We start from the raw sequence: 57,671 nt of genomic DNA on the forward strand, positions 1-57,671 counted from the left end.
GATTCGTGAGAATGTAAAAGCACTCAAAGAAGCATTTGCATGGAACAAAGGATATAAAGAATATTTTGCAGTAAAGGCAACTCCTAACCCATATATCCTCAATATTTTAAAAGAATATGGATGTGGATGTGACTGCTCTTCCTATACAGAGCTTTTAATGTCTGAGTCTGTCGGACAGGTTGGAGAAAATATTATGTTTTCTTCCAATGATACACCGGCAGAGGAATTTGCACTTGCAGATAAACTCGGCGCGATCATAAACCTGGATGATATCACACACATTGATTTTTTGGAAAAGACGATCGGAAAGATTCCGGAGACGATCAGCTGCCGTTATAATCCGGGCGGACTTTTCAAAATTTCCAACAGCATTATGGATAATCCGGGAGATGCCAAATACGGTATGACAACCGAACAGATTTTTGATGCATTCAAGATTCTGAAGTCCAAGGGTGCAAAAGAGTTCGGTATCCATGCATTCCTTGCAAGTAATACTGTAACTAATGAATATTATCCGACACTTGCACGTACTCTGTTTGAAGTAGCAGTCAAGCTTCAGAAAGAGACCGGTGCACATATCAAGTTCATCAACCTTTCCGGTGGTGTGGGAATCCCTTACAAACCGGATCAGGAACCGAACGATATTAAGGCAATCGGTGAAGGTGTAAGAAAAGTGTATGAAGAGGTTCTTGTTCCGGCTGGAATGGGCGATGTGGAGATTTACACAGAGCTTGGCCGTTTTATGCTTGGACCTTATGGATGCCTTGTGACAAAAGCAATCCATGAAAAGCATACGCACAAAGAGTACATCGGTGTAGATGCATGTGCCGCAAACCTGATGCGTCCGGCTATGTATGGTGCCTACCATCACATCACTGTCATGGGAAAAGAAAATGAACCATGCGATCATACTTACGATGTGACTGGTTCTTTGTGTGAGAATAATGATAAATTTGCGATCGACCGCCAGCTTCCGAAGATTGACATGGGAGATCTGCTTGTGATCCATGATACCGGAGCACACGGATTCTCTATGGGATATAATTACAACGGACGTCTTCGTTCCGCAGAAGTTCTTCTGAAAGAGGACGGAGGTACACAGCTGATCCGCAGAGCAGAGACTCCGATGGATTACTTTGCAACTTTCGACTGCTTCCCGGTTTATGAGGAACTTAAGAAGAATACGGAAGAAGCGGATAAGCTTGGAAAATAATTTCAAATAGTTCATTTTGAAAAAATGCTTGCGAACCGAAGATAAGTATGATATAATTATTTTCGGTTCGTGATTAAAAAACATGAATTTTATGCCGGCATGTCGGAATGGCAGACGAGGCAGACTCAAAATCTGTTGCGGGTGACCGCGTGCGGGTTCAAGTCCCGCTGCCGGCAGTTGATAAGTAACTGGAATTGAATAAAAGATATGAGAAGTACATTGCGATGATTCGTGATGTATTTTTTCGTATATACACAATTATTGTGGCACATTTCGTGTATCTGTAATTTTGATGGGGATCTTTTTTACCCCTTCATGTATTGAAAATATCAAAAAAAAATGTCATAATGAGATGTTGTATATTTGAACGAATAGATAGAAAAGATAGAAGTAAGTGATGAGACTTACAGAGAGGCAGTTGATTATGAGCAAAATCGTATTGATAGACGGACACAGTATTCTGAACAGGGCGTTTTTTGGACTTCCGGATCTGACAAATGCGGAAGGACTCCATACGAATGCAGTATATGGATTCTTAAATATTATGTTCAAGATCCTGGAGGAGGAAAAGCCGGAGTATCTGACCGTTGCATTTGATGTGCATGCGCCGACTTTCCGCCATGAGATGTTTGAGGCGTATAAGGGGACGAGAAAGCCGATGGCAGAAGAACTCAGACAGCAGGTACCGTTGATGAAGGAAGTTCTGCATGCTATGGGAATCCGGACGATCGAGCAGGAAGGGCTGGAGGCAGATGACCTTCTTGGAACGTTGTCCAAAAGATGCGAGCAGATGGGGATGGAAGTGGTCATTATTTCCGGAGACAGAGATCTTCTCCAGCTTGCTACAGACCATGTTGAGATTCGGATTCCGAAGACAAAACGGACCGGAACTGAGATTGAGAATTATTATGCAACGGACGTAAAAGAAAAATACCAGGTGACACCGACAGAATTTATTGATGTGAAAGCATTGATGGGAGATACTTCGGATAATATCCCAGGGGTGCCGGGAGTCGGAGAAAAGACGGCGACCAAGATTATTGTAGAATACGGATCTATTGAAAATGCCTACAAGCACGCATCCGAACTGAAGCCGCCGAGAGCATCGAAAAATCTGGTGGAATACTGGGAACAGGCACAAATGAGTAAGGTGCTGGCGACAATCAATGTAGACGCAGATTTTGCTTATGAACTGGAAGAGGCGAAGCTTGGAAATCTTTATACAGAGGAAGCTTATGTCTATTTCCAGAGACTGCAGTTCAAGAATCTGCTGACCCGTTTTGATGTGCAGAGTGAGAATTCGATTGAAGATGCATTTGTGATCGCTGTGGGAAAAGAAGAAATTCAGAAAATCTTTGCGGAGGCGGAAAAAGCGCAGACAGTGGGAGCCGTTCTATACAAAGACACCAGAAATGTACTTCCGCTGTTTGCGGGAAGTGCTGAGATAGGTGGAATTGGAATTTCGTTTGGGAAAGAGAAAATCTACTGCATTCCGGCGGAAAACGGATACAGTATGGCTGAACTTCTGGAGGCACTTGTACATGTGGCAAAGCATGCCGGACGATTTGCGGTGTTTGATCTGAAGTCATCCCTGCCTTATCTGAAAGGGTTAGAAGGAGCGGCAGAGGAGAAGTGTTTTGACAGTATTGTAGCAGCTTATCTCCTGAATCCGTTGAAAAATGATTATGGATTTGAAGATGTGGCGCAGGAGCATCTTGGATTGATGATCGATCCGAAGACAGAACTGGAAAAAATGGTCTGTTATGAAGCCTATGCAGCATTTGCGTCATCGGAAGTTTTGGAAGAAAAGCTGAAAAAAGAGGAAATGTGGAAGCTTTTTACAGAAATAGAGATGCCGCTTGTATTTACCCTGTTCCACATGGAGCAAAACGGGGTGCGTGTAGAAGCCGAAGAACTGAAAAGCTATGGAGAACAGCTTGGCGGAAAAATCGTACAGCTGGAAAAGGAAATCTATGAGCTTGCCGGGGAAGAATTCAATATCAATTCGCCAAAGCAGCTGGGCGTGGTTCTTTTTGAACATCTGTCCCTTCCGAATGGAAAGAAGACGAAAACGGGATATTCGACGGCAGCAGATGTACTGGATAAGCTGGCACCGGATTATCCGATCGTGGCAAAAATCCTGGAATATCGTCAGCTTGCCAAGTTGAAATCGACTTATGCAGATGGGCTTGCCGTGTTTATTCATGAAGATGATCACCGGATCCATGGAAAATTCAACCAGACAGTCACAGCGACCGGACGTATCAGCAGTACAGAGCCAAACCTGCAGAATATCCCGGCGAGGGTAGAACTTGGACGGCTGATCCGTAAAGTATTTGTGCCGGAAGAGGGATATGTGTTTGTAGATGCTGATTATTCACAGATAGAACTGCGTGTGCTGGCACATTGTTCCGGAGATGCAGCACTGATCGAAGCATACCGGGAGGCAAAGGACATTCACCGGATCACAGCTTCTCAGGTGTTCCATACTCCGTTTGATGAAGTGACCGATCTGCAGAGACGAAATGCAAAAGCAGTCAACTTTGGTATTGTTTATGGGATCAGTTCTTTCGGACTGAGCCAGGACTTAAGTATTACGAGAAAAGAAGCGGCCGAATATATTGACCGTTATTTTGAAACCTATCCGGGCATTAAGAAATTTCTGGATGATGCAGTTGCTCATGCAAAAGAACAGGGATATGTTGTGACCTTGTTTGGCAGAAGAAGACCGGTTCCGGAGCTGTCTTCCAGCAATTTCATGCAGAGACAATTCGGGGAACGTGTGGCAATGAATTCTCCGATCCAGGGAACGGCTGCAGATATCATGAAAATCGCAATGATCACTGTGGACAAAGAACTTCGCATGAGAAACATGAAATCCAGACTGGTTCTGCAGGTACACGATGAACTTCTGATCGAGACATGGAAGGAAGAGGAAGAAGAAGTGAGGGAGATCCTGAAAGAAGGTATGATGCATGCGGCAGATCTTTCCGTTCCGCTTGAGATTGACATGCATAGTGGAAAAAACTGGTATGAGGCAAAATAGAAGGAAACAGGTATGAGAAAAATAGGAATAACAGGAGGCATCGGTTCAGGGAAGAGCAAAGTACTCGACTATTTAAGTGAAGCGTGCGGTGCGGTGATCTGTCAGTCAGATCTGGTGGCACATCAGGTACAGCTTCCGGGAGAAAAATGTTATCAGAAGGTCGTGGAGACGTTTGGAAAAGAAATATTAAATCCTGACGGAACGATTGACCGGAAAATTCTTGGCAGAATTGTGTTTGACCAGCCGGAGAAACTGAAAAAGCTGAATACAATCGTGCATCCGGCGGTCAATGAAAAGATCCGGGAGGAAATGCAGAAGGCGCAGGAAGAGGGAAAAGAGCTTTTTATTCTGGAAGCTGCACTCCTTACGGAACCGGTATATCGTGAGATGCTGGATGAAATCTGGTATATTCATGTGCCACAGGAGATCCGGATGGAGAGACTGAGAAGTTCGCGCGGATATTCAGATGAAAAAATGTATGCAGTGTTTGCAAATCAGCCATCGGAAGAGACATTTACAGCGGTTTCGGATCTTGTGATCGAAAACGGTGGAACCTTTGAAGAGACGGAAAAACAGATAGACTTGGCACTGGGAAGAGGCTAAGAACAGGGAGAAGAAACAAGATGAGATTATGCAGTATTGCCAGTGGCAGCAGCGGAAACTGTATTTATGTGGGGAGCGATCACACGCATCTGCTTGTAGATACAGGAATCAGCAAAAAACGAATTGAGGAAGGCTTAAAGGAACTTGAAATAAAAGGGGAAGAGCTGGATGGAATCCTGATTACCCATGAACATGCAGATCATATTCAGGGACTTGGTGTATTCAGCAGAAAATATGAAATTCCGATTTATGGAACACCGGGAACGATTCGGGGGATCCGTGATTATAAAAATCTTGGGAAAATGCCGGAAGGACTTTACCATGAAATCCAGGTAGATAAAGGATTTAAGCTGGGAGATATTGATGTGCATCCATTTGCTATTTCCCATGATGCAAATGAACCGAGCGGTTACCGCTTTGAGCAGGATGGAAAGAAGATCGCGGTAGCGACGGATCTTGGAAAATACGATGAATATACGGTAGAGAACCTGAAGGATTTAAATGCGGTCCTGCTGGAATCTAACCATGATATACATATGCTGGAAGTCGGTCCTTATCCGTACTACCTGAAGCAGAGAGTTCTTGGGGACAGAGGACATTTATCAAATGAATTGTCAGGACGGCTTCTTTGTGATATACTACACAATAACTTGCAGAGTGTATTGCTGGGGCATTTGAGCAAGGAGAATAATTACGAAGAACTTGCATATGAGACTGTCAAGCTGGAGGTCACTTTGGGGCAGAACCCGTATAAGGGAGATGAGATACCGATCGCAGTTGCAAAAAGGGATCAGGTGTCTGCAGTGATCGAGGTTTAGAAAAAGAAAGTATGCGGGATTGGATTCAGGAGGACAGGCAGAATGAAGAAATGCATTATTACAGTAGTCGGTAAAGATTCGGTCGGAATTATTGCGAAAGTGTGTACATACCTGGCAGAGACCAATATCAATATTTTGAATATCTCCCAGACGATCGTGGATGGGTATTTTAATATGATGGCGGTTGCAGATGTGGAAAATTCAAAAAAAGAACTGGATATCGTAGCGGTAGAACTTCGTGATATCGGCTTACAGATCGGTGTCAATATTCATTGTCAGAGAGAAGAGATTTTTGAAAAAATGCACAGACTGTAAGGAGAGAGCTATGATTAACTTTTACGAAGTAGTAGAAACCAACCAGATGATCGAAGAAGAAAATCTGGATGTGAGAACAATCACACTTGGTATCAGTCTGATGGACTGTATTGACTCAGATCTGGACAGACTGAATGAAAAGATATATAAAAAAATCACAACACTTGCAAAGGATCTTGTATCGACAGGAGAGAAGATTGAAAGTGAATTTGGAATTCCGATCGTTAATAAGCGGATTTCCATTACACCGGTTGCACTTGTCGGCGGTTCAGCCTGCAAAAAACCAGAGGATTTTGTGACGATCGCAGAGACGCTGGATAAAGCGGCAAAGGAAGTCGGAGTAAACTTTATCGGAGGATACTCGGCAATCGTATCCAAGGGAATGACAAAAAGCGATGAACTCCTGATCCGTTCTATTCCGATGGCAATGGCAAAGACAGAGCGTGTGTGCAGTTCGGTCAATGTAGGTTCGACAAAGACTGGTATTGATATGGATGCAGTCCGTCTTTGCGGTGAGATTGTAAAAGAGACAGCAGAGATGACAAAGGATAAGGATTCGATTGGCTGTGCAAAATTTGTAGTTTTGTGTAATGCACCGGATGATAACCCGTTTATGGCAGGGGCATTTTTAGGTGTTACCGAAGGAGATGCCGTGATCAATGTCGGTGTCAGCGGACCGGGTGTTGTAAAAAGAGCAATTGAAAAATGCCGTGGCAAAGGGTTCCAGGAACTCTGTGATACGATCAAGAAGACGGCATTTAAGGTAACAAGGGTTGGACAGCTTGTAGCAGGAGAAGCGTCTAAGAGGCTTGGAATTCCATTTGGAATCATTGACCTGTCTCTGGCACCGACACCGGCTGTTGGTGATTCGGTAGCGGAGATTCTGGAAGAAATCGGTCTCGAGAGAGTTGGTGCACCAGGAACAACAGCAGCACTTGCGATGCTGAACGATCAGGTGAAAAAGGGCGGCGTTATGGCCTCTTCTTATGTAGGAGGTTTAAGCGGAGCTTTTATTCCGGTCAGTGAGGATCAAGGAATGATCGATGCAGTCAATGCCGGATCACTTTGCATAGAAAAGCTGGAGGCGATGACTTGTGTCTGCTCGGTAGGGCTTGATATGATCGCTATTCCGGGTAAGACGAAAGCTACCACGATTTCCGGGATCATTGCGGATGAGATGGCGATCGGAATGGTCAATCAGAAGACGACGGCGGTTCGTGTGATACCTGTAGTTGGAAAGGATGTTGGAGATATGGCAGAGTTTGGCGGCCTTTTGGGATATGCGCCGATCATGCCGGTCAATGAATTTGACTGCAGTGCATTTGTGAATCGAAAGGGAAGAATTCCTGCACCGATACATAGTTTTAAAAATTAGAAAGAGGTAAAGAAAGCATGGGGAAAGTTGCGATTGTAACAGATAGTAACAGTGGAATTACACAGGCAGAAGGAAAAAAGATGGGAATTTACGTACTTCCGATGCCATTCTATATCAATGAGGAGCTGTTTTTCGAGGATATCACGCTCACGCAGGAGGAATTTTATGAAAAGCTGGCAGGAGATGCAGATATTAAAACTTCCCAGCCGGCTCCTGGAGATGTAATGGATATGTGGGACAAGGCGCTGGAGGAATATGATGAGATCGTACATATTCCGATGTCAGCCGGTCTTAGCAGTTCCTGTGATACTGCAATCATGCTTTCTCAGGACTATGATGGAAAAGTACAGGTCGTAAATAATCACCGGATTTCTGTTACACAGCGAAGATCGGTGGAAGAGGCGAAAAAGCTTGCAGATGCTGGAAGGAGCGCGGCAGAAATTAAAGAACTGTTAGAAGCGACCCAGTGGGACAGTGATATCTATATTACAGTAGATACGTTAAAATACCTGAAGAAAGGCGGCAGACTTACACCGGCAGCTGCAGCGATCGGAACGGTTCTGAACCTGAAGCCGGTTCTCCGTCTTAAAGGGGAGAAGCTGGACGCTTTTGCAAAGTCAAGAGGATGGAAGAGCGCGAAGAAGACGATGATCAAGACAATTAATGAGATTCGTACTTCTGAATTCGGAGATTGTGATGGAGAAAAAGATCTGTATCTGGATGCGGCTTACACAGGAGACCGTGAGGATGCACAGGAATGGCTGGATGAGCTTCATGAAGCATTTCCGGAGTTTGAAATCCGGATGGATCCGCTGTCGTTGAGTGTGGCATGCCACATCGGACCTGGGGCGAGAGCTGTGACACTGACGAAGATTCTTCATGTGAACTAAATGAATGGGAGAGGCTTTTTGCGCAAACATATGTGAGGCAAAAAGTCTCTTCTTTTTGTATCCTGCTCCCAGATGACTTTATTGGCGAAAGAAGCAGGTGTTGAATCACTGAGAGGTTTGTTTGTCCAAAAGGTAGAGATAATGCTTTTGACAAAAGGCAGGGGAGTTGGAAGCGAGAAGGTAAGTCTTAAATGATTTGTAGCTGCTTCTGGTATTCATTTTTAAATGGTGTGCCAAATCTCTCGGTAATTACGGATTCATAGAGGTCGGAGGCGAAAATGTCCAGGTTCAGGAGAGTCTGGGCGGCACAGGTGAGAGCTTTGGTGTCTGCGAGTTTGGTGATCAGAGGGATGTTGGCATGTTGTTTGATTTCTTTCAGGATTTGTGCATCTTTTTTTTGAAAACCGAGGACACGGGCGTACAGGGCAGACTGTTCTTTTTGTGCTTCGCAGGAAATTGTGGTGGAATCTGCTGTGAAACAGAAAGGGGGGTCGTGCCGGAAGGTGTCTTTTTTTATGCCGAGCAGGATGTGCAGCAGGGCGCGGCTGATCCGGGTGTAGGTGAGTTCTCTGGTTTTCAGGAGATCACAGAAGGAACTCCAGGTGGCAAAATCTTTTCTCCGGTTGATGATGCGGTTGGCGAGATCCTCGCTGACATCCAGGTAAGAGGTCAGGGAGGTGGAAGTTTCCAAAAGCAGGCGGTATTTTAAAAGGAGTGAAAAATCATCCTGGGTAACCGGAAGAGAGAACCGGTAATTCTTTCGCAGCAGGTCCAGGGAGGCGGATGGAAGCTGGGCTGTGACCGGCTCGAAAACATTCTGCATCGGATCTGGATTTAAGAGCTGATTCCGAATCGCGGTAGCAGAACTGAAAGTTTCGCAAAGGGCGGTATCGTGGTAACCGGATTCCTGACGGGATATGGTAAAAGGCTCGATCGGACTTTTCAAATAGTGGAGTGCCTTTAAATATTCGATCCCAAGGGTATTATTTGGCGAGGACAGAATTTGGGCAAGGGAAGAATCGCCTGAGTATGCGCAGAGGGCAGTCTGACGCGCCTGTGGAAATGGTCTGCCTTTTCTCAGTTCATCCTGCAGAATCTGACGGTATGCTTCAGGTTCTTCGGAAAGAATCCGGGAGATATGCGCAAGTTTCTGGATATCGCCGCATTCACTGCCAAAGCAGAGGGAAGAGATACAGCCAAGGTTATTGAAAATGGAAACAGCGCCCCGGGCAAACAGTTCTGCGCTTCCACAGGCGAAAAGAACCGGAAGCTCCAGAACGAGGGCTGCACCTCCCGAAATAGCAGCTTTGGCACGCAGATGTTTTGGGGCAATGGCAGGGGTGCCGCGCTGGACGAAGTCACCGCTCATAAGGACGACGGCTGCGTCTGAATCTGTTTTTCTGAGTGCCTCTTCTATATGATACTGATGTCCGTTGTGAAATGGATTATATTCTGCAATGATACCGACTGTTTTCATACTTTTAACTAAAATCTCCTTGTGCATTGTTTGTGAAAAGATTATACTATAAAAAGAGTTTTTATGCAAAATACATCCCATATTCTGTGCTTTTGGGGGGACGAAAAGGAGGAAGAGACAAGATGGACAGGGAAAAGATTCTTGATCTTCTGGAGAAGAGAGAGTACAAGGAATTAAAAGAAGAGTTGGGAAATTTGTATCCGGTAGATATTGCTGAGTTTTTGGAGAATGTAGATGAAAAGCAGATGCTGCTTATTTTCCGGTTGCTGGGGAAGGAAGAGGCGGCTGAGACATTTACCTACATGAACAGTGATATGCGTGAGGTGCTGATCGGTGCACTTACCGATTCCGAGCTGAAGGAAGTCATGGACGAGATGTATCTGGATGATACCGTAGACGTGATTGAAGAGATGCCGGCAAATGTGGTAGACCGTCTTCTGATGATGACGGATGAGGATACCAGAAAACAGATCAACAGTCTGCTCAAATATCCGGAGGACAGTGCAGGAAGTGTGATGAATGTAGAATACATCGCCCTTCGTCCGGATATGACAGTTGCGGATGCTATTTTAAAGATCCGGCAGGTCGGGATCAACAAAGAAACCATCTATACCTGTTATGTGACAGAGAAACGAAAGCTGATCGGTGTAGTGGATATCAAAGATCTGCTGACCAGCAGCGAAAGCCGTACCATGGAAGAGATTATGGATACCAATATTCTGTATGCGCACACTACGGATGACCAGGAGACGGTAGCATCAACCATCCGCAAGTATGGTCTTGTGGCGATTCCGATCGTGGACAGGGAGCTTTGTATGGTCGGGATCGTAACGGTTGACGATGCGATGGAAGTCTTAAAAGAAGAGGCAACCGAAGATATCAGTATCATGGCAGGTGTGACACCGAATGAAGACACCTATTTTGGAACCAGTGCATTCCAACATGCGAAGAACCGAAGCGTCTGGCTTCTGTTTCTGATGCTTTCCGCAACTTTCAGCGGCATGGTTCTGGAGCATTTTTCACCGGTGATCGTGGCGATGCCGGTGCTGAATACGTTTGTTCCGATGCTGACTGGAACCGGCGGTAACTGCGGATCCCAGAGCTCGACGCTGATCATCCGTGGCCTGACGGTAGGAGAGGTACAGTTCCGGGACATTTTCAAGGTTATTTTTAAAGAACTCCGGGTGGCACTTTTTGTCGGACTTTTCCTTGCGGTTGTGAATGGAATCCGTGTCGTGCTGATGTACCAGGGGAAGACAGATAATCCGGTTCTGCTTGCCTTTACACTAGGACTTACTCTGATGTGTACGGTGGCAATGGCAAAACTGATTGGCTGTACCCTGCCGCTTGCAGCGAAGAAGATCGGACTGGATCCGGCGATCATGGCGGCACCGCTGATCACGACACTGGTAGATACCGGTACAACACTGGTATATTTTACAATTGCAACCCATATTTTTCATCTGACAGTGTAACATTGTACTGAAAAATATTACGTGAAAAAAATAACATTACTTGTATACAATGTGTGCAAGGAGTATAATTAAGAATAGAGTGTGAGTTCTAATAAAGAAAATTCTAGTACCAGAAGGGAGAAACATCAATGAATGTATTAGTAATCAACTGCGGAAGTTCATCACTGAAGTTCCAGCTCATCAACTCAGAATCGGAGGCGGTTCTCGCAAAAGGTCTTTGCGAAAGAATCGGTATTGACGGAAGACTTACCTATCAGCCGGCAGGTGGAGAGAAGAATGTATCTGAAAAGGCTATGCCTACACATACAGAAGCAATCCAGTTCGTAATCGACGCGCTGACAGATACAGATACAGGTGTTGTTAAGAGTCTTGACGAAATCGGAGCAGTCGGACATCGTGTTGTTCACGGCGGAGAAAAGTTTGCAAAATCTGTAGTTGTAACACCGGAAGTAAAAGCTGCGATCGCAGAGTGCAATGACCTTGCACCACTTCATAACCCGGCAAACTTAATCGGAATCGAAGCTTGTGAAAGTCTGATGCCGGGCACACCACAGGTTGTTGTATTTGATACTGCTTTTCATCAGACAATGCCTGAGAAAGCTTATATGTATGGACTTCCATACGAATATTATGAAAAATACAAAGTAAGACGTTACGGATTCCACGGAACAAGCCACAGCTTCGTATCTAAGAGAGTAGCTGAGATCGTTGGAAAACCATATAACGCAACAAAGACAATCGTATGTCACCTTGGTAACGGTGCATCTATTTCCGCAGTTCTCAACGGAGAATCTGTAGATACCTCTATGGGACTTACTCCGCTGGAAGGTCTTGTAATGGGAACACGTTCCGGAGATATTGATCCGGCGATCATGGAATTCATTGCTAAGAAAGAGAACCTTGACATTGCAGGAATCATGAATGTCCTGAACAAGAAATCAGGTGTGGAAGGTGTATCCGGTGTATCCAGCGACTTCCGTGATCTTGAAGAAGCAGCAAATGCAGGAAACAAACGTGCAAGACTTGCACTTGACGTATTTGCTTACAGAGTAGCAAAATATGTTGGTGCTTACACAGCAGCTATGAACGGTGTAGATAACATCGTATTTACAGCTGGTATCGGAGAGAATGCAGGTACTGTAAGAACAGCAGTATGCAGCTACCTTGGCTACCTTGGAATTACAATCGACGAAGAAGCAAATGCAAAACGTGGAGAAGAGATCGTAATCTCTACACCGGATTCCAAAGTGAAAGTTCTTGTAGTTCCGACAAACGAAGAACTTGCAATCGCAAGAGAGACAGTTGCACTTGTATAACAGAAGAAATTAGAAAAAACCTTAAAATCTGTAAATCATCCTTGACAAAAAGAATTTACATGGTATAATAGTTTAGGTGTGAACAGGAGAAAGAATTATGTTAATTGACCTGTCCGAAGTCTTATCTGAACCGCATAAGTCCATTGACGAAGTGGTCGGCACTGAGATGAAAGAAGTGAAGGTGAACGGAAGCAGATTTCCGGTAAGCCAGACACAGCCTGTGCATATTCATGTCGAGTATGCCGGAGAGAAAAAACTTCATATCAGTTGTGAGACAAGTCTTACGGTAATCATTCCGTGTGACAGATGTCTTACAGATGTACCGACAGATTTCATGCTTTCCTTTGAAAAGCAGGTGAATACAGCTCTGGCAGACGGAGAAGATGATGGCGAATCCGATGAAGCGAATTACATTGACGGATATCATCTTGATGTGGAGCAGCTGCTCTATAACGAGATTTTAGTAGGGTGGCCGATGAAAGTTCTATGTAGCGAAGACTGTAAAGGGATTTGCAGTGTATGTGGTCAGAACTTGAATGAGGGAAGCTGCGACTGCGAAGACACCAGTCTTGACCCTAGAATGTCAGTTATCCGCGATCTTTACAAGAATTTTAAGGAGGTGTAACCTATGTCAATTTGTCCAAAGAATAAATCTTCTAAAGCAAGAAGAGACAAGAGAAGAGCAAACTGGAAAATGAGCGCACCGAATCTGGTGAAATGCAGCAAATGTGGAGAACTTATGATGCCACACAGAGTTTGCAAAGCTTGTGGATCTTACAACAAGAGAGAAATCGTTACTGTAGAAAACTAATTAAAAAAGGCTATAGTACAGGAGTTAGGCGTATTGCTTAACTCCTTTTCTTTTGCCTATTTTTCCTAAATCTGCTAAATATTATTGATTTTTACGGTCATGTCTAGTAGAATTGGTTTAGTAATGCTGGGAGGTAACAGTATGAAAGAAATAACAAAAGTTGTTGTCGATGCAATGGGCGGAGACAACGCACCGCATGAGATCATCAAAGGTGCGGTCGAGGCGGTCGGGAAGTCAGATGCGATCCATGTGATCCTGGTCGGAAAAGAAGATGTCATCAATCAGGAACTTTCCGGGTACACATATAATAAAGAACAGATTTCGGTTGTTCATACATCGGAAGTAATTGAGACAGCAGAACCGCCGGTTATGGCGATTCGCAGAAAGAAAGACTCATCCATTGTGGTAGGTCTTAAGATGGTGAAGGATAAAGAAGCTGACGCTTTTGTTTCAGCAGGAAGTTCCGGTGCGGTTCTTGCCGGGGGACAGCTTCTGGTTGGACGTATCAAAGGGGTGGAAAGACCACCGCTTGCACCGCTGATCCCGACAGAAAAAGGATTTTCCATTTTGATCGACTGTGGGGCGAATGTAGATGCTAGGCCTTCACATCTGGTGCAGTTTGCCAAGATGGGTTCTATCTATATGGAACATATTATGGGAGTCAAGAATCCGAAGGTTGCGATCGTCAATATCGGAGCTGAGGAAGAAAAGGGTAATGCCCTGGTCAAGGAGACTTTTCCTATGCTGAAAGAATGTAAGGATATTAACTTTACCGGAAGCATCGAAGCGAGAGAAATCCCTCACGGACAGGCAGATGTTATCGTCTGTGAAGCATTTACCGGCAACGTGATCCTGAAACTCTATGAAGGAGTAGCATCGGTTCTTGTAAGCAAGATCAAAGGTGGTATGAAGCAGAATCTCCGCGGCATGATCGGTGGACTTCTGGTTAAGCCGGTGCTGAAAAAGACTATGAAGGATTTTGACGCAAGTGAGTACGGTGGAGCACCACTGCTTGGACTCACCGGTCTGGTAGTAAAGACACACGGCAGTTCCAAGGCAAAAGAAGTCTGCAATTCAATTTTGCAGTGCGTAACCTTCAAAGAAGAAGGAATCAATGAAAAGATCAAAGAATGTATTCAGGCGGAAGAAAAATCCGCACAGGAATAAGCTCAGAAAGGATTAAGAATTATGGAATTTGAAAAACTGAAAGACATTATTGTTGATGTGATGGGATGTAACCCGGATGAAATTACGATGGACACTACATTTGTAGATGATCTGGGAGCTGATTCGCTTGATATTTTCCAGATTATTATGGGGATTGAAGATGCATTTGATATCGAAATTGAAAATGAAGATGCAGAAAAGATCGCAACAGTAGGTGATGCTGTAGAACAGATCAAGAACGCTGTTAACTAGGAAAAAATGATTACAGGGGACATCCCCATTTCTGGGGAATGTCCTTTTTTAAAATTGGAGGAGCAATCATGAGCAGAAATGTAAAGGAACTGGAAGAAAAAATCGGCTACAATTTCAAGGACAGCCATTTGCTCAGACATGCTGTGACGCACAGCTCTTATGTGAATGAAAAGCATATGAAGAAGGCAGACTGTAATGAACGTCTGGAATTCCTTGGAGATGCCGTTCTGGAACTGATTTCAAGCGAATATCTTTTTTTCGAGAACCAGACAATGCCGGAAGGAGAACTGACTAAGTTAAGGGCAAGCATGGTATGCGAGAAGGCACTTGCATTTTGTGCGCGGGATCTGGATCTTGGAAGTTATCTGCTGCTTGGGAAAGGTGAGGACGCGACCGGTGGAAGATTCAGAGAGTCTATTACCTCGGATGCATTGGAAGCACTGATTGGTGCGATTTATCTGGATGGTGGTTTTGCTAATGCGAAAGAGTTTATTTTAAAATATATTTTAAACGACCTGGAAGGGAAACGGCTCTTTTATGATAGCAAGACTATCCTGCAGGAAATGGTACAGGGCGGTCAGGAAAAAGGAATTGTCTACCAGCTGGTAGGAGAAGAAGGACCGGACCATAATAAATCCTTCCGTGTAGAGGTTGTGATCGGTGGAGAAGCCTTTGGATGTGGTATCGGAAGGACCAAAAAGGCTGCCGAGCAGGAAGCGGCTTATCAGGCAATCCTTAAGCTGAAAGAAGGAAAGGTACAGTAGGTGAGGCATGTATTTAAAAAGTATTGAAGTACAGGGATTTAAGTCTTTTGCAAATAAGATTGTCTTTGAATTTCATAACGGGATCACCGGAATCGTCGGACCGAACGGAAGTGGAAAAAGTAACGTGGCGGATGCCGTCCGCTGGGTACTCGGAGAGCAGAAGGTGAAGCAACTCCGTGGAGGTACGATGCAGGATGTTATTTTTTCCGGTACGGAAAACCGGAAACCTCTCAGCTACGCATCGGTTGCGATCACACTGGATAATTCAGATCACAAACTCCCGGTGGAGTTTGAAGAGGTTAAAGTCACAAGAAAGCTGTACCGTTCGGGGGAAAGTGAATATCTGATCAACGGCAGTGTATGCAGGCTCAAGGATATCAATGAGATGTTTTATGATACGGGTATCGGAAAAGAAGGATATTCGATCATCGGACAGGGACAGATTGACAAGATTCTGAGTGGTAAGCCGGAAGAGAGACGAGAGCTTTTTGATGAGGCAGCCGGGATTGTCAAATTTAAGCGACGTAAGGCGTTGTCTCTTCGCAAACTGGAAGAAGAGCAGAGCAATCTGGTCCGTGTCAATGATATTTTGGGAGAGCTGGAGAAGCAATTTGGTCCTCTTCAGAGACAGTCGGAGACAGCGAAGGAATATCTGAAAAAGAGAGAAGAACTGAAGCGTTATGACATCAATATGTTCCTGGTGGAGATGAAACGTCTGAAGGGGCAGATCCGGGAAAACGATGAGAAGCTGAAGATTGCGCAGGATGAACTCACTGAAGCCGGCAAAAAGCATGAAGATATGAAGGCGCAGTATGAGAAGATCGAGCAGGAAGTAGACGAGATCGACGCCGGAATCGAGCATGCAAAAAGCCAGAGAAATGAGACAACACTTCTGAAACAGCAGTTGGAAAACCAGATCGAGCTTTTAAAAGAGCAGATCAATAGTGTCCGCATGAATGATGAACACTATGAAAAACGGGCAAACGATATTCAGGCAGAGCTTGCAAACCGCGAAAGGCAGAAATCCGAACTGGAAGAAGAAAAAGCAGAGATCGACAGACATCTTGCAGCAGCATCTGAGAGACAAAAGCAGGCAGGAGAGGAGCTGACTGCCCTGCAGAGCCGGATTGCAGAGATGACAGTGGAGATTGAAAAGAATCAGAACGATATCCGTGAGCTTCTGAATAACCGTGCATCCACGAAGGCAAAGCTGCAGCATTATGAGACGACGCTTGAACAGATCAAGGTACGCCGGGCACTGCTTTACAAACGTCTGGTAGAAGCGGAGAGTGATGTACAGAGGCAACAGGAACTTGCCGCGCAGTATACGGAAGAACTGAAGGCAGTATCAGGGAAGATCGCGGATTCTGTAGAACAGATCAAAAACTATGAAACAGAGATTGCCGGACTGCAAAAAGAGATCGGACAGACAAATGAAAACCTGCGAAACAGGCAGAATGCTTATCATAGGGAGTACTCTCGTCTGGAGTCTCTGAGGAACCTTACGGAGCGTTACGATGGTTATGGGAACAGTATCCGTCGTGTGATGGAGCAGAAAAGCCGTGAGCCGAAAATCCTGGGAGTTGTGGCTGATCTGATCAAAGTAGATAAAAAATATGAGACTGCGGTGGAGATCGCACTTGGAGGCAGTATCCAGAATATCGTTACTGCAGACGAAGAGACTGCAAAAAAAATGATTGGTTATCTGAAGCAGAACCGGTATGGACGTGCAACTTTCCTTCCATTGACAGCGATCCGTGGGGGACAGGGATTGACCAGGGCAGAAGCCCTTCGCGAGCCGGGTGTGATCGGAACGGCGGACAAGCTGGTAACGGTAGAAGATAAATTTACATCTCTTGCAGAGCATCTTCTTGGAAGAACTCTTGTGGCAGACAACATTGATACAGGGATCCGTCTGGCAAGAAAGTACCGTCAGTCCCTGCGGATCGTTACGCTGGAAGGAGATCTGATCAATCCTGGCGGAGCAATGAGCGGTGGAGCATTTAAGAATTCCAGTAATCTGCTCAGCAGAAGACGTGAAATCGAAGAACTGGAAAAGACGGTTGCGCGTCTGAAAACAGAACTTCAGAAAGCGGAAGCAGAAGTTGCGGCCGCAAAGGAGAAGCGGACGGCGCTGTATGCAAAGGTGGAAGAAATCCAGCAGGAATTGCAGAATGACTATGTGGTTCAGAATACTGCGAAGATGAATCTGGACCAGGTAAAAAGCCGTCAGAATGCGACCAGAGAAAATTCAGAAGGAATTTATGCGGAGCGCAAGAAGCTGGAAGAACAGGTTCATGAGATCGAGGAAAATGAAGAATCGATCAAAATGGAACTGGAGACCAGCCAGCACCTGGAGGACGAGCTGACACGCCAGATGGAAAGCTCACAGAAGTGGCTGGAAAAAGAGCGTGAGGCAGAAGCGGCAGAAGTGCGCAAAAATGAAAATATTCATCTTAGTTTTGCTGCATTGGAGCAGAAAAAAGATTTTATCGAGGAGAATTTTGTCCGTATCCGGGAAGAGATGGAAAAATTCCGGGAAGAGCTTGCCACTTTAAATGCAAGCAAAGGAGAGAATTACGGTGAGATCGAGCAGAAGGAAGCACAGATTACCGAGATCCGGCAGACGATAGAGAATTCAAAGGAATTATTCGAGGAAATCAACAAAGAGATCGAAGAATCGCAGAAAAAGCGGGAAGAACTGAATCAGAAGCATAAAGCATTTCTGAAAAAGCGGGAAGATCTGGCAACCCATATGGCAGAGCTTGATAAAGAATCCTTCCGGCTGACCAGCAAAAAAGAAGGCTACGAGGAAGCTTTGGAAAAGCAGATCAATTACATGTGGGAAGAGTACGAACTGACGTATAATCATGCGCTGGAAATCCGGGATGAGAGTCTGACAGATCCTGCCGAGATGCGGAGGCGGATCCAGGAATTAAAGACGGAGATCCGGAAACTCGGATCGGTGAACGTCAATGCGATCGAAGATTTTAAAAATCTTTCCGAGCGATATGAATTTATGAAAACCCAGCATGATGATCTGGTAGAGGCAGAAGTAACGCTCAAGAAGATCATTGAAGAGCTGGATGAGGCGATGCGCAAGCAGTTTACTGAGCAGTTTGCAAAGATCAGCCAGGAGTTTAATCAGGTGTTCAAACAGCTGTTCGGTGGTGGAAAAGGAACTCTGGAACTGATGGATGGTGAGGATGTGCTGGAAGCCGGAATCCGGATTATTGCGCAGCCACCGGGTAAAAAACTTCAGAATATGATGCAGCTCTCCGGTGGAGAAAAGGCGTTGACGGCGATTTCACTGCTGTTTGCAATCCAGAATCTGAAACCTTCCCCGTTTTGCCTGCTGGATGAGATCGAGGCGGCACTGGATGATTCTAATGTCACGAGATTTGCACAGTATTTGCACAAGCTGACGAAAAATACACAGTTTATCGTCATTACACATCGTCGCGGTACGATGACAGCGGCAGACCGGCTGTATGGGATCACTATGCAGGAAAAAGGGGTATCAACGCTGGTATCTGTGGATCTTCTGGAAGATGAGCTTACAAAGTAGTGGATAGGAGGATATGATGGCAGAGGAAAAAATGGGATTTTTTAAGCGTCTGGTAGCAGGACTTAACAAGACGCGCGATAATATCGTGTCTGGAATGGACAGTATTTTTCATGGATTTTCAAAGATAGATGAGGACTTTTATGAGGAACTGGAAGAGGTTCTGATCATGGGAGATCTGGGGGTAAAAGCAACTTACGCGATTCTTGATGATCTTCGTAAAAAAGTAAAAGAACAGCATATCAAAGAGCCGATTGAGTGCAGACAGCTCCTGATCGACAGTATCAAAGAGCAGATGGATGTAGGCGAGACGGCTTATGAATTTGAAAACCAGACTTCTGTTGTTCTGGTGATCGGGGTAAATGGAGTTGGAAAAACGACTACTATCGGAAAACTTGCCGGTAAGATGAGAGGTCAGGGCAAGAAAGTTGTGCTTGCAGCAGCAGATACTTTCCGTGCAGCAGCGGGAGAGCAGTTAAAGGAATGGGCGCATCGTTCGGATGCAGACCTGATCGGCGGACAGGAAGGTGCAGATCCGGCAGCCATCGTTTATGATGCGGTAGCGGCTGCGAAAGCGAGAAAGGCAGATGTCCTTCTGGTGGATACAGCCGGAAGACTTCACAATAAAAAGAACCTGATGGAGGAACTGAAGAAGATTAACCGTGTGCTGGAAAGGGAATATCCGGAGGCATACAGAGAAACCTTGGTCGTTCTGGATGCAACGACCGGACAGAATGCACTTTCACAGGCAAAGGAATTCAGTGATGTTGCGGATATTACAGGAATTATCCTGACTAAGATGGATGGAACGGCCAAAGGCGGAATTGCAGTTGCAATTCAGGCAGAGCTTGGAATTCCTGTTAAATATATAGGTGTCGGTGAGATGATCGATGATCTGCAGAAATTCGATTCCGACGAATTTGTACAGGCATTATTTACAACAGAAGAAAAGAAGGAAGAAGGAGAAGAATAATATGCTGACATTGGAAAAATTTGAAGAAGCAAGCGAGATCGTAAAACGTGTGACTCGTCCGACAAAGCTTATCTACAGTGAGTATCTCAGTAGCCAGACCGGGGGAAAGGTTTATTTGAAACCGGAAAATATGCAGTACACAGGTGCATACAAATTAAGAGGAGCTTATTACAAGATCAGCACTCTTTCTGAGGAAGATCGTGCAAAAGGTCTGATCACAGCTTCAGCGGGAAACCATGCACAGGGTGTGGCATATGCGGCAAAAGCGTTTGGATGTAAGGCGACGATTGTTATGCCTACTGTCACTCCGCTGATCAAGGTAAACCGTACCAAGAGCTATGGTGCCGAGGTTGTTTTACACGGAGATGTTTATGACGATGCCTGTGCAAAGGCCTATGAGCTTGCTGAAGAGTACGGATATACTTTTGTACATCCGTTCGACGATCTGGATGTAGCTACCGGACAGGGAACGATTGCAATGGAAATTGTCCAGGAACTCCCGACCGTTGATTATATCCTTGCACCGATCGGGGGCGGCGGACTGATCACAGGTGTATCTACACTTGCGAAAATGCTGAATCCAAAGATCAAAGTGATCGGTGTGGAACCGGCAGAAGCAGCAAGTATGACTGCTGCAATCGAAGCAGGACATACCGTAACACTTCCAAGTGCCAACACGATCGCAGATGGTACAGCAGTAAAAAAAGTCGGGGAACAGAACCTCCCATACGTTATGGAAAATGTAGACCAGATCGTGACTGTAGAAGATGATGAACTGGTCGGAGCATTCCTTGATATGGTGGAAAACCATAAAATGGTAGTAGAAAACTCCGGTCTTCTTTCTGTTGCAGCTTTAAAACAGCTGGATCTGAAAGGTAAGAAAGTAGTATCTATCTTAAGCGGCGGGAACATGGATGTTATTACCATGTCTTCTGTTGTGCAGCACGGACTGATCCAGAGAGACCGTATCTTCTCTGTATCGGTACTTCTTCCGGATAAACCGGGTGAACTGGTAAAAGTGGCACAGACGATTGCAGAAGAGCAGGGAAATGTGATCAAACTGGAACATAATCAGTTTGTAAGCATTAACCGGAATGCGGCTGTGGAGCTTCGTGTGACACTGGAAGCATTTGGAACCGATCATAAGAACCGGATTATTGCGGCATTGGAGGCAGCCGGGTTCAGACCGAAGATGATCAGTGCAAAGTTATATTAAAATATTTGAGAGGGCAGTCTTATCCCATGGAGGGGTGAGGCTGCCTTTTTTGAATAGGGTTGTGAGGCTGGGCGGGAAAAAAGAATCTCTTCCAATCCAAGTTGTGCAAACCATTCCGATGAACCTCTGAAAGCGAAAATTATGTCAGCAAAGGCTTCCATAATTTTTGAGTTTCATCTCCATTGCACAAAATAGGATTGGAAGAGATTCTTTTTCCCGCCCAGCCAGATAACGGTATTGGCAAAGAGGACGACATTGCTTCATTGTGAAGAGAGGGATAGAGACAGTAAGGAAGTTGGGTGCTTGTCTAGGGTGGGAGATATTGGAAAAAAGGGATAATTGTTGAGGACGGGAGATATTGGAGAAAATAGGTGGATTAAACTAGGGAAAATGGATGAGAAGAGAATCGAGACTGTATGAAAGTTTAACAAATTAGCACTTTAATTGAATGAAATACTGGCTAAAGTCACGAAATGAGGAAAATGGGGTTGACATCGAAGGTATAGTTGTATACAATGATACAAAAATACAGGTCAGGGAGTGACGGTTATGGAAAACAGGAAGGTTTATCTGGATAAGCATACAAATTTATTGCAACTTGAGGAGCATATGTACCCGCTGGTAGACGTGGACACACCGAATGTGTTTCGGAACCTGTTTCATTATGATGAGATTCCGAAGATTGCGTTTAATGATCGTATTGTACCGCACAGTATGCCGGATGAGATCTGGATCACGGATACGACATTCAGGGATGGACAGCAGTCGAGAGCGCCCTATTCAACGGATCAGATTGTAACCATTTTCGATTATATGCACAGGCTTGGAGGTCCGCAGGGGAAGATTCGTCAGAGTGAATTTTTCTTATACAGCAAGAAAGACCGGGATGCCGTATATAAATGTATGGAAAGAGGTTATAAGTTCCCGGAGATCACAAGCTGGATCCGTGCAAATAAAAAGGATTTTGAGCTGGTAAAAGATCTGGGAATGAAGGAAACAGGAATCCTGGTAAGCTGTTCGGATTATCATATTTTTTATAAACTGAAGATGACAAGACGAGAGGCGATGGAACATTATCTGTCAGTTGTACGTGAATGTCTGGAGACCGGTATTAGTCCAAGATGTCATTTGGAAGATATTACCAGATCGGATATTTATGGATTTGTCATTCCATTCTGTCTGGAATTGATGCATCTGATGGAAGAATACCAGATTCCGGTTAAGATCCGTGTCTGTGATACGATGGGATACGGAGTCAACTATCCGGGGGCTGTGATTCCTCGTTCCATTCCGGGTATCATATACGGACTCAGAGTACATGCAGGTGTACCGAGTGAACTGATCGAATTCCATGGACATAATGATTTTTACAAGGCAGTCAATAATTCTACAACGGCCTGGCTTTATGGAGCGTGTGGCGTGAACTGTTCCTTGTTTGGAATCGGCGAACGTACCGGCAATACGCCACTGGAAGCAATGATTTTTGAATATGCGCAGCTTCGTGGAACGCTGGATGACATGGATACAACGGTGATTACTGAACTGGCAGAATATTATGAAAAAGAGATTGGATACCAGATCCCGCCGCGTACCCCGTTTGTCGGAAAGAATTTCAATGTAACCCGTGCGGGAATCCATGCAGACGGACTGTTAAAGAACGAAGAAATCTACAATGTGTTTGATACCGGCAAGTTTCTGAACCGACCACCGCTGGTTGCTGTGTCCAATACTTCCGGTCTTGCAGGTATTGCACACTGGATAAATACATATTATCACCTGAAAAATGAGAAACAGGTAGACAAGAATTCCATTTTAGTTGTAGAATTGAAGAAGTGGGTTGATGCGGAATATGAATCCGGCCGTGTGACCGTACTCACAGATGAGGAACTAATCCGGGAGATTGAGAGAATCTGTGGCGAAAAGGGGATCACAATCTAACGAAATTCAGGAGAGAGATAAAATGGAAGAGTATTCATTGAGAAGTCAGGTTTTTCAGACCATCAGAGATGACATTCTGAAAGGTAAATACGAAGAAAATGACGAACTCAGAGAAGCAACATTGGGGAAGGAACTTGGAGTTAGCCGTACACCGGTAAGAGAGGCACTTAGACAGTTGGAACTGGAGGGACTGGTGAACATCATTCCGAATAAAGGAGCCTATGTTACCGGTATTTCTGATAAGGATGTACATGATATTTATATGATCCGTTCCATGCTGGAAGGATTATGCGTCCGCTTGGCAACAGAACATATTACACAGGAGCAGCTGGAAGAACTGGATGAGATCATTCTTTTATCCGAGTATCATATGGATAAAGGACATTCCGATCAGCTGACAGAGCTGGATGGAAGATTCCATCAGATTCTGTATGAGGCATCACAGAGCAGGATCCTGGATCATGTGCTTTCGGATTTTCACAAATATGTACAGCTTGCAAGAAGGACTTCCGTTAAGACAGAAGAGCGTGCGATCAAGTCGATTGGCGAGCATAACGAGATCCTGAATGCCATCAAGGCAAAGGATGCGGAAAAAGCCGGCAATCTGGCAACGCTCCACATTATGCATGTTATGGAGAACCTGCATATCGAAGAAGAATAATCAAAAAGGAGACGAAGCTATGAGTAAAATTCAGATGACGACACCGATTGTTGAGATGGACGGAGATGAGATGACCAGAATTCTCTGGAGGATGATAAAAGATGATCTTCTTCTGCCGTATATCGATCTTAAGACAGATTATTATGATCTTGGACTGGAACACCGCAATGAGACAGATGACCAGGTTACAGTTGATTCAGCTAATGCAACAAAGAAGTACAAAGTAGCTGTCAAATGTGCGACCATTACACCGAATGCGGCAAGGGTAAAAGAATATGATCTCAAAGAGATGTGGAAGAGTCCGAACGGAACAATCCGTGCGATTCTGGATGGAACGGTATTTCGTGCTCCGATCGTGGTAAAAGGAATTGAACCATGTGTAAAGAACTGGAAGAAGCCGATCACGATTGCCCGTCATGCTTATGGGGATGTATATAAAGGAACCGAGATGAAGATTCCGGGACCTGGAAAGGCAGAACTGGTCTACACAGCACCTGACGGAACAGAGACAAGAGAGCTGATCCATAATTTTGATGGAGCAGGTATTATCCAGGGAATGCACAATATCAATGCATCGATTGAAAGTTTTGCAAGAAGCTGTTTTAGTTATGCGCTGGATACAAAGCAGGATCTTTGGTTTGCAACAAAAGATACCATTTCCAAAAAATATGACCATACATTCAAAGATATCTTCCAGGAGATCTTTGATGCGGAGTATAAGAACCTTTTTGATGAAGCGGGAATTGAATATTTCTACACATTGATCGATGATGCGGTAGCCCGTGTAATGAAGTCAGAGGGTGGTTATATCTGGGCATGTAAGAATTATGACGGGGACGTGATGAGTGATATGGTTTCCTCAGCATTTGGTTCACTTGCCATGATGACATCTGTACTGGTATCGCCGGAAGGGTTTTATGAATATGAAGCTGCGCATGGAACAGTACAGCGTCATTATTACAAACACCTGAAAGGGGAAGAGACTTCAACAAACTCTGTTGCAACGATCTTTGCATGGTCAGGAGCTCTGCGCAAGAGAGGAGAACTGGATGGAAACCAGGAACTGATGGATTTTGCAGACCGTTTGGAAAAAGCAACGATCGGTACGATTGAAGAGGGTTATATGACAAAGGATCTGGCAATGATCACAACTCTTCCGGAGGTGCATGTACTGAACAGTGAAGGATTTATCAAAGCGATTGCAGAAAGATTATAAAAAGAGCAGGGAATGCATGAAGGGCGTATCCCTGACAGAAAAATGGGAAGGACCGGCTTATTCAGCCAGTTCTTCCCATTTTTCATAGAGTTCTTCGAGCTCTGATTCGTTCGCTGTTTTTTCTTTTGCCAGTTCCTGGCATTTGACAGAATTCGTATAGACTTCTTCCAGCATCATCAGTTCATCGATTTCGCCATTGCGCGTCTCAAGAACACCGATACGTTCTTCTGTTTTCTTCAGGTCGTTCTGTCTTTTGCGGAGACGTGCCTGTTCTTCTTTCTGCTCCTGCCAGCTCAGTTTGGATTCGGAAACCTGCGTCGGTGCGTCTTCAGAAGCAGTTGTGGAAACAGCCGGGGTCAGAAGATCTTTTTTCTCCAGATAATAATCATAGTTGCCGATATAATTGACAAAGGTATTGCCGGTCAGTTCCAGAATGCGGGTGGCGGTCTGGTTGATGAAATAACGGTCATGTGACACATAAAGTACCGTACCGGTATAATCATTCAGAGCCCGCTCGAGAATTTCCTTGGAAGTGATGTCCAAATGGTTGGTCGGCTCATCGAGGATCAGGAAATTCGCATTGGAGAGCATCAGCTTTGCCAGAGATACACGTCCCCTTTCACCACCACTTAAATCGCCGATCAGCTTGAAAACATCATCTCCGGTAAAAAGAAAAGCCGCAAGCATGTTCCGGATCTGTGTGTTGGTAAGCATCGGATAATCATCGGAAATTTCTTCAAAGATTGTCTTATCCATATGAAGGACGTGGTGTTCCTGATCGTAGTAACCAATCTCCACATTGGCACCCAGTGTAAAGGAACCGCTGTCTGCCCGGATCACATTGTTCAGAATCTTGAGAAGCGTAGTTTTTCCGGTTCCGTTGTCGCCAATAATGGCTACATGTTCCCCACGCTTGATCTCGAAACTGATATCTGTGAAAAGTGTCTGTGGCGGAAAGGCTTTGCTTAATCCTTTGACAGAAAGTACATCATTGCCACTGACACGTGAAGGTTCCAGCTTCAGATGGATGTCGGTGTTGATCTCCATCGGTTTGTCTACAAGCGTCATCTTATCCAGCATTTTTTCCCGGCTTTCGGCACGCTTGATGGATTTCTCACGGTTAAATGAACGGAGCTTTTCGATTACGGCTTCCTGATGTTTGATCTCACGCTGCTGATTCAAGTATTCTTTTAATTTGGCTTCCCTGAGCTGTTCTTTTTTGACAGCAAAATCAGAATAATTGCCCATATAAGTATGAAGCTGTCCCTGCTCGACTTCAATCACCTTTGTAACTACACGGTTTAGGAAATAGCGGTCGTGGGATACGATAAGAACAGCACCCGGATAATTCAGAAGATAGGTTTCCAGCCATGCGATGGAGTTCATATCCAGGTGGTTGGTTGGCTCATCCAGAAGCAGGACGTCAGGCTTGGTAAGAAGGAGTTTGCCAAGAGATACACGGGTCTTCTGACCACCGGATAAAGAATCTACGGGTTTGGTAAATTCTTCTTCTGTAAATCCGAGACCTTTTAGAACGCCGGTAAGCTCACTTTTATAGGCGTAACCGTCTGCGTGCTCAAATGCAGAAGTCAGTCTCTGATAAGTGGAAAGACGTGCTTCAAGAGCATCTCCGGAAAGAGACGGAAGCTCCATCTCGATTGTACGTATCTGCTTTTCCATCTCAATGATTTCAGCTTTTGCCGTGCGGACTTCTTCGTAAATGGTATTGCCGCTTTCCATCTCCTGATGCTGTGCAAGGTAGCCGAGAGTTTTGCCTTTGGTAAGAACAACCGTCCCTGCATCGGGAGAAAGTTGTCCTACGATCATCTTGAGGATCGTGGATTTGCCGGCTCCGTTAAGACCTACTAGGGCAGCTTTTTCATGGTTTTCTATATGAAAGGAACCGTCTTTTACGATGACCTGATCCCCAAAACTTTTTGACAGATTATGACATGCCAGTATCATTTTTATATCCTCCTGTTAAAGTGGCAATTATGTTACTGCTCACAGTAACATAATTATAGCTGAAATACGACAAAAAACAACTATAAAATTTGACTTTTTCGTTGGATTCTTATATAATTAAAAATAATGAGTCAAAAAATAGGAAGGTGGAAGTGAAAGTGGCATCAAGAGAAATATCTCAGGCAGTAATAAGGAGACTTCCGCGGTATTATCGTTATTTAGGGGAACTACTGGAGAGCGGAGTCGAACGGATATCATCCAATGAATTAAGTAAAAGAATGAAAGTGACTGCTTCACAGATCCGGCAGGATCTGAATAATTTCGGTGGATTTGGACAGCAGGGATATGGCTATAATGTAAAGTATCTTTATACAGAGATAGGTAAGATCCTTGGACTGAACGAGAAACATAAATTCGTTATCATTGGAGCAGGAAATCTTGGACAGGCATTGGCGAACTATGCAGCATTTGAAAATCGGGGATTTGTTTTAAAAGGGCTGTTTGACGTAAACCCAAGGCTTGCCGGATTGACGATCCGTGGAGTTGAGATCCGTATGATGGATGAATTGAAGGATTTTGTGAAAGAAAACGATATTGAGATCGGGGTTCTCACGATTCCGAAGGCAAAAGCAGTAGAGGTTGCCAATCTCCTGGTAGATAATGGAGTCAAGGCTATCTGGAATTTTGCGCATACAGATCTGAATCTGCCGGATAATATTATTGTGGAGAATGTTCATTTGTCTGAAAGTCTGATGAGATTATCTTATAACATCACCAGATACAATGAAGAACATGAAGGAAAGTAGTCAAAGCATACCAGAAGGCAGAGGTGCAGGAAAGTTTTTTCCTGCACCTTTTTGAAAATTAAATGTATGGGAGACCGGATATGAAAGAAATACTGACAGCAGATCAGATGAGAAGATCGGATCAGAGAATGATACAGAAGATGCAGGTCCCGTCCCTTGTCCTGATGGAACGGGCGGCACTTCAGTGTGTGGCTGCGATGAAAGCAGAAGGCATAGACTTGTCGAAAGCACTGGTTGTGTGTGGAAGTGGCAACAACGGTGGTGACGGATTCGCAATTGCAAGGATGCTCGTAGAAGAAGGATATCATCCGGATGTAGTATTGGTCGGAAATTATGACCATCGTAGTGAAGAAACAAAAATCCAGATGAAAATTCTGGAAAATCTGGGAATATCTGTAGGAAACAGTTTGCCACAGAAAGAATATAGTGTTATTATAGATGCCGTATTCGGTATTGGTCTGTCACGTGAAATAAAAGGCAGGTATGCAGAGGTGATCGATCAGATGAACCGGATGACTGCCTGTAAGGTGGCAGTTGACACTCCTTCAGGGATCCGTTCGGATGATGGGAAAGTGCTTGGAACTGCATTTAAAGCAGATCTTACAGTGACCTTTGCGTTTCAGAAGATGGGACAGATCCTGTATCCGGGATGTGAGTATGCAGGAAAGCTTGTTACAGCTCCGATCGGAATTACCAGGCCGGAGTTTTTTGCGGAAGAAGAAATCTGCATGGCACTTGAAAAATCCGATGTGCCGGCAATGCTGCCGCAAAGGAAACCGGATTCTAATAAAGGGACTTATGGAAAGGTTCTGATGATTACCGGAAGCAAAGGAATGTCCGGTGCAGCATATTTAAGTGCCAGGGCAGCATATCTTTCGGGAGCCGGGCTTGTCCGGATTTATACGGAGGAAAGCAACCGGGCAATCTTACAGGAACTTTTACCGGAGGCGGTAATGACGACCTATTCTCTGGATGAGACAGAATCCTTTGAAGAACTTCCGGATTTGCTGGAATGGGCGGATGTGCTCTGTATTGGCTGCGGACTCGGCATGGGACCGCATTCGGAGAAATTACTGAAAAAGGTGCTTGAGAATAATAAAAAACCGGCTGTTATTGATGCGGACGGACTGAACCTTCTGGCAAAGACCGGTGAGTGGGGGATCGGACAGATTCGGATGAATCCTTCCGGATATGTACTTACTCCGCACATGAAAGAAATGTCCAGACTGACCGGATACAGCGTACAGGAATTAAAAGACAACAGAAGAGAGCTATTACGGAAATATACAGAAAAAGTTCATGCTGTCTGTGTACTGAAAGACAGCAGGACACTTATGAAAGCGCCGGAGGGAAGGCTTATGATCAATACCACCGGTAATGCGGCAATGGCAAAGGCCGGATCGGGAGATGTGCTTGCCGGAATGATCACCGGACTTATGGCACAGCATCTGAGACCGGATGATGCAGCTGTGCTTGGCGTTTATCTGCATGGCCTGTGCGGAGATCATGCCAGAAAAGAACTTGGCTCTTACAGTGTGCTTGCGGGTGATCTTTTGAAAATGCTCGGCAGGACACTTAAGGAATTGGAGGATATGACAGAATGAAGAAATACAGCAGACTGCGTGCGGTGATCGATCTGGATGCGGTGATGTATAATATGGAAATGATGCATGCAAATATAGAAGAGGGAACCAAGATGGTCGTGGTCATCAAAACAGATGGTTATGGTCATGGAGCGGTACCGATTTCAAGAATGCTGGAAGATGTGGATTATGTCTGGGGCTATGCGGTCGCAACTCTGGATGAAGGTGTTGTACTCAGAAAAGCCGGCATTCAGAAGCCGATTCTTTGCCTGGGATGTATTTTCCCGGATCAGCTGGAAGAGATGATCCGTCATGAGATCCGCATGACAGCCTACAGCTATGAGCTTGCGAAGCTTGCGGATGAGACCGCATACCGTATGGGGAAGAAGGCATATCTGCACATTAAGATCGATACTGGAATGTCAAGACTTGGCTTTCCGGTATCGAAAGAAAGCGTAGAGGAGATCCTTAAGATCGGCAGACTTGTTTACACGGATTGCGAAGGAATGTTTACCCATTTTTCAAAGGCAGATGAGACGGATAAGACCACAACACTGGAACAGATCCGTGCCTTTCTGTGGATGAAAGAGCATCTTGCAGCAGAAGGTATGGAATTTACTTATTATCACTGTGCAAACAGTGCAAGTATCATTGATATGCCAAAGCTTGGAATGGATCTGGAGAGAGCCGGGATTTCTACCTATGGACTGTATCCGTCAGATGAAGTCAATAAGGAGGAAGTTCCGCTCCGACCGGCAATGGAGCTGATCGCGCATGTGACTTATGTGAAATGGATTGAAAAGGGTACGGCAGTCAGCTACGGAGGCACCTTTGTTGCGCCGAAAAGGATGCAGATCGCCACGATCCCGACGGGATATGGAGACGGATACCCACGGAGTCTTTCCAACAAAGGATATGTCCTGATCCATGGTCAGAAGGCACCGATCCTTGGCAGAGTCTGTATGGATCAGTTCATGGTAGATGTGACCGAGATCCCGGATGTGAAATTTGGTGACAGGGCAACACTGGTCGGTCACGACGGGGATGCTTATCTTTCAATAGATGAGCTTGCCGGTCTGAGCGGTAGATTTAACTATGAATTTATCTGTGATATCAATAAACGTGTTCCGCGAGAATATGTGCGTGACGGAAAAGTTGTAGAGCAGGTCGATTATTTCTAAAATGCGGGGATGCACTTCGAAAGAGATATGAATACAGCAGGAGAAAGCTGGCAATAATGAAAGTATCTTGATAAGCGGAGTGTGAATGAAGTGCAGATCAGGCGTGGAGATATTTATTATGCGGATTTAAGTCCGGTAGTCGGTTCGGAGCAGGGCGGCGTGCGCCCGGTTCTTGTCATCCAGAATGATGTCGGGAACCGGCACAGTCCGACCGTTATCTGTGCCGCGATCACTTCAAGGATGAATAAAGCGAAGCTGCCGACACATGTGGAAATCGATGCAAAAAGGTACAGAATCGTCAAGGATTCCGTTGTCCTTCTGGAGCAGATCCGGACCATCGATAAGCAGAGACTGAAGGATTACGTGTGCCGGGTAGACAAAGAGCTTATGAGAAAAGTCGATGAAGCGCTGTGCGTCAGCCTGATGCTTCATACATAAAAGAGGAGAAGTATGGAAAGCAATGGAAACGGAAGGTAATTTACTTCAGAAAATGAAAAATGTATTTTCTGACAATGAAGATAAAGAGAAAATTGCAGAAGAAATCATTGAAAAAGTACTGGAAGGCTATGAAAAAGGTGTTCTGACAAGACGTGAGACGAAGATGATCACCAATATTTTTGAATATATGGATTCGGATGCAAAAGATATCATGACGCACCGGAAAAATATCGTAGCACTGGACGGAGAGGAATCTCTGGAAAAAGCACTTACCTTTATGCTGGAGGAGAACAAATCCAGATTCCCGGTTTATGAAGAAGATATTGACAACATTGTGGGGATTCTTCATATCCGGGATGCGATGCAGAGTTACCTGGATGGTCCGGCAAGGAGAAAACCGGTGCATGATCTGAAGGATGCGATCCGGCCGGCAGGATTTATCCCGGAAACAAAGGCGATTGACAAACTGTTCCAACAGATGCAGCAGGACAAGAGCCATATGGTGATCGTGCTGGATGAGTATGGACAGACATCAGGGATCGTTACGATGGAAGATATCGTAGAAGAAATCGTTGGAAATATCCAGGATGAGTATGATGAGGAAGAAGAGCTGATCGTCAAACAGGCAGATGGTACATATATCGTGGATGGTATGACACAGCTGGAAGATCTGGAAGAACTTCTGGGAATCAGTTTCAACGAAGAAGATTACGATACGATCAATGGTTATCTGATCGACTGCCTGGACAGAATTCCTTCGGAAGATGAAGAATGTCAGGTGGAATTCGGAGGTTATCTGTTCCATGTATTGTCGGTTGATAATAATACAATACGCAAAGTCCTTGTCAGCAGAACAAAAAAGTGATAAAATAGTACAATTGAGAATAGTAAAATACTGAAGAGAGGTAAAAAGTAATGTCAGGACATTCAAAATTTGCGAATATCAAGCATAAAAAAGAAAAAAACGACGCAGCAAAAGGAAAAGTATTCACGAAGATCGGTCGTGAAATCGCTGTAGCAGTCAAAGAAGGAGGCGGAGCTGATCCGGCTAACAACAGCAGACTCCGTGATGCGATTGCAAAGGCAAAAGCAAATAATATGCCAAATGACAATATTGACAGAAGTATTAAAAAAGCAGCCGGAGACGGAGATGCTAACAACTACGAACACATCGTATACGAAGGATACGGACCGAACGGAACTGCAATCATCGTTGATGCACTTACTGATAACCGTAACCGTACTGCTTCTAATGTAAGAAGCGCTTTCACAAAGGGAAAAGGAAATATCGGAACCAGCGGATGTGTATCTTTCATGTTTGATCAGAAAGGACAGATCATTGTCGATAAAGAAGAATGTGAACTGGATGCAGATGATCTGATGATGCAGGCACTGGATGCAGGAGCAGAAGATTTTTCAGAAGAAGAGGACAGCTTTGAGATCCTTACAGATCCGAATGATTTCAGTGAGGTTCGTCTTGCTCTGGAAGAAGCAGGAATCCCGATGGCAAGTGCAGAAGTTACAATGATACCACAGACATGGGTAACTCTGGACAACGAAGAAGACATCAAGAACATTCAGAAGACGCTTGATCTTCTTGAAGATGATGATGATGTACAGGAAGTATATCATAACTGGGAAGAAGCATAGGATTGATTCCGGGAGGAACCTGAATGAATCAGAGTATACAGGATGGACTGAATGACCTGTTTGACCAGATAATTCCGATTTCCGGAGATTTCAATAAAAAGACTTATGCGGATTCGTTTAAAAATGCATACGAGAAGTATAAGCCGCTTTTTACTGAGATTGCACAGGAATGCGAGAATTCGGAAGACAGACAGGAAGAAATTAAAGAGATTGCCGCTGTTCTGCCGGATAGAATGCGGAGAGTACTGGATCAGGAAAGTTCAAAAAGAAAAAAAGAAAATGTACTTATGAAATATAATCTTGGCATGGTTACGTATGTAATCCCGATGTTCCGCTATGGCAGAATGGATGCTTGTGAAGAGATTGTAGACTGCATGGTCGAACGCTGGAATGATCATGATCTGGAACTTAAGATCAGTAAATCGGAATTCGAGCAGATCCAGGGAGGCTTTAAATCCCGTCTCTGCTATATTACTACAGCTGTATGTGCAAGCCTTGGCAAACCGGATAACTGTTATGAACTGAATCTGATGAGAAGATACAGGGATGAATATCTGGTGAATCAGGAAGGCGGCGAAGAAATCGTTGCCGAGTATTACGATATTGCTCCGACAATCGTAAACCGGATCAACCGGATGGAAAATTCAGAAGATGTATATGCAGATATCTGGAACCATTATCTTCACCCATGTGTTTCCATGATCGAATCCGATAATCTGGAGGCATGCCGCAAGATTTATACAGATATGGTATATAGCCTGCGCAGGAAATATTTATTTTCATAATGATTAAATCAAAGAGAATGTGCCGAGTCACATTCTCTTTTGCATATACAGTGAATCAGGTACAGATTTGTGTCGGTACAGGAACCTGTTATTCATTCCTGCATTGGAAATCCTGCATATTTTTATAAGCATTGTCCATACTAAGCTAAAAAGAACGGAGGAATGCGGCAATGAAAATACAGGAAGAAACGGATGTAAAAGAATATCAGATACGCAAGAAAAAGAGCAGGGAACAGAACGTAGAAAATATGGAAAATAAAGAAAAGGCAGTCAGAGAGGCAGAGCCGGAAAATACAAAGGAAGAAGATGAACATGTTAAAGAAATGGGAATGCTTCCGCTTGACCGACGTCGGAATCATCAGATCGAGCTGCTCACGATCATCGGCGAAGTAGAAGGACATGAGGCGGTTTCCGGCAGTACAAAGGCAACCAAGTATGAACACCTGCTTCCAAAACTGGCACAGATTGAGAACAGTGTTCAGACAGACGGTGTGCTGATTCTCTTAAATACACTGGGCGGAGATGTGGAGGCGGGACTTGCGATTGCGGAAATGATTGCATCTTTAAGCAAACCGACAGTATCTCTGGTACTTGGAGGGTGTCATTCTATCGGTGGTCCTCTTGCTGTGTCTGCGGATTATTCTTTTATTGTTCCAAGTGGAACGATGATCATTCACCCGGTGCGGACAAGCGGAATGTTCATCGGTGTGGCACAGAGCCTGCGGAATATTGAAAAGACGCAGGACCGGATCACCGGATTCCTTGCAGAGCATTCCGGAATGTCACAGGAGCGGATTGAAGAACTGATGCTGGATTCCACACAGCTTGTCAAAGACGTGGGGACAATGCTGGAAGGAAAACGTGCAGTGGAGGAAGGACTCATTGATGAGGTTGGCGGAATAAGAGATGCATTAAATAAATTGCATGAAATGATTGATGAAAAAATGGAAAATACTGATAAAAATTATGAGATGACATAAGGCGAAGAGAATGCTATAATAAAATAGCATGTACAAGTATACACTTTTGATGACTGATTCCGGATACTATATCTGGGGAGAGAGTAGAAGGAATCGGTCATTTGATTACAAGATAAAGAGTATAAATACAAGGGGGAAGTTTGATGGCTTCAAAGACAACCGGAACAAAGAAAAATGCAAAGCAGAGCACGGCGAAAAAGCGGCAGCCTGCGAAGAAGACGAGTACAAAGTCTGCAAAATCTGCGAAAACAACCAGAAAGAATACCACATCAAAAGCTGCGCCGCAGGAAGAATCATTTCTTGCAACGGAGATTCTGATCTGGGTGACGCTTGCGGTAGGAATTCTGCTTACGATCAGCAATTTCGGACTTGCAGGTGCATTTGGAAGAAAGATTGCAGCACTGCAGCAGGGGATGATGGGCTGGATGGCGTATGTATTTCCACTGCTTTTATTTTGTGGAGTCGCGTTTGTGGTTTCCAATAAAGGAAACAGGATCGCATATATTAAGACTGCTGCAGGCGTTGTATTACTGGTTCAGTGCTGTGTGCTCTTTGAACTGATCGATGAAAAAGGCGGATTTGTTGGAAAGGCAATTGCGGTCAGGCTGGTGCCGGCAATCGGTAAAGTGGGTACATATGTTGTCGTGATCATTTTAATGGTGATCTGTGTAGTCCTTATCACAGAAAAGTCTATTCTAAAAGGAATGAAGATCGGCGGGGAAAAAGCGTATGACCGTGCCAGAGAGGACATGCAGAAGCGTAAAGAAGAGGCTGAGGAACGCAGGGCAAGACGGGAAGCTATGCGTGTTGATTATCAGGTAAGTGGCGTTTCCTTTAATTCGACAGTTGGAAGAAAAGAGGACGAGGCAGGAAAAGCAGAAGAAACAGCCGGAAAAGAAGCAAAGGAAAGTACAGAAAAGAAAGCTACCAGACGCAGCCGGAAAGATATGAGCAGCGTGCTTGCAGGTGCAGAAGAAGCGGCGGCAAAGCACATTATGGAACAGACTGGGAAAATTGCGCTGGATGATGTTGTGATCAATCGTGCGATGCCCCTCTCCGCTACAGAGCTGATCCCGGATCCGGAACCGGTTCCTCTTGAGCCGGTGAAAGAAAAGCTCCCGAAGTTCTTAAAAGGAGCGATGCAGGAAACGGAAAAAGAGCCGGAGTCTGGTAAAGATATGCAGACAGATGTGGCTGAAGAAAATTTATCAGCGGTGCAGACAGAAGACGGAGTAAAAAGTCAGGTCTCCGGAAATCCAAAAGTTAAGGCAGATATCCCCAAAGAGGTTGCTGCTGTTGCAGATACGATTGCAAAAAGTGAGAAACCGGTCAGGGAATACCGCTTCCCGCCGCTTAGTCTGTTGAAGCATGGAAGTAAAACTTCCGGAGATTCGGATGCGCATCTGCGTGAGACAGCAGCAAAGCTCCAGAAGACACTTCAAACCTTCGGCGTGAATGTTACGATTACTAATATCAGCTGCGGACCTTCTGTCACACGCTATGAGTTACAGCCTGAGATGGGAGTGAAAGTCAGTAAGATCGTAGGACTTGCGGATGATATCAAGCTGAACCTGGCGGCGGCCGATATCCGTATTGAGGCACCGATCCCTGGAAAAGCAGCAGTCGGCATTGAAGTTCCGAATAAGGAAAATACTGCAGTTATGCTGCGTGATCTTCTGGAATCAGATGAATTTAAGAAAAGTAGATCGCGGATCGCATTTGCGACAGGTCGTGACATTTCAGGTAAAGTGGTGGTATCGGATATCGCAAAGATGCCGCATTTACTTGTTGCAGGAGCTACCGGCTCCGGTAAATCTGTCTGTATCAATACGATCATTATGAGTATTATCTACAAAGCAAAACCGGAGGATGTAAAGCTGATTATGGTAGATCCAAAGGTAGTGGAATTAAGTGTATATAATGGAATTCCACATCTGATGATCCCGGTTGTAACGGATCCGAAGAAGGCAGCAGGAGCTTTGAACTGGGCGGTTGCGGAAATGAACAGACGTTATCAGCTTTTTGCCGAGTATAATGTCCGTGATCTGAAAGGTTACAATGATAAAGTCGAGAACATTAAAGATATTGATGATCCGGATAAAGCACAGAAACTTCCACAGATTGTGATCATCGTAGACGAACTTGCAGACCTGATGATGGTTGCACCCGGAGAAGTGGAAGAGGCGATCTGCCGTCTGGCACAGCTTGCGCGTGCGGCAGGACTTCATCTGGTTCTTGCAACGCAGAGACCATCGGTTAATGTCATTACCGGTCTGATCAAGGCGAATATGCCATCAAGAATAGCATTTTCTGTATCATCCGGTGTGGATTCCCGTACCATCATTGATATGAATGGCGCGGAGAAGCTGCTTGGAAAAGGCGATATGTTGTTCTATCCGGCTGGCTATCAGAAGCCGGTACGTGTTCAGGGGGCTTTTGTTTCTGATAAAGAAGTCCAGGCAGTGGTTGATTTCCTGAAAGAGAACGGCGGAGGCACAGCATACAGTGAAGAGGTCCAGAAGCAGGTGAACAGTAATCAGAATGTATCTGCGGGAGGAGCATCTTCCGGGGACGACAAAGATGTCTACTTTGTAGATGCAGGAAAGTTTATCATTGAAAAAGACAAAGCATCGATCGGAATGCTCCAACGGGTGTTTAAGATCGGGTTTAACCGTGCGGCGCGGATTATGGATCAGCTTGCCGAGGCGGGAGTCGTAGGAGAAGAAGAAGGTACCAAACCAAGAAAAGTACTGATGTCTATGGAACAGTTTGAACAATACATAGAAGAATCAGTTTAAGAAACGCATAAGAAAAAAGGGAGGATATGATTATGAAGACAGACATTCAGATTGCACAGGAGGCAGAGATGCTCCATATTCGCGAGGTTGCAGCAAAGATTGGAATTGAAGAGGAAGACCTTGAGTTTTACGGCAAGTATAAGGCAAAATTATCAGATGAACTGATGGAAAGAGTAAAAGACAGACCGAATGGAAAGCTGGTACTTGTCACTGCAATCAATCCGACTCCGGCGGGAGAGGGGAAGACGACGATTACCGTCGGACTTGGAGAGGCAATGGCAAAGCTCGGTAAAAAAGCCCTGATCGCTCTGCGCGAGCCATCGCTCGGACCTTGCTTTGGAATTAAAGGCGGTGCTGCCGGAGGCGGTTATGCACAGGTTGTACCGATGGAAGATCTGAATCTTCATTTTACCGGAGATTTTCATGCGATCACATCAGCAAATAACCTGCTTGCAGCTCTTCTTGACAACCATATCCAGCAGGGAAATGCTCTTGGGATCGATCCGAGACAGGTTGTATGGAAACGGTGTGTAGATATGAATGACCGTGTACTGCGTAATGTAGTAGTCGGTCTTGGAAATAAAATGGACGGAATGGTAAGAGAGGATCATTTTGTGATCACGGTTGCGTCCGAAATCATGGCAATTTTATGTCTGGCAGACGATCTGGAAGATCTGAAAAAACGTCTTGGCAGAATCATTGTTGCCTATACATTTTCCGGAGAACCGGTTACAGCTGACCAGCTTCAGGCAACCGGTGCAATGACAGCACTGTTAAAGGATGCGATCAAACCGAATATTATCCAGACTCTGGAGCATACACCGGCACTGGTACATGGCGGCCCATTCGCAAATATTGCACATGGCTGCAACAGTGTACGTGCAACCAAGATGGCACTTAAGCTGAGTGATATCACGATCACAGAAGCGGGATTTGGTGCAGATCTGGGTGCAGAGAAGTTTATGGATATCAAGTGCCGTATGGCGGGACTGAAACCGGATGCAGTAGTTCTGGTTGCAACGGTACGTGCATTAAAATACAATGGTGGCGTGCCGAAAGACGAACTGAACAAAGAGAACCTGGATGCTCTTGCAAAGGGAATTGTAAATCTTGAAAAGCATATTGAGAACCTGCAGAAATTCGGAGTTCCGGTTGTGGTTACCCTGAATTCATTTGTCAGTGATACGGAAGCAGAATACGAATTTATCCGTAAGTTCTGCGAAGACAGAGGCTGTGAATTTGCCCTTGCAGAAGTATGGGGTAAAGGCGGAGACGGCGGAAAAGAGCTGGCAGAGAAGGTATTACAGACTCTGGAGACAAAAGAAAGCCATTATCATCCGATTTACAGTGATGAGTTATCAATTGCAGAGAAGATCGAGACAATCTGCAAAGAGATTTACGGAGCAAAGAGTGTTGTATATGAACCTGCTGCAAAGAAACAGCTTGCACGAATTGAATCAATGGGCTTTGGCAAGTTCCCTGTATGTATGGCAAAGAATCAGTATTCTCTGTCCGATGATGCGAAGCTTCTTGGACGCCCGGAGAACTTTGATATCCATATCCGTGAAGTTTATGTAAATGCAGGAGCAGGATTTGTTGTTGCTCTTACCGGAGCGATCATGACCATGCCAGGTCTTCCGAAAGTACCTGCAGCAAATGGAATTGATGTAGAAGACGGTAAAATTACCGGATTGTTCTAAATGAAGTATGATACCAGAAGGAGACGAAAGACAATGAAATGTATGCACTGTGGAGCAGATTTGCCTGAAGATCAGCTGATCTGTCCTAGCTGCGGCAGGGAAATACAGATTGTGCCTGATTATAACCCACTTGATGATATGCTGACTGCTCAGCTAAAAGGAGGCATTACACAGACAATGTCGCTTCATCTGGGTGAGCAGGAAAAGCAAGATGGCATCTATTCTGGTGCAGCAAATCCGGCATATGAAAGACGGGAAAGTGTTGGAGGAGAGACCAGGTGTGTAGGAAATTCAGGAAGTGTTGGTCGTCGCCAGCAGGAAACTGTGACCAGGCGTGGAAGAGATGCGGCGGTCAGACGCAGTGATGTCAGACCGGCTACCGGACGTGTGAGTCAAAGAGAAGATGCGCGGGAACAGACGAGAAGAGCGTATGAAGAAGAACGCAGATTGCGGCGTATGCGGGCAGAAAAGAGAAAAGAGCGTGCCAGAAAAAAACGCCGGAAAATGCTGCTTATGCTGCTGGCGGGGTGTATTGTTCTGGCAGGACTCATTTTCCTGTTTTATCAAAATTCATATACCGGAAAAGTAAAGAAAGGATACCGGCTTCTGGCAGCTTCCGAATATGAGAACGCACTCACTGTATTTGAAAAAGCAGCTTCCGGAAGTCCGAAGAAAGCAGAAGCTTATACAGGGATTTCAAAGGTTTATATTGCCCAGGATGATCTGGATCAGGCAGAAGAAGTTTTTACAGACGAGATTGCAAAGCAGTCCGGAAATGCAGAAATTTATCGTGCAGCGGTAGAATTTTATATTGATACCAAACAGGAAGAAAAAGTATCACCGCTTCTGAATGCATGTACCAGTGATACGGTCCTGGAAGAACTGAAGGATTATGTGTCAGATGAACCGAAGTTTAGTCTGGATGAGACAGAGACATATGATGAAGTGCAGGCACTGGAACTGACCGGAAAAGGAAAAGCAATCTACTATACGACAGACGGTTCAGAGCCGACAACTTCAAGTACGAAATATACAGAACCGATCAAGATCGGTGAAGGTGAGACGACGGTGAAGGCGATTTCTGTTAATAAGAAAGGGATTCCAAGCCTGACAGAAAGTAAAACCTATAAAGTTGAGTTCCCGATTGCAGATGCACCGGCGGTAACTCCGTCGACCGGGCAGTATGACCATGTCCAGTCAATCAGTGTAGTTGTACCGGATAAGTATACGGCATATTACACGACGGATGGATCAGATCCGGATCCGGAGAATAATTCTGCGACGCAGGAATATACCGGACCGATCGTAATGCCGGAGGGAAGTACGATTTTCAGTTTTGTTCTGCAGGATCAAAAAGGCAGATTAAGTGATGTCACAAGAAGAAATTATGAACTGAATACAAATTAAAATCCGATTTTAAGAAGAGAGTATGCCGAGCCGTCTGCTTGTCAGAGCATGACTGGTAAAGCGTACTCTTTTCAATTACTTTTATTTGTGAAAAACTTGCGTAAAATATGTGAAAAATATCACAAATCAAATGTTTTATGAATAGGGTGGAAATAATATGGTTTATTAAAAATGTATAATTGTATGGAAATAAGTACAATTTATTTGTGGTAAAATGTTGCAGAAAGCTTAGATTTGAGATACAATATAATTGTCAAAAAGATAACATACTTTAAGGGCAAAGGAGTGTTTGAAATGAGTAGATTTACATTACCAAGAGATATTTACCACGGAAAAGGATGTCTTGAAGAACTGAAGAACCTGAAAGGAAAAAAAGCAATCCTGGTTGTTGGAGGAGGCTCCATGAAGCGTCAGGGATTCCTCGACAGAGCTGAGAACTATCTGAAGGAAGCAGGAATGGAAGTAAAGCTTTTTGAAGGAGTTGAGCCAGATCCATCTGTTGAGACTGTTATGAAAGGTGCAGCAGTTATGCAGGAGTTCCAGCCGGACTGGATCGTAGCTATGGGTGGCGGATCGCCGATTGATGCCGCAAAAGCAATGTGGGCATTCTACGAATATCCGGATGTTACATTTGAAGATCTCTGTATTCCGTTCAACTTCCCGGAACTGAGAACAAAAGCAAAATTTGCTGCAATTCCGTCAACATCAGGAACAGCGACAGAAGTAACGGCGTTCTCTGTTATTACCAACTATCAGACCGGAGTAAAATACCCACTTGCCGATTTTAATATTACACCGGACGTTGCAATCGTAGATCCGGATCTTGTTATGGGTCTCCCGGTAAAGCAGGTTGCTTACACAGGTATGGATGCACTGACACATGCGATTGAAGCTTATGTATCTACCCTGAACTGTCCATTTACAGATCCGCTTGCACTGCAGGCGATCGAGATGGTTCTGGATTACCTTCCGGCATCTTACAAATGCGATATGGTAGCAAGAGAGCAGATGCATTATGCACAGTGCCTTGCAGGAATGGCATTCTCCAATGCACTTCTTGGAATCGTACATTCTATGGCACATAAGACAGGTGCGGCATTCTCAACCGGACATATTCCGCACGGATGCGCAAATGCAATTTACCTTCCATATGTAATTAAATACAATGCAAAAGATCCAGTCGCTGCAAAACGTTATGCAGAAATCGCACGCAGAATGGGACTTCCGGGTACATCTGAGAAAGCGCTGATCAACAGCCTGTGTGCAAAGATCGATGCATTTAATGTAGAGCTGAATATTCCGAAGACACTGAAAGATTTCGGTGTTGACGAAGCAGAATTCAAAGAAAAAATTGCGAAGATTTCAGAACTTGCAGTTGGTGATGCATGTACAGGATCCAACCCACGTCCGATCGATCCGGCAGCTATGGAAAAACTTTTCAACTGTACATATTATGGAACAGAAGTAGATTTCTAAAAAAGAGAATATAGTTCTTACAGAGACAGACGGACTCGATACTGACCGTCTGTCTCATTTTATATCCGGTCAGCAGGTACAAATTCGTGCCGGCACAAGATTTAATACGGTTGAAAAATTTGGTAACCGGAAGAATTTTGGCAGATTTATAGAAGAAATATTGGTACTTATAGATAAAAAAGATAGTTATATTTATGGCATAAATAATTTTTTAACAAATTAAAAAGAAATACTTGCTATTTACTTTGCAATAATTTATCATAAAGAGAGTAAATATTTTAGGAGGCAATGCAATGTACAAGATAAGAAAAGCTGAAAAACTGGCTGATAAGATTTATCTTATGGATGTAGAAGCACCACGTGTGGCAAAGCACTGTGAGCCAGGACAGTTCGTAATTGTCAAGATGGATGACAAGGGGGAAAGAATTCCGCTGACAATCTGCGATTATGACAGAGAAGAAGGAACAATTACCATCGTATTCCAGACAGTAGGAGCATCTACTGAGAAGATGGCACAATTAAAAGCAGGAGACTCTTTCAGAGATTTCACAGGACCACTTGGATGTCCATCTGAACTGATTTCAGAAGATATTGAGAGCCTGAAGAATAAAAAGATCTTATTTGTAGCCGGCGGTGTTGGTGCAGCCCCTGTATACCCGCAGGTTAAATGGATGCACGCACATGGGATCGATGTAGATGTTATCGTTGGTTCTAAGACAAAAGATATGCTGATTCTCGAAAAAGAGATGGAAGCAGTTGCAGGAAATTATTACCCATGTACAGATGACGGTACATACGGACATGCAGGTATGGTAACAACAAAGATCGAAGCACTTGTTGCAGAAGGTAACAAGTATGATGTCTGTGTTGCAATCGGACCGATGATCATGATGAAATTCGTTTGTCTGCTCACAAAGAAACTCGAAATTCCGACTATCGTCAGCATGAACCCGATCATGGTAGACGGAACAGGTATGTGTGGCGCATGCCGTCTCCATGTAGGTGATGAAATCAAATTTGCATGTGTAGACGGACCGGAATTTGACGGACATCTCGTTAACTTTGATGAAGCAATGAAGAGACAGCAGATGTATAAGACTCAGGAAGGCAGAGCTATGCTGAAATTACAAGAAGGTGACACACATCACGGTGGATGCGGTCATTGCGGAGGTGACGAATAATGGCAGACGTATTAAAGAAAGTACCTGTAAGAGAACAGGATCCGAAGGTACGTGCAACAAATTTTGAAGAAGTATGTTATGGATATAATCAGGAAGAGGCAATGGAAGAAGCAAGCCGTTGCATCAACTGTAAGAATGCTAAATGTATTCAGGGATGCCCGGTAGGAATCAATATTCCTGCATTCGTTCATGAAGTAAAAGAAGGCAATATCGAAGAAGCATATAAGATTATCGGACAGTCTTCTGCACTCCCTGCTGTTTGTGGACGTGTATGTCCTCAGGAATCACAGTGCGAAGGAAAATGTATCCGTGGTATCAAAGGAGAATCTATTTCTATCGGTAAGCTGGAAAGATTCGTTGCTGATTATGCTCTGGAGCATGACATCAAACCGGTTGGAGCTGACAAGAAGAACGGACACAAAGTTGCCGTTATCGGTTCAGGTCCTGCAGGACTTACCTGTGCAGGCGACCTTGCAAAGCTTGGCTATGATGTAACTGTATTTGAAGCACTTCATGAACTCGGTGGAGTACTTGTATATGGTATTCCGGAATTCCGTCTTCCAAAACAGAAAGTCGTTGCAAAAGAGATCGCAAAAGTAAAAGAGCTTGGTGTTCACTTTGAGACAAACGTTGTAATCGGTAAATCTACTACAATCGATATGCTGATTGAAGACGAAGGATTCGAAGCAGTATTTATCGGATCAGGAGCAGGACTTCCAAAATTCATGGGAATCCCGGGAGAAAATGCCAACGGTGTATTTTCTGCAAATGAATACCTGACAAGAAGTAACCTTATGAAAGCGTTTGATGATTCTTATGATACACCGATCGCAGCTGGTAAGAAAGTTGCAGTTGTTGGTGGTGGTAACGTAGCAATGGATGCTGCAAGAACAGCTCTCCGTCTTGGAGCAGAAGTTCATATCGTATACCGTCGTAGCGAAGAAGAGCTTCCGGCCCGTGTGGAAGAAGTTCATCACGCAAAAGAAGAAGGTGTACAGTTCGATCTTCTGACAAACCCGGTAGAAATCCTCGAAGAAGATGGATGGGTAAAAGGAATCAAATGTATTCGTATGGAACTTGGTGAACCGGACGCATCAGGAAGAAGACGTCCTGTTCCGGTTGAAGGTTCTGAATTCGTGATCGATGTTGATACAGTTATCATGTCACTCGGAACATCACCGAACCCGCTGATTTCTTCTACAACAGAAGGACTGGAAGTTAACAAATGGAAATGTATCGTTGCAGACGAAGAACATGGAAAGACTTCTAAAGAAGGCGTATACGCAGGTGGAGATGCCGTAACAGGTGCAGCTACAGTAATCCTTGCTATGGGAGCCGGAAAAGCTGGTGCAAGAGGTATCGACGAGTATCTTTCAAATAAATAAAATTATGACCGCAGTTTCCTTTGGTGGGACTGCGGTTTTTATAGGTTGTGTGGACCACTTTGAAAAAAATAATCGTTCCAATTCAAGTTGTGCAAACCATTCCGATGAACCTCTTAGGGCGAAAATTATGTCAGCAAAGGCTTCCATAATTTTTGAGTTTCATCTCCATTGCACAAAAATAGAATTGGAACGATTATTTTTTTCAAAGTGGTCGTTCTACAGTGCTGGTAAAAACGGCAAAGAAATTATACAAAGGAGGAGAAAACTGGTAGTTATAAAGGGTGGAAACCCAGTTGCTTGTTTGTAGTCTTGATGTTAATTTTGAAATGTTCTGAAGGTGTGGTTTCCTAGACAAGAAGAGTTAAAAATGGTACAATAGGAAAAGTATTATTTTGTGAAAGAGGGGTATTATGAAGTATAAATATATCTTATTTGACTTGGATGGGACGATTACGGAATCGGGACCGGGGATCATGAATTCGGTGGAGTATGCGTTGAATAAAATGAACCGGGAGGTTGGTGATCGGGATACTTTAAAGAAATTTATCGGACCGCCGCTGACGGAATCGATGGAGAAATATTATGGGATGTCTGAGGAAGAGGCACTGCTTGGAGTAAAATATTACCGGGAATATTATGCGGTGAAAGGCATTTTTGAGAATTCGGTGTATGAAGGACTTGCGGAGACGCTGGAATCCTTGGAGAATGAAGGATATATACTTGCAGTGGCAACATCCAAGCCGGAAGAGTATGCAAAAAGGATTGCAGACAAATTTGACTTTGCAAAATATTTTACAGGGATTTACGGGGCTACGATGGATGGATCACTGATCCGGAAGGCAGATGTGATCCGCTATGCGCTGGATAACCTGGGTGTGGAAAGGGAGAACTACGATCAGGTAGTCATGGTCGGCGACAGAAATAATGATATCTACGGTGCAAAGGAGAATGGGATCCAGGTGATCGGTGTCCTGTATGGATACGGGGATCTTGCGGAGCTTCAAAGTGCCGGTGCAGATTACATTGCAAAGACACCGGAAGAGATTGCACAAATCATCAGAAAATGTAATCATGAGAGGGTTTGAATATGAGTAACAACGACGCAATGAACAGTGAGATTCGGTTTCTGGAAGAGGTTGAAGAGAAACTGAAGACACGCATTACCGAGATCAACGCATCGTTTCTTGAAGGAGAAAAACAGATTGAGAGCATGCATGATTATTATTGGGAAAACTATACGGAAATGGATGAGTATGGTTATGAAAATTATGATAATCAGCAGGCACTTCTCGGAGAAGTTAATGCTAACAATGAGCGTCTGATGAAAAAACAGCGCCTTAAGAAAATGATTGACTCCCCATATTTCGGAAGAGTGGATTTTCTCTTTGAGGGGGAAGAAGAAAGCGAAAGTTTTTACATCGGAATCGGCAATTTTGCGCCTAAGGCAGGAATGACGCCACTGATCTACGACTGGAGGGCACCAGTGAGCGGCCTTTTTTATGATTATGACAGAGGACAGGCTTCTTATGAAGCACCTGGAGGAACCATTGAAGGGGAGATTACTTCCAAATGGCAGTATAAGATCAAGAACGGGAAGATGGTTTATGCATTTGAAAGTGACACCAAGATTGATGATGAGATCCTGAAACAGGAGCTTGGAAGTAACGGGGATGTACAACTGAAGAATATCGTCCGTACTATCCAGAAAGAACAGAATGAGATCATTCGGAATGTAAAGGACAAAGTTCTGGTCATTCAGGGAGCCGCAGGAAGTGGAAAAACCTCCGTTGCACTGCACCGGATTGCATATCTTTTGTATCACGACAGGAAAAATTTAAAAGCATCGGATATCCTGATCCTTTCACCGAACAGCGTATTTGCGGACTATATTTCCCACATTCTGCCAGAGCTTGGAGAAGAAAATATCCAGGAGATGAGTTTTGATCTGTTTGCGTACAGAGAATTGAAAGGAATCGTATCGGACTGCGAGGACCGTTATGATTATCTGGAGAAGCTGATCCATTTTCCGGAGATGGGAATCCGGGAGAGCTATCTGAAGAAGCAGTCTGCCGGATTTGTCGGAGAGATGGAAGGCTTTCTGGCAGTGCTGGAAGATCAGCTGATGGATTTTAGGCCGGTTAAGATCCGTACTCTGGAAAAGACCGAAGAGGAGCTGATTCATCTGTTCTATTTCAAATTTCAGGATATTCCGATCCTTGCAAGAATGGATGCGGTGATGGAATATCTGGTGGATGAATACGAGACATTGTATAACCGGAATCTTCCGGAAGATGAGGTAGAAGAGATACGGGAGAAATTCAACCGGATGTATGTGACCCGTGATATTTACAAAATATATAACTGGTTTTTGGAGGACAGTGGGTATGAGACACTGGAAAAAATTCCGTACGAGAACAGAAAACTCCAGTATGAAGACGTATTTCCGGTACTTTATCTTAAATACCGGATGCTTGGAGGAACCAGACATAAGCATATCAAGCATCTGGTGATCGACGAGATGCAGGATTATTCATATTTGCAGTACGTGGTACTGGCCCAGCTGTTTTCCTGCAGGATGACGATCCTTGGCGACCGGGCGCAGACACTGGACAGTCAGATGCAGGATGTACTGACATTTCTGCCGAAGATTTTCGGACGTACGATCCGCAAGATCATTATGAATAAAAGTTACCGGAATACTATTGAAATCGCAGAGTATGCAGCGAAATTTACCGGGGAAAAGCATCTGGAATATCTGGAACGTCATGGCAAACCAGTGACCGAAAAGACATTTGATTCGGATGAGGAACTGTTAAATGAACTTATCCGGGAGGCAGATGCCGGAATGGACAAATATGAGACCGCCGCAGTTCTGACGGAGACGATGGACGAGGCATATACAATGACCAGGATGCTTTCAAACCGTGGACTTCCGGTAAATTGTATTGACCGGGACAGCAGTACCTTTGAAAAAGGCGTGACAGTAACGACGTTCTATATGGCAAAGGGATTGGAATTTGATCAGGTATTCGGTGTGTTCCCGAAGAAAGAAAATCCGATGACCGGGCAGGCAAAATACATCTGTGCAACAAGAGCACTGCATGAGCTTTATATGTATGAAAGGGCATAACTGTACAGACTGATACAGCGAAAGAGAGGAAAGAACAGGATGAAGATAACCGTACTGACGGTTGGAAAAATAAAAGAAAAGTATCTGAGGGATGCGATCGCGGAATATACGAAGAGACTGAGCCGCTACTGCAAGCTGGAGATTATTGAGGTGGCAGATGAAAAGACACCGGACAATGCCAGCGAAAATGCAGAGGAAATGATCCGGCAAAAAGAGGCTGAACGCCTTTTGAAATATATCCGTGAGGATGCATATCTTATTACACTGGAGATTGGCGGAAAGCAGCTGACCTCCGAAGAATTTTCAGAGAAAATTGAAAAACTCGGCATTCAGGGAACCAGCCACATTATTTTTGTGATTGGCGGATCCATAGGAATCGGGAAAGCAGTTCTGGAAAAATCGGATTATGCACTTAGTTTTTCAAAAATGACATTTCCGCACCAGCTGATGCGTGTAATTCTGCTGGAGCAGATTTACCGTGGATACCGGATCATGTCGGGAGAACCCTATCACAAATAGAAAAGAGGCTGATTCATATGAAGATGGTAGTATTAGTAGAAAACAGTTCCAGATGCAGACTTTGTGCAGAACATGGGCTGTCGGTTTATATCGAATATGAGGGGAAGACGTACCTTCTGGATACTGGCGCAACAGCGCTCTTTGCAGAAAATGCAAAGGAGCTGGGGATTGATCTTTCAGAAGTAGACACGGCGTTTTTATCCCATGCACATTATGACCACAGTGGCGGTTTTGAGGAGTTTTTTAAGGAGAATGACAAAGCAGCGGTCTATATGCAGGAGACGTCTGATGAGAACTGCTTTTACCGGACAGAAGGAAAAGATAAGTATATTGGAATTCCGCAGCATCTTCTGGAAAATTATAAAGAGCGGTTCCGTCCGTTAAATGCAGTCTGTGAAGTTGAAAAAGGTGTCTGGGTCGTGCCGCATTTTACCGGCGGTCTGGATGAGGTGGGACGCAGGGCGCACATGTACCGGAAAATCGGTGGAGAGTTTATTGCAGATGATTTCGCACATGAGCAGAGTGTGGTTTTTGAGACAGGAAAGGGACTGGTGATATTTAACAGCTGTTCCCATGGGGGAATCGTCAATATTGTGCGGGAAGTGCAGATGGCACTCGGCGGACAAAAGGTCTATGCGGTTGTCGGTGGATTCCATATGATGAAGCTTTCGGGCATGGATACACTTGCCATACCGGAGGAAGAGGTTGTGAAAACTGCGCAGGAATTGAAAGGGCTTGGTGTAGAGGAAATCTATACCGGTCACTGTACCGGAAATATTGCATTCAGGATCCTGAAAAAAGAACTTGGCGAAATGGTACATGCGCTTGGAACAGGGGAAACGGTGGTATTTTAAATGAAGGAAGTCCCAGGATTTATCACGGGAAATGAGTTGATAAATTCTGGGGCTTTTGTCTTGTTACATTGCTTCTTTTATGAGTACGACTTCAGGTTCGGTCATTGCATAAGCATCCAGAACTTCATCCAGTTCGTCTGCCTTGATCAGATTTTCTTCCAGAACCAGCTCCCGTACAGTTTTTCCGGTTTTCAGAGCTGTTTTCGCGATTCTTGCGGAGGTTTTATATCCCAGATACGGGCAGAGGGCGGTTGCGATTCCGGCACTGCTTTCCATCAGGGACAGGCATCTTTCGCGGTTTGCCGTGATTCCGCTGATACAATTGTCGATCAGAGTAGAGACAGCCTCCTGAAGGGTGCTGATCGATTCGAACAGGTTATAGAATACGACAGGCTCAAAAGCATTGAGTTCCATCTGACCTGCTTCAGCAGCCATTGTGATGGTTGTATCGTGACCTACGATATGGAAAGCGACCTGTGTGACGACCTCCGGAATGACCGGATTGACCTTTCCGGGCATGATGGAGGAGCCATTCTGACGTGCAGGAAGGTTGATCTCGCCAAGTCCTGTTTTTGGACCGGAAGAGAGAAGCCGGAGATCGTTGCACATTTTGGAGAGATCTATGGCACAGGTCTTTACGGCACCGGATATGGCAACGAATCCGTCCAGATTCTCTGTGGCATCAAACAGATCATCTGCCTGTTTCAGAGGATAGCCGGTTACTTTTTTGAGTTTCGGGACAATGTTATGAAGGTAGATTTCAGAGACGTTGATGGCACTTCCAATCGCAGTTCCGCCAAGATTTACGGTATACATTTCATGAGAGATGCTGCGGATACGTTCTACATCCCGTCGTACCATAGAGGAATAGCTGTGAAATGTCTGACCAAGACGCATCGGAACGGCATCCTGCAGCTGTGTTCTTCCCATTTTCAGAACATCATCAAATTCTTCGCTCTTTTCTGTGAGGCAGACGGCAAGCCGGTCAAGTTCCTTTGTGAGAGGCTTTAACAGATCGAGAACAGTCAGCTTTCCTGCTGTCGGAATCACATCATTGGTTGACTGAGCCATATTGACATGATCGTTAGGGTGGACCAGCAGATATGCGCCCTTTTTCCCACCGAGAATTTCTTCGGCACGATTTGCGATCACTTCATTTATATTCATATTTGCACTGGTTCCGGCACCGCCCTGAATTGCATCAACAATAAATTCGTCACGAAATTTGCCTTCTACAATTTCATCGCAGGCTTTGATGATGGCGGATGCTTTGGTAACAGGAAGTCTGAGAGCACTCCGGTTGGTCAGTGCGGCGGCTTTTTTTATTTTTGCCAGGTTCTGAATGAAAAGTGGATGTAACTTGTTTCCTGTGATCGGAAAATTCTGCTTTGCGCGCAGGGACTGGACACCGTAGTATGCATCTACAGGGACCTCCATTTCTCCAATTGAATCTGATTCCATTCTCATTTTTTCTAAATTCATAATGATTCCTCTTTCTGCATGTCTGTGCTGCTGTTGTCATTTCATATTTTCGACGTTGTCGATAGTGGGAGGATAGCACGTTCAAAATTTCTTGTAAATACAAGGTGGAAAGTTCCGTTGTTTTTCAATTTTTCAGACAAAACTGCTTAAAAAATGTAAATTTGTTTTCTCATATGTTTTATAAATTAAGTTTTTGAGATGCACGGATAATATAGTTGCAAACTTATAGTGGGGGTTTAAAACAGAAGTTGAATTCTGAAAATAATTGTTAAATGCGGCTAATTCAATAGAATTGTGTATATAATAACTAAAAAACATTGCTGTTGACTAACTAATATGAAAGCGGGTATACTGTAGGAAAGTCAAAGGAGAAAAAAAGAAGGTGTAAAAATGCAGGCATTATCAACAGCTGTTCCGGGAAAACGGTACACGATCAAATGGATGTTCGGAGTGCCGGAGGTGCTGGAAAAATTAAAGGAATTCAAAATCAAAGAGGGCAGCGAAATCCATGTGATCCAGAATGATGCCAGTGGTATGATGATCATAGCATCTGACCAGAAGCGGTTCGCTATCAGCCAGGACGCCGCAGCGAGAATTCAAGTATAACAAAGAAATAAAAAATCGATCTTACAATCACAGGAAAAGTAGGATCGATTTTTTGTATATCCGGATCATGGATGAGCCAGTCTGTTCGATTTTATAAAGTTTTCACAGAATAACGGATTGTTTTCGGCTGCGATTGACGATATAATACCTTTATGTAACAAAATACAAGCGCGAAAGAGGGAAAACAAATGTTAGAAATTATTTGTCTTATATGGCTTTGGCGTGTGAATGGAAAGCACGCGATAGAAAGAGGACAGAATCCAAAAAAATATCGTGCATTGACACTGGGATTGTGGTTTGGCCTTGAATTTACCGGTACTTTTGTCGGGGTCTGGCTGATGCAGCTTTTAAATGCAGGTGATAATGCATTTTACGGGGCATATGTTTTTGGAATTATCGGAGCTGCAATTGGCGGTTTCACTTCTTACTGGGTTGCAAAAAAAGCACCGATGGGAAATTACAGACCAGAAGACCAGCCAGATGGATGGAATAATCAGTCAGGTGGATGGAATCAGAACCAGAACGGCTGGGATAATCAGCAAAATGGCTGGAACCAGAATCAGAACGGCAGGGATAATCAACAGAATGGCTGGAACCAGAATCAGAACGGCTGGGATAATCAGCAAAATGGCTGGAGCCAGAATCAGAACGGCTGGAACAATCAACAGAATGGATGGAATCAGAATCAGAACAGCTGGAATAATCAACAGAATGTCTGGGGACAGCCACAGCAGGAACCGGATTGTCTTTTTGCTCCGGCAACGATCCGTATTATCGAAGAAGAGGGCGGTTATACCGGCGGACAGGATGCATTTTTCTTAAATGGCAGGCCTATCTGTTCTCTGCGGCCGGGCAGTGAATATACCTTTATAACTTACGCAAAGAAAAATGTGCTTACGATTGGCAGACCGACACCGGAACCGTCAGATGAGACAACAGTATTAAAGTTTATCGCCGGAGAAAAAGGTCAGATTGAAATTCATGCATGTGCGGGAAGACTGATCCCGGGAAAATTCAGCAATTATACAGCATAGGAATATTATGTGGTTCTGGAGCATACACTGTCAACAAAACGGTATATGCGGCAATATGAGACAGAGATCCGAACAAGAAGACGGGACACGAAGGTATCGCATGGCAGATGCAGCAAATTTGCCGAAGGATGTGGTGCTGGGTGTCCCGATTCTGACTCTTACAGGGCATTATGAAGTGAATATAGAGAATTACCGTGGAATTCTGGAATATACCGAACAGCTGATCCGCATAAACGTACGTAGTGGGCAGATTCGCATCACAGGGAAATCACTTGAGATCAACTACTATACGACAACCGATATGAAGATTACCGGAAAGGTAGAGAAAATTGAGTATTCTTAGGAAGGGATGACGAAGATGCTGCGATATATTCTGAATAATCTTGCCGGATACCTGCGCATCAGAGTCGAAGGATATTCACCGGAACGTTTTTTAAATCTTTGCTGTTATCATGGGATTTTTCTCTGGAATCTGAGACCGGCAAAAGGGGCATATGAGATGAATATCCGCGTCCGGGATTTTCGCAGACTGCGACCACTGGTAAGGAAGAGCAGGGCAAAGGTACGAATCACCCAGAAAAGAGGAGTCCCGTTTTTTATACATAAATACCGTGGACGGAAGCTTTTTTTTACAGGAGCGGTCATCGCAATCTGTCTGATCTTTCTGCTTTCTTCTTTTATATGGAAGATTCAGATTGATGGAAACCTTGCAAGGACAGATGAGGTTTTGCTTTCTTTTCTGGCAGAAAAGGGAATTGCCTGCGGAATGGCAAAAAAGAATGTAGACTGTGACCGGATTGAAAAAGATATCCGTATGGAATACGATGATATTATCTGGGTTTCAGCTTATGTTCATGGGAGTTGTCTGAAGATTAAAGTCAGGGAGAATCCTGACCGGAAGGAACTGCAGACAGAATCTGAGGCGGAAGCACCGATGGATATTGTGGCAGAAGCGGATGGAATCATTCAGAAGATCATTACACGAAAAGGGGCTCCGCTTGTCCGGGAAGGCAGTGAGGTAAAAAAAGGAGAGATCCTTGTGAGTGGGAGTGTGGAAGTAAAGAATGATTCAGATGAGGTGGCAGGATACCGGTACCAGGTATCGGATGCAGACATAATAGCACAGACAACGGTTGCGTATACAGATATTCTTGACAGGCTGCATCCGATATGGAAAGATACCGGCAAGAAGAGCTTGAGGCTCTGGATAGAAACACCGGGGAGGCTGTATCTTTTTGGCAGACGGGAGCTGCCTTACCCGGAATATAATGCACTGACCTGCAGATATACCCTATATCTGGAGAGACATTTTCCGTTTCCGGTCTCGGTAAGGGTTGAACAGAGCAAAGAGAGCAGGAAAGAGGAGATTTCTTATACAGACAGGGAAGCAAGAGAAATTCTGTCTTATAATTTTGAGAAGTTTTGCGCCCGATTAGAGAAAAAAGGGGTTCAAATTTCAGAGAATGATGTTAAAATATACAGGGAGACGAACCAGTATTCGGCAAAGGGGGAACTGGTTTTATCCGGACCGTTCGGAACTTTACAAAAAGGAACGGTACATGAACTGCCGAAGGCAGATGAAGAAAATATACAGCAGGAAGGAAACTGATTTATGGGAATTCTTGAGACCATGATAGACATACCGGCTGACCATGAAAAAAATGTGTTTGGCCAGTTTGATATATTTGCAAAAAAAATTGAGAGAGCCTTACATGTTACACTGATCGCGCGGGATGGAAAGGTGAAAGTTCTTGGGGAAGAAAAGAATGTTGAGAGGGCGCAGCAGGTATTGTCGCAGCTTACCGAGCTTTCCAGACGCGGGAACACGATCCAGGAGCAGAATGTAGACTATGCCCTGTCCCTTACGATGGAAGACAGTACGGAAGATATTCTGACAATTGATAAAGACCTGATCTGTCATACACTTCAGGGAAAACCAATCAAACCAAAGACGCTCGGACAGAAGAAATATGTGGATGCGATCCGGGAAAAGATGATCACCTTTGGTCTTGGCCCTGCCGGAACCGGTAAAACTTATCTGGCGATGGCAATGGCGATCACGGCATTCAAACGCAATGAAGTGGGGCGTATCATTCTGACACGTCCGGCAATTGAAGCAGGAGAAAAGCTTGGCTTTTTGCCGGGAGATCTGCAGAGCAAGATCGATCCATATTTAAGACCACTTTATGATGCACTTTATCAGATCATGGGAGCAGAAAGCTTTATCAAGAATTCAGAAAAAGGGCTGATCGAGGTTGCACCTCTTGCCTATATGCGAGGCAGAACCCTTGACAACGCGTTTATTATTCTGGATGAAGCACAGAATACCACACCGGCGCAGATGAAGATGTTCCTGACACGTATTGGTTTTGGATCCAAAGTCGTGATCACCGGAGACTCTACACAGAAAGACCTTCCGGCAGGACAGACATCCGGACTTGATGTGGCAGTGAATGTAGTAAAGAATCTGGAAGATATTTCGATTTGCCGTCTGACCAGCCGGGATGTTGTCAGACATCCGCTGGTACAGCGAATTGTTAAAGCGTACGAGGAATATGAGCAGAAGCAGGAACAGAAAAAATCCCACACTAGGGACAGAAAGAAACGAGGAACAAGATGAGACTATTTTTAGAGGATGAGGGAGCATTGGATTTAAAGCTGCCTTATGAAGAACTGGCGACAAAAGTAGCAGATGCAGTCCTGGATTATGAGAAGTGTCCGTATGAGGCGCAGGTAGAACTTCTTCTTACGATGAACGAAGAGATCCGGCAGATGAACCTGGAATTTCGCGGAATCGACCGTGCAACCGATGTCCTGTCATTTCCGATGACGGAATTCCCGTCACCGGCTGATTATGCATATCTGGATACAGATGACAGTTCATTTGATCCGGAGACCGGAGAACTGATGCTCGGCAATATTGTGATTTCCAAAGAGCGTGCAAAAGAGCAGGCAGAAGAATATGGCCATTCGGTAGAACGTGAATTTGCTTTCCTTATTGCGCACAGTATGTTGCACTTGTTAGGTTATGACCATATGGAAGATGAAGAACGGCTCGTGATGGAAAAGAAACAGCGGGAAGTTCTGGAGATGCTGGGAATTACAAGATAGATAAAAGTATGAGGTTATAACGTATGGGTAAAAAGAAAAAATCAAAGGGCGGCAGCTTTCTGATGCAGGGAAGCATCCTTGCGGCAGCCGGTATTATCACAAAGATCATCGGGGCAGTATACCGGATCCCGATGCTCAATATTATGGGGCTTAAAGGACAGGGCTATTATGATATGGCATTTCAGGTGTATTCTATTGCTCTGATCATTTCGTCTTACAGTCTGCCGGTTGCGGTATCAAAGCTGGTGTCTCTCAAAATGGCGGCAGGAGAGCGGAAAAATGCATTCAGGGTATTGAAGACATCGCTGATTATAGCTACGCTGTCTGGTGTCACGATCATGGTGATCGTATTTTTTGGAGCAGAGGCGATCGCAGAATATCTGATGGGAGCCAAAATGAGCTGCTATTCTTTGAAGGTGCTTGCTCCCGGACTTCTGATCTGTGCGATTATGGCAGTTTTTCGTGGCTATTTCCAGGGAATGGGAACGATGATCCCGACTGCAATTTCGCAGATCATTGAACAGCTTCTCAATGCGATTGTCAGCGTTGTAGGTGCAGCCGTTCTTCTGGAAAATGGAAAACAGATGGCTAAGGTGCAGGGGAATAACCTTTTAGGACCAGCCTATTCCGCAGCAGGAGGGACACTTGGTACAGTAGCCGGTGCGCTGATCGGTCTGTTGTTCTTACTGTTCTGCTATGTGGCATTCCGCAAGCCGATGATGCGGCAGATGAAGCGGGATACCTCGACAGAACTGGATGATTACCATGCGATTTTCAAGATCCTGATTCTGACGATCGCACCGATCATTTTAAGTACAACGATTTATAACAGTGCAAATGTTATTGACAGTGCTATGTTCAATAAGATCATGGGTGCACAGGGAACCAGTGAGGCGGTCTGTGCAGAGCTTCTTGGTAAATTAGGACAGTATTATACCCTGTTCAACGTACCGCTTGCCGTTGCGAGTGCATTGGGATCATCTGTGATCCCGGGGCTTGTAAGCGCGGCAGAGAATCATGACAGAAGACTGTTACATAACCGGATTTACATGGTTATCCGTTATACGATGCTGATCGCGATTCCAAGCGCGTTCGGATTCTTTGCACTTGGTCAGCCGATCATGGATTTCCTGTGGCCGAATGTAGATAATGTAACACAGGGAATTATGCTGAAGGTTGGAGCGATTTCTCTGGTATTTTATTCACTTTCAACCGTTACGAATACAGTGCTTCAGGGTCTGGACCGTATGATGGAACCGGTAAAAAATGCAACGGTATCCCTGATACTACATATTGTATCTCTGTTTATTATGCTTGTTATGTTCAAATGGGGCATTTATGCACTGATTGGAAGTAAGATTGTGTTCTCTTTATGCATGTGTATCATGAATGCACATGATATCCGTGAAGCATGTGGATATCTTCAGGAGAGCCGTAAGACTTTTGCCATTCCGTCTATCGCCGGAGCTGTTATGGCAATTTTGGCATGGGCAGTTCATTTCGTACTTGACACCTTCATCGGAGGAAGAATCGCAACCCTGATCGCCCTCATCGTGGCAGTAGCGGTATACGCAGTCGTTCTCCTCAAAATGGGTGGTATGTCCGAAAAAGAACTCCTCGGTCTCCCGAAAGGCCACCAGATTGTAATAGTCTGCAAAAAATGCCATTTGTTAAAAGAACGCAGATATTACTAAGCTGTGGATGATTTGGTATCACAACCTAAAAGATTTCCCCACAATGAATAAAATCCTCCAAGCAGACCAATACTTGTAGAAAAAGGAGTGTTCCTTATGGAAACAAGATATCATATTGGTCTTTTGACGGGGACTCTTCTGATTCTTGCGATCCTGTCTTATGCATATTACGCGGATTATAATTACAGGAAAGAACTTGCAAGGACAGAACAGACGGAGCAGCAGGAAACAGAACAGACAGTCAGCACTCAGGGTGGTGCACACAAAGAAGGGGTGTATTATCTGAAAAACCGCAACGGATATGTGATCGTTTATCTGGACGACCAGACAAGCATTTATGAATATACGAATATCCGTGTCGAAGAGCTTCCGGAAGAGCTGCAGAAAGAGATCCGGGAGGGAAAGCGGTTAGAGGGAAAAGACAAGCTTTATGGGTTCCTGGAAAATTATTCCAGCTGATTAAAAAAGATAACATTATTATATAGAAAAACAAAGAAGGGACAAAAGAAAAATGGAGACAACAAAAATTGAACGCATTAATGAGTTATATAGAAAATCAAAAGCAGAAGGACTGACAGAGGCAGAGAAAAAAGAACAGCAGATTCTCAGACGGGAATATGTAGATGCGTTCAAAAGAAATCTTCGTGGACAGCTTAATAACATTTCAATCAAGGAAAAGGATGGATCCATTACAAATCTGGGTGAGAAATATGGACAGAAAAAAGGAAATTAGGACAAAAATTCTGAAAATGAGACAGGCACTTCCAAAAGAAGAGGTTCAGGAGAAGAGCCTCCGGATCATGAGACGCATTGAA

General features: G+C 44.5%; 51 protein-coding genes and 1 tRNA gene (2 of these 52 running past the window's edge). 49 read left to right on the forward strand and 3 right to left on the reverse strand.

The genetic code is table 11. The features are described 5' to 3' along the window. The 8 genes from ACYQ5K_RS04350 to ACYQ5K_RS04385 form a co-directional block, all read left to right on the forward strand. Positions 1-1,213: the 3' portion of a diaminopimelate decarboxylase gene (locus ACYQ5K_RS04350; protein ID WP_173688110.1), read on the forward strand. Its footprint begins 89 nt before the window's first position; only the last 1,213 of its 1,302 coding nucleotides appear in the window; its start codon lies off the left edge, out of view; it ends in the stop codon at positions 1,211-1,213. 93 nt (positions 1,214-1,306) lie between these two features. Further along, positions 1,307-1,389 (forward strand) — tRNA-Leu (locus tag ACYQ5K_RS04355). Between the two features lie 245 nt (positions 1,390-1,634). Beyond that, positions 1,635-4,259, forward strand: a complete 2,625-nt coding sequence (polA, locus tag ACYQ5K_RS04360; RefSeq protein ID WP_178025887.1) for a DNA polymerase I — start codon at positions 1,635-1,637, stop codon at positions 4,257-4,259. A gap of 12 nt (positions 4,260-4,271) precedes the next feature. After that, positions 4,272-4,862: a dephospho-CoA kinase gene (coaE, locus tag ACYQ5K_RS04365; RefSeq protein WP_178025885.1), complete on the forward strand. Its 591-nt coding sequence runs from the start codon at positions 4,272-4,274 to the stop codon at positions 4,860-4,862. A gap of 20 nt (positions 4,863-4,882) precedes the next feature. Beyond that, positions 4,883-5,680, forward strand: coding sequence for an MBL fold metallo-hydrolase (locus ACYQ5K_RS04370; RefSeq protein ID WP_173688114.1), 798 nt, complete (start codon positions 4,883-4,885; stop codon positions 5,678-5,680). A gap of 42 nt (positions 5,681-5,722) precedes the next feature. Further along, entirely contained in the window at positions 5,723-5,995 is a 273-nt protein-coding gene (locus tag ACYQ5K_RS04375; protein ID WP_173688115.1) for an ACT domain-containing protein, read from the forward strand. A gap of 10 nt (positions 5,996-6,005) precedes the next feature. Then, positions 6,006-7,370: a PFL family protein gene (locus tag ACYQ5K_RS04380; protein WP_178025884.1), complete on the forward strand. Its 1,365-nt coding sequence runs from the start codon at positions 6,006-6,008 to the stop codon at positions 7,368-7,370. 17 nt (positions 7,371-7,387) lie between these two features. After that, complete coding sequence (locus tag ACYQ5K_RS04385) at positions 7,388-8,260, forward strand: DegV family protein (protein WP_173688117.1); 873 nt, start codon at positions 7,388-7,390, stop codon at positions 8,258-8,260. A 187-nt stretch (positions 8,261-8,447) separates the two neighbouring features. On the opposite strand, the gene ACYQ5K_RS04390 is transcribed toward ACYQ5K_RS04385, so the two are convergent. Then, positions 8,448-9,737, reverse strand: coding sequence for a nucleotidyltransferase (locus tag ACYQ5K_RS04390; RefSeq protein WP_178025883.1), 1,290 nt, complete (start codon positions 9,735-9,737; stop codon positions 8,448-8,450). Positions 9,738-9,859: 122 nt separating this feature from the next. Here ACYQ5K_RS04390 and mgtE point away from each other — a divergent pair, with 122 nt between their 5' ends. The 13 genes from mgtE to ACYQ5K_RS04455 all read left to right on the forward strand — a co-directional run bounded on the left by mgtE (position 9,860) and on the right by ACYQ5K_RS04455 (position 25,091). Next, a complete protein-coding gene (mgtE, locus tag ACYQ5K_RS04395) occupies positions 9,860-11,212 on the forward strand; it encodes a magnesium transporter (protein ID WP_195230347.1) in 1,353 nt (450 codons plus the stop codon). 128 nt (positions 11,213-11,340) lie between these two features. Then, positions 11,341-12,528, forward strand: coding sequence for an acetate/propionate family kinase (locus ACYQ5K_RS04400; protein WP_195230348.1), 1,188 nt, complete (start codon positions 11,341-11,343; stop codon positions 12,526-12,528). Between the two features lie 97 nt (positions 12,529-12,625). Beyond that, positions 12,626-13,153, forward strand: coding sequence for a YceD family protein (locus ACYQ5K_RS04405; protein WP_195230349.1), 528 nt, complete (start codon positions 12,626-12,628; stop codon positions 13,151-13,153). A 3-nt stretch (positions 13,154-13,156) separates the two neighbouring features. After that, positions 13,157-13,339 (forward strand): 50S ribosomal protein L32, encoded by a 183-nt coding sequence (gene rpmF, locus ACYQ5K_RS04410; protein ID WP_008372209.1) that lies wholly within the window; start codon positions 13,157-13,159, stop codon positions 13,337-13,339. Between the two features lie 141 nt (positions 13,340-13,480). Then, the gene (gene plsX / locus ACYQ5K_RS04415; RefSeq protein WP_055156687.1) at positions 13,481-14,506 is read left to right on the forward strand and encodes a phosphate acyltransferase PlsX; all 1,026 of its coding nucleotides are present in this window, start codon (positions 13,481-13,483) and stop codon (positions 14,504-14,506) included. A gap of 21 nt (positions 14,507-14,527) precedes the next feature. Beyond that, positions 14,528-14,758, forward strand: a complete 231-nt coding sequence (acpP, locus tag ACYQ5K_RS04420; protein ID WP_008372189.1) for an acyl carrier protein — start codon at positions 14,528-14,530, stop codon at positions 14,756-14,758. A 68-nt stretch (positions 14,759-14,826) separates the two neighbouring features. Then, entirely contained in the window at positions 14,827-15,522 is a 696-nt protein-coding gene (gene rnc, locus ACYQ5K_RS04425) for a ribonuclease III (RefSeq protein ID WP_195230350.1), read from the forward strand. 7 nt (positions 15,523-15,529) lie between these two features. After that, a complete protein-coding gene (gene smc, locus ACYQ5K_RS04430) occupies positions 15,530-19,090 on the forward strand; it encodes a chromosome segregation protein SMC (RefSeq protein ID WP_459777292.1) in 3,561 nt (1,186 codons plus the stop codon). A 16-nt stretch (positions 19,091-19,106) separates the two neighbouring features. Beyond that, the gene (ftsY, locus tag ACYQ5K_RS04435; RefSeq protein ID WP_459777293.1) at positions 19,107-20,060 is read left to right on the forward strand and encodes a signal recognition particle-docking protein FtsY; all 954 of its coding nucleotides are present in this window, start codon (positions 19,107-19,109) and stop codon (positions 20,058-20,060) included. Position 20,061: 1 nt separating this feature from the next. Next, the gene (gene ilvA / locus ACYQ5K_RS04440) at positions 20,062-21,276 is read left to right on the forward strand and encodes a threonine ammonia-lyase (RefSeq protein WP_459777294.1); all 1,215 of its coding nucleotides are present in this window, start codon (positions 20,062-20,064) and stop codon (positions 21,274-21,276) included. Positions 21,277-21,825: 549 nt separating this feature from the next. Then, the gene (locus ACYQ5K_RS04445; protein WP_178025643.1) at positions 21,826-23,214 is read left to right on the forward strand and encodes a beta/alpha barrel domain-containing protein; all 1,389 of its coding nucleotides are present in this window, start codon (positions 21,826-21,828) and stop codon (positions 23,212-23,214) included. 22 nt (positions 23,215-23,236) lie between these two features. After that, on the forward strand, positions 23,237-23,875 hold the full coding sequence (locus ACYQ5K_RS04450; RefSeq protein ID WP_195230355.1) for a GntR family transcriptional regulator: 639 nt from the start codon (positions 23,237-23,239) through the stop codon (positions 23,873-23,875). Positions 23,876-23,894: 19 nt separating this feature from the next. Beyond that, the gene (locus ACYQ5K_RS04455) at positions 23,895-25,091 is read left to right on the forward strand and encodes an NADP-dependent isocitrate dehydrogenase (protein WP_117834551.1); all 1,197 of its coding nucleotides are present in this window, start codon (positions 23,895-23,897) and stop codon (positions 25,089-25,091) included. A 57-nt stretch (positions 25,092-25,148) separates the two neighbouring features. On the opposite strand, the gene ACYQ5K_RS04460 is transcribed toward ACYQ5K_RS04455, so the two are convergent. Then, entirely contained in the window at positions 25,149-27,056 is a 1,908-nt protein-coding gene (locus tag ACYQ5K_RS04460; RefSeq protein WP_195230356.1) for an ABC-F family ATP-binding cassette domain-containing protein, read from the reverse strand. A gap of 158 nt (positions 27,057-27,214) precedes the next feature. On the opposite strand from ACYQ5K_RS04460, the gene ACYQ5K_RS04465 reads away from it, so the two are divergent. The 18 genes from ACYQ5K_RS04465 (at position 27,215) to ACYQ5K_RS04550 (ending at position 48,929) form a co-directional block, all read left to right on the forward strand. Next, positions 27,215-27,862 carry a redox-sensing transcriptional repressor Rex gene (locus ACYQ5K_RS04465; protein ID WP_173688126.1) on the forward strand — a complete coding sequence of 216 codons (648 nt, stop codon included), beginning with the start codon at positions 27,215-27,217 and terminating at the stop codon, positions 27,860-27,862. An 80-nt stretch (positions 27,863-27,942) separates the two neighbouring features. Continuing rightward, positions 27,943-29,466, forward strand: a complete 1,524-nt coding sequence (locus ACYQ5K_RS04470) for an NAD(P)H-hydrate dehydratase (RefSeq protein ID WP_173688127.1) — start codon at positions 27,943-27,945, stop codon at positions 29,464-29,466. Next, the gene (gene alr, locus ACYQ5K_RS04475; protein ID WP_173688128.1) at positions 29,463-30,626 is read left to right on the forward strand and encodes an alanine racemase; all 1,164 of its coding nucleotides are present in this window, start codon (positions 29,463-29,465) and stop codon (positions 30,624-30,626) included. The genes ACYQ5K_RS04470 and alr overlap by 4 nt, the downstream gene beginning before the upstream one ends. A 90-nt stretch (positions 30,627-30,716) precedes the next feature. Further along, positions 30,717-31,064: a type II toxin-antitoxin system PemK/MazF family toxin gene (locus ACYQ5K_RS04480; RefSeq protein ID WP_022219890.1), complete on the forward strand. Its 348-nt coding sequence runs from the start codon at positions 30,717-30,719 to the stop codon at positions 31,062-31,064. Positions 31,065-31,086: 22 nt separating this feature from the next. Continuing rightward, positions 31,087-31,929: a hemolysin family protein gene (locus ACYQ5K_RS04485; protein ID WP_173688129.1), complete on the forward strand. Its 843-nt coding sequence runs from the start codon at positions 31,087-31,089 to the stop codon at positions 31,927-31,929. A gap of 50 nt (positions 31,930-31,979) precedes the next feature. Beyond that, positions 31,980-32,714, forward strand: coding sequence for a YebC/PmpR family DNA-binding transcriptional regulator (locus ACYQ5K_RS04490; protein ID WP_022219892.1), 735 nt, complete (start codon positions 31,980-31,982; stop codon positions 32,712-32,714). A 23-nt stretch (positions 32,715-32,737) separates the two neighbouring features. Further along, positions 32,738-33,499, forward strand: coding sequence for a CFI-box-CTERM domain-containing protein (locus ACYQ5K_RS04495; RefSeq protein WP_195230360.1), 762 nt, complete (start codon positions 32,738-32,740; stop codon positions 33,497-33,499). Between the two features lie 248 nt (positions 33,500-33,747). Then, positions 33,748-34,479: a ClpP family protease gene (locus ACYQ5K_RS04500; RefSeq protein ID WP_173688197.1), complete on the forward strand. Its 732-nt coding sequence runs from the start codon at positions 33,748-33,750 to the stop codon at positions 34,477-34,479. A gap of 143 nt (positions 34,480-34,622) precedes the next feature. Beyond that, on the forward strand, positions 34,623-37,277 hold the full coding sequence (locus tag ACYQ5K_RS04505) for an FtsK/SpoIIIE family DNA translocase (protein ID WP_173688131.1): 2,655 nt from the start codon (positions 34,623-34,625) through the stop codon (positions 37,275-37,277). 32 nt (positions 37,278-37,309) lie between these two features. Continuing rightward, a complete protein-coding gene (locus tag ACYQ5K_RS04510; protein ID WP_173688132.1) occupies positions 37,310-38,977 on the forward strand; it encodes a formate--tetrahydrofolate ligase in 1,668 nt (555 codons plus the stop codon). Positions 38,978-39,010: 33 nt separating this feature from the next. Beyond that, positions 39,011-40,384, forward strand: coding sequence for a chitobiase/beta-hexosaminidase C-terminal domain-containing protein (locus ACYQ5K_RS04515; protein WP_459777295.1), 1,374 nt, complete (start codon positions 39,011-39,013; stop codon positions 40,382-40,384). Between the two features lie 294 nt (positions 40,385-40,678). Continuing rightward, positions 40,679-41,860, forward strand: coding sequence for an iron-containing alcohol dehydrogenase (locus tag ACYQ5K_RS04520; protein ID WP_173688134.1), 1,182 nt, complete (start codon positions 40,679-40,681; stop codon positions 41,858-41,860). Between the two features lie 293 nt (positions 41,861-42,153). Continuing rightward, positions 42,154-43,041 carry a sulfide/dihydroorotate dehydrogenase-like FAD/NAD-binding protein gene (locus ACYQ5K_RS04525; protein WP_055156711.1) on the forward strand — a complete coding sequence of 296 codons (888 nt, stop codon included), beginning with the start codon at positions 42,154-42,156 and terminating at the stop codon, positions 43,039-43,041. Beyond that, positions 43,041-44,426: an NADPH-dependent glutamate synthase gene (gene gltA, locus ACYQ5K_RS04530; protein ID WP_173688135.1), complete on the forward strand. Its 1,386-nt coding sequence runs from the start codon at positions 43,041-43,043 to the stop codon at positions 44,424-44,426. Before ACYQ5K_RS04525 ends, gltA begins: the two co-directional genes overlap by 1 nt. 410 nt (positions 44,427-44,836) lie before the next feature. Next, complete coding sequence (locus tag ACYQ5K_RS04535) at positions 44,837-45,511, forward strand: HAD family hydrolase (RefSeq protein ID WP_459777296.1); 675 nt, start codon at positions 44,837-44,839, stop codon at positions 45,509-45,511. A 20-nt stretch (positions 45,512-45,531) separates the two neighbouring features. Further along, on the forward strand, positions 45,532-47,556 hold the full coding sequence (locus ACYQ5K_RS04540; protein ID WP_459777306.1) for a HelD family protein: 2,025 nt from the start codon (positions 45,532-45,534) through the stop codon (positions 47,554-47,556). A gap of 39 nt (positions 47,557-47,595) precedes the next feature. Then, complete coding sequence (rlmH, locus tag ACYQ5K_RS04545; RefSeq protein WP_022219903.1) at positions 47,596-48,075, forward strand: 23S rRNA (pseudouridine(1915)-N(3))-methyltransferase RlmH; 480 nt, start codon at positions 47,596-47,598, stop codon at positions 48,073-48,075. Positions 48,076-48,092: 17 nt separating this feature from the next. After that, entirely contained in the window at positions 48,093-48,929 is an 837-nt protein-coding gene (locus ACYQ5K_RS04550) for an MBL fold metallo-hydrolase (protein ID WP_459777297.1), read from the forward strand. Positions 48,930-48,992: 63 nt separating this feature from the next. Here ACYQ5K_RS04550 and ACYQ5K_RS04555 read toward each other — a convergent pair whose 3' ends face one another. Then, positions 48,993-50,411 carry an aspartate ammonia-lyase gene (locus ACYQ5K_RS04555; RefSeq protein ID WP_459777298.1) on the reverse strand — a complete coding sequence of 473 codons (1,419 nt, stop codon included), beginning with the start codon at positions 50,409-50,411 and terminating at the stop codon, positions 48,993-48,995. Between the two features lie 390 nt (positions 50,412-50,801). Here ACYQ5K_RS04555 and ACYQ5K_RS04560 point away from each other — a divergent pair, with 390 nt between their 5' ends. The 10 genes from ACYQ5K_RS04560 to ACYQ5K_RS04605 form a co-directional block, all read left to right on the forward strand. Further along, complete coding sequence (locus ACYQ5K_RS04560) at positions 50,802-51,017, forward strand: ferrous iron transport protein A (protein ID WP_173688139.1); 216 nt, start codon at positions 50,802-50,804, stop codon at positions 51,015-51,017. Between the two features lie 188 nt (positions 51,018-51,205). Continuing rightward, positions 51,206-52,051 carry a hypothetical protein gene (locus tag ACYQ5K_RS04565; RefSeq protein ID WP_173688140.1) on the forward strand — a complete coding sequence of 282 codons (846 nt, stop codon included), beginning with the start codon at positions 51,206-51,208 and terminating at the stop codon, positions 52,049-52,051. A gap of 100 nt (positions 52,052-52,151) precedes the next feature. Continuing rightward, the gene (gene yqfC / locus ACYQ5K_RS04570; RefSeq protein ID WP_022219963.1) at positions 52,152-52,394 is read left to right on the forward strand and encodes a sporulation protein YqfC; all 243 of its coding nucleotides are present in this window, start codon (positions 52,152-52,154) and stop codon (positions 52,392-52,394) included. 15 nt (positions 52,395-52,409) lie between these two features. Then, positions 52,410-53,660 (forward strand): sporulation protein YqfD, encoded by a 1,251-nt coding sequence (locus tag ACYQ5K_RS04575; RefSeq protein ID WP_195230366.1) that lies wholly within the window; start codon positions 52,410-52,412, stop codon positions 53,658-53,660. Positions 53,661-53,663: 3 nt separating this feature from the next. Further along, the gene (locus ACYQ5K_RS04580; RefSeq protein WP_173688142.1) at positions 53,664-54,671 is read left to right on the forward strand and encodes a PhoH family protein; all 1,008 of its coding nucleotides are present in this window, start codon (positions 53,664-53,666) and stop codon (positions 54,669-54,671) included. After that, on the forward strand, positions 54,668-55,162 hold the full coding sequence (gene ybeY / locus ACYQ5K_RS04585) for an rRNA maturation RNase YbeY (protein ID WP_008370797.1): 495 nt from the start codon (positions 54,668-54,670) through the stop codon (positions 55,160-55,162). The genes ACYQ5K_RS04580 and ybeY overlap by 4 nt, the downstream gene beginning before the upstream one ends. Before the next feature lie 23 nt (positions 55,163-55,185). Continuing rightward, a complete protein-coding gene (locus tag ACYQ5K_RS04590) occupies positions 55,186-56,856 on the forward strand; it encodes a putative polysaccharide biosynthesis protein (protein WP_173688143.1) in 1,671 nt (556 codons plus the stop codon). A gap of 96 nt (positions 56,857-56,952) precedes the next feature. Then, on the forward strand, positions 56,953-57,315 hold the full coding sequence (locus ACYQ5K_RS04595) for a hypothetical protein (protein WP_173688144.1): 363 nt from the start codon (positions 56,953-56,955) through the stop codon (positions 57,313-57,315). A gap of 52 nt (positions 57,316-57,367) precedes the next feature. Then, a complete protein-coding gene (locus ACYQ5K_RS04600; RefSeq protein ID WP_173688145.1) occupies positions 57,368-57,589 on the forward strand; it encodes a DUF896 domain-containing protein in 222 nt (73 codons plus the stop codon). Beyond that, on the forward strand, positions 57,567-57,671 hold the 5' portion of the coding sequence (locus tag ACYQ5K_RS04605) for a 5-formyltetrahydrofolate cyclo-ligase (protein WP_173688146.1). The gene runs 453 nt beyond the window's last position; only the first 105 of its 558 coding nucleotides appear in the window; it begins with the start codon at positions 57,567-57,569; its stop codon lies beyond the right edge, outside the window. Before ACYQ5K_RS04600 ends, ACYQ5K_RS04605 begins: the two co-directional genes overlap by 23 nt.

This window comes from Allocoprococcus similis (genome assembly GCF_054660775.1).

Bases quoted from the DNA above. Each gene is read 5' to 3' on its own strand.
- coaE (WP_178025885.1), top strand. From the start codon at position 4,272: ATGAGAAAAATAGGAATAACAGGAGGCATCGGTTCAGGGAAGAGCAAA.
- ACYQ5K_RS04550 (WP_459777297.1), top strand. From the start codon at position 48,093: ATGAAGATGGTAGTATTAGTAGAAAACAGTTCCAGATGCAGACTTTGT.
- acpP (WP_008372189.1), top strand. From the start codon at position 14,528: ATGGAATTTGAAAAACTGAAAGACATTATTGTTGATGTGATGGGATGT.
- rpmF (WP_008372209.1), top strand. From the start codon at position 13,157: ATGTCAATTTGTCCAAAGAATAAATCTTCTAAAGCAAGAAGAGACAAG.
- ACYQ5K_RS04405 (WP_195230349.1), top strand. From the start codon at position 12,626: ATGTTAATTGACCTGTCCGAAGTCTTATCTGAACCGCATAAGTCCATT.
- ACYQ5K_RS04370 (WP_173688114.1), top strand. From the start codon at position 4,883: ATGAGATTATGCAGTATTGCCAGTGGCAGCAGCGGAAACTGTATTTAT.
- ACYQ5K_RS04560 (WP_173688139.1), top strand. From the start codon at position 50,802: ATGCAGGCATTATCAACAGCTGTTCCGGGAAAACGGTACACGATCAAA.
- plsX (WP_055156687.1), top strand. From the start codon at position 13,481: ATGAAAGAAATAACAAAAGTTGTTGTCGATGCAATGGGCGGAGACAAC.
- ACYQ5K_RS04470 (WP_173688127.1), top strand. From the start codon at position 27,943: ATGAAAGAAATACTGACAGCAGATCAGATGAGAAGATCGGATCAGAGA.
- ACYQ5K_RS04575 (WP_195230366.1), top strand. From the start codon at position 52,410: ATGCTGCGATATATTCTGAATAATCTTGCCGGATACCTGCGCATCAGA.
- ACYQ5K_RS04520 (WP_173688134.1), top strand. From the start codon at position 40,679: ATGAGTAGATTTACATTACCAAGAGATATTTACCACGGAAAAGGATGT.
- ACYQ5K_RS04460 (WP_195230356.1), bottom strand. From the start codon at position 27,056: ATGATACTGGCATGTCATAATCTGTCAAAAAGTTTTGGGGATCAGGTC.
- ACYQ5K_RS04525 (WP_055156711.1), top strand. From the start codon at position 42,154: ATGTACAAGATAAGAAAAGCTGAAAAACTGGCTGATAAGATTTATCTT.
- rnc (WP_195230350.1), top strand. From the start codon at position 14,827: ATGAGCAGAAATGTAAAGGAACTGGAAGAAAAAATCGGCTACAATTTC.
- smc (WP_459777292.1), top strand. From the start codon at position 15,530: ATGTATTTAAAAAGTATTGAAGTACAGGGATTTAAGTCTTTTGCAAAT.
- rlmH (WP_022219903.1), top strand. From the start codon at position 47,596: ATGAAGATAACCGTACTGACGGTTGGAAAAATAAAAGAAAAGTATCTG.
- ACYQ5K_RS04380 (WP_178025884.1), top strand. From the start codon at position 6,006: ATGATTAACTTTTACGAAGTAGTAGAAACCAACCAGATGATCGAAGAA.
- ACYQ5K_RS04505 (WP_173688131.1), top strand. From the start codon at position 34,623: ATGGCTTCAAAGACAACCGGAACAAAGAAAAATGCAAAGCAGAGCACG.
- yqfC (WP_022219963.1), top strand. From the start codon at position 52,152: ATGGCAGATGCAGCAAATTTGCCGAAGGATGTGGTGCTGGGTGTCCCG.
- mgtE (WP_195230347.1), top strand. From the start codon at position 9,860: ATGGACAGGGAAAAGATTCTTGATCTTCTGGAGAAGAGAGAGTACAAG.
- ybeY (WP_008370797.1), top strand. From the start codon at position 54,668: ATGAGACTATTTTTAGAGGATGAGGGAGCATTGGATTTAAAGCTGCCT.
- ilvA (WP_459777294.1), top strand. From the start codon at position 20,062: ATGCTGACATTGGAAAAATTTGAAGAAGCAAGCGAGATCGTAAAACGT.
- ACYQ5K_RS04495 (WP_195230360.1), top strand. From the start codon at position 32,738: ATGAATCAGAGTATACAGGATGGACTGAATGACCTGTTTGACCAGATA.
- ACYQ5K_RS04595 (WP_173688144.1), top strand. From the start codon at position 56,953: ATGGAAACAAGATATCATATTGGTCTTTTGACGGGGACTCTTCTGATT.
- ACYQ5K_RS04555 (WP_459777298.1), bottom strand. From the start codon at position 50,411: ATGAATTTAGAAAAAATGAGAATGGAATCAGATTCAATTGGAGAAATG.
- ACYQ5K_RS04565 (WP_173688140.1), top strand. From the start codon at position 51,206: ATGTTAGAAATTATTTGTCTTATATGGCTTTGGCGTGTGAATGGAAAG.
- ACYQ5K_RS04515 (WP_459777295.1), top strand. From the start codon at position 39,011: ATGAAATGTATGCACTGTGGAGCAGATTTGCCTGAAGATCAGCTGATC.
- ACYQ5K_RS04450 (WP_195230355.1), top strand. From the start codon at position 23,237: ATGGAAGAGTATTCATTGAGAAGTCAGGTTTTTCAGACCATCAGAGAT.
- ACYQ5K_RS04580 (WP_173688142.1), top strand. From the start codon at position 53,664: ATGGGAATTCTTGAGACCATGATAGACATACCGGCTGACCATGAAAAA.
- ACYQ5K_RS04600 (WP_173688145.1), top strand. From the start codon at position 57,368: ATGGAGACAACAAAAATTGAACGCATTAATGAGTTATATAGAAAATCA.
- ACYQ5K_RS04540 (WP_459777306.1), top strand. From the start codon at position 45,532: ATGAACAGTGAGATTCGGTTTCTGGAAGAGGTTGAAGAGAAACTGAAG.
- ACYQ5K_RS04500 (WP_173688197.1), top strand. From the start codon at position 33,748: ATGGAAAATAAAGAAAAGGCAGTCAGAGAGGCAGAGCCGGAAAATACA.
- alr (WP_173688128.1), top strand. From the start codon at position 29,463: ATGAAGAAATACAGCAGACTGCGTGCGGTGATCGATCTGGATGCGGTG.
- ACYQ5K_RS04385 (WP_173688117.1), top strand. From the start codon at position 7,388: ATGGGGAAAGTTGCGATTGTAACAGATAGTAACAGTGGAATTACACAG.
- ACYQ5K_RS04400 (WP_195230348.1), top strand. From the start codon at position 11,341: ATGAATGTATTAGTAATCAACTGCGGAAGTTCATCACTGAAGTTCCAG.
- ACYQ5K_RS04590 (WP_173688143.1), top strand. From the start codon at position 55,186: ATGGGTAAAAAGAAAAAATCAAAGGGCGGCAGCTTTCTGATGCAGGGA.
- ACYQ5K_RS04485 (WP_173688129.1), top strand. From the start codon at position 31,087: ATGGAAACGGAAGGTAATTTACTTCAGAAAATGAAAAATGTATTTTCT.
- ACYQ5K_RS04455 (WP_117834551.1), top strand. From the start codon at position 23,895: ATGAGTAAAATTCAGATGACGACACCGATTGTTGAGATGGACGGAGAT.
- ftsY (WP_459777293.1), top strand. From the start codon at position 19,107: ATGGCAGAGGAAAAAATGGGATTTTTTAAGCGTCTGGTAGCAGGACTT.
- ACYQ5K_RS04510 (WP_173688132.1), top strand. From the start codon at position 37,310: ATGAAGACAGACATTCAGATTGCACAGGAGGCAGAGATGCTCCATATT.
- ACYQ5K_RS04375 (WP_173688115.1), top strand. From the start codon at position 5,723: ATGAAGAAATGCATTATTACAGTAGTCGGTAAAGATTCGGTCGGAATT.
- ACYQ5K_RS04445 (WP_178025643.1), top strand. From the start codon at position 21,826: ATGGAAAACAGGAAGGTTTATCTGGATAAGCATACAAATTTATTGCAA.
- gltA (WP_173688135.1), top strand. From the start codon at position 43,041: ATGGCAGACGTATTAAAGAAAGTACCTGTAAGAGAACAGGATCCGAAG.
- ACYQ5K_RS04390 (WP_178025883.1), bottom strand. From the start codon at position 9,737: ATGAAAACAGTCGGTATCATTGCAGAATATAATCCATTTCACAACGGA.
- ACYQ5K_RS04535 (WP_459777296.1), top strand. From the start codon at position 44,837: ATGAAGTATAAATATATCTTATTTGACTTGGATGGGACGATTACGGAA.
- ACYQ5K_RS04490 (WP_022219892.1), top strand. From the start codon at position 31,980: ATGTCAGGACATTCAAAATTTGCGAATATCAAGCATAAAAAAGAAAAA.